Annotated in this window: 46 protein-coding genes and 1 riboswitch (1 of these 47 only partly in view); of the genes, 28 read left to right on the top strand and 18 right to left on the bottom strand. The window is 72.0% G+C overall.

Annotated features, from left to right (window positions below):
• The first annotated feature begins 298 nt into the window (after window positions 1-298).
• The gene (gene nrdR / locus ACX6XY_RS01045; protein WP_460325217.1) at window positions 299-838 is read left to right on the top strand and encodes a transcriptional regulator NrdR; all 540 of its coding nucleotides are present in this window, start codon (window positions 299-301) and stop codon (window positions 836-838) included.
• 161 nt (window positions 839-999) lie between these two features.
• Window positions 1,000-3,879 carry a vitamin B12-dependent ribonucleotide reductase gene (locus ACX6XY_RS01040; RefSeq protein WP_460325215.1) on the top strand — a complete coding sequence of 960 codons (2,880 nt, stop codon included), beginning with the start codon at window positions 1,000-1,002 and terminating at the stop codon, window positions 3,877-3,879.
• Window positions 3,880-3,980: 101 nt separating this feature from the next.
• Here the strand turns inward: ACX6XY_RS01040 and ACX6XY_RS01035 are convergent, their stop codons facing one another.
• Window positions 3,981-4,526 carry a TerD family protein gene (locus tag ACX6XY_RS01035; RefSeq protein ID WP_460325213.1) on the bottom strand — a complete coding sequence of 182 codons (546 nt, stop codon included), beginning with the start codon at window positions 4,524-4,526 and terminating at the stop codon, window positions 3,981-3,983.
• A gap of 135 nt (window positions 4,527-4,661) precedes the next feature.
• Between ACX6XY_RS01035 and ACX6XY_RS01030 the strand changes: the two genes are divergently transcribed.
• The 5 genes from ACX6XY_RS01030 to ACX6XY_RS01010 all read left to right on the top strand — a co-directional run bounded on the left by ACX6XY_RS01030 (window position 4,662) and on the right by ACX6XY_RS01010 (window position 8,471).
• Window positions 4,662-5,267: a YdbC family protein gene (locus ACX6XY_RS01030; RefSeq protein WP_460325211.1), complete on the top strand. Its 606-nt coding sequence runs from the start codon at window positions 4,662-4,664 to the stop codon at window positions 5,265-5,267.
• 123 nt (window positions 5,268-5,390) lie between these two features.
• On the top strand, window positions 5,391-6,050 hold the full coding sequence (locus ACX6XY_RS01025) for a histidine phosphatase family protein (RefSeq protein ID WP_460325209.1): 660 nt from the start codon (window positions 5,391-5,393) through the stop codon (window positions 6,048-6,050).
• A 12-nt stretch (window positions 6,051-6,062) separates the two neighbouring features.
• On the top strand, window positions 6,063-6,980 hold the full coding sequence (locus ACX6XY_RS01020) for an ADP-ribosylglycohydrolase family protein (protein WP_460325207.1): 918 nt from the start codon (window positions 6,063-6,065) through the stop codon (window positions 6,978-6,980).
• Window positions 6,981-7,061: 81 nt separating this feature from the next.
• Window positions 7,062-7,760, top strand: a complete 699-nt coding sequence (locus ACX6XY_RS01015; RefSeq protein ID WP_460325205.1) for a ribonuclease HII — start codon at window positions 7,062-7,064, stop codon at window positions 7,758-7,760.
• A 69-nt stretch (window positions 7,761-7,829) separates the two neighbouring features.
• Complete coding sequence (locus ACX6XY_RS01010) at window positions 7,830-8,471, top strand: hypothetical protein (protein ID WP_460325203.1); 642 nt, start codon at window positions 7,830-7,832, stop codon at window positions 8,469-8,471.
• A 156-nt stretch (window positions 8,472-8,627) separates the two neighbouring features.
• Here ACX6XY_RS01010 and ACX6XY_RS01005 read toward each other — a convergent pair whose 3' ends face one another.
• Window positions 8,628-9,284 carry a hypothetical protein gene (locus ACX6XY_RS01005; protein WP_460325201.1) on the bottom strand — a complete coding sequence of 219 codons (657 nt, stop codon included), beginning with the start codon at window positions 9,282-9,284 and terminating at the stop codon, window positions 8,628-8,630.
• A gap of 251 nt (window positions 9,285-9,535) precedes the next feature.
• Window positions 9,536-11,701 (bottom strand): RecQ family ATP-dependent DNA helicase, encoded by a 2,166-nt coding sequence (locus ACX6XY_RS01000; protein WP_460325199.1) that lies wholly within the window; start codon window positions 11,699-11,701, stop codon window positions 9,536-9,538.
• Window positions 11,702-11,833: 132 nt separating this feature from the next.
• Here ACX6XY_RS01000 and ACX6XY_RS00995 point away from each other — a divergent pair, with 132 nt between their 5' ends.
• From ACX6XY_RS00995 to ACX6XY_RS00965, 7 genes are all read left to right on the top strand, one after another.
• Window positions 11,834-13,243, top strand: a complete 1,410-nt coding sequence (locus ACX6XY_RS00995; RefSeq protein WP_460325197.1) for a DUF4192 domain-containing protein — start codon at window positions 11,834-11,836, stop codon at window positions 13,241-13,243.
• Between the two features lie 413 nt (window positions 13,244-13,656).
• Window positions 13,657-15,561, top strand: coding sequence for a glycogen debranching N-terminal domain-containing protein (locus ACX6XY_RS00990; protein WP_460325195.1), 1,905 nt, complete (start codon window positions 13,657-13,659; stop codon window positions 15,559-15,561).
• 72 nt (window positions 15,562-15,633) lie between these two features.
• The gene (locus ACX6XY_RS00985) at window positions 15,634-16,383 is read left to right on the top strand and encodes an NUDIX hydrolase (protein WP_460325193.1); all 750 of its coding nucleotides are present in this window, start codon (window positions 15,634-15,636) and stop codon (window positions 16,381-16,383) included.
• Window positions 16,384-16,577: 194 nt separating this feature from the next.
• Window positions 16,578-18,374, top strand: a complete 1,797-nt coding sequence (locus tag ACX6XY_RS00980) for an ATP-binding cassette domain-containing protein (protein WP_460325191.1) — start codon at window positions 16,578-16,580, stop codon at window positions 18,372-18,374.
• Window positions 18,375-18,536: 162 nt separating this feature from the next.
• Window positions 18,537-19,427: a FadR/GntR family transcriptional regulator gene (locus ACX6XY_RS00975; protein WP_460325189.1), complete on the top strand. Its 891-nt coding sequence runs from the start codon at window positions 18,537-18,539 to the stop codon at window positions 19,425-19,427.
• A 417-nt stretch (window positions 19,428-19,844) separates the two neighbouring features.
• Window positions 19,845-21,410 (top strand): RNA polymerase sigma factor, encoded by a 1,566-nt coding sequence (locus ACX6XY_RS00970; protein WP_460325187.1) that lies wholly within the window; start codon window positions 19,845-19,847, stop codon window positions 21,408-21,410.
• A gap of 159 nt (window positions 21,411-21,569) precedes the next feature.
• Entirely contained in the window at window positions 21,570-22,451 is an 882-nt protein-coding gene (locus ACX6XY_RS00965) for a serine protease (RefSeq protein WP_460325185.1), read from the top strand.
• A gap of 149 nt (window positions 22,452-22,600) precedes the next feature.
• On the opposite strand, the gene ACX6XY_RS00960 is transcribed toward ACX6XY_RS00965, so the two are convergent.
• Window positions 22,601-22,825 carry a DUF7455 domain-containing protein gene (locus ACX6XY_RS00960; protein WP_411055732.1) on the bottom strand — a complete coding sequence of 75 codons (225 nt, stop codon included), beginning with the start codon at window positions 22,823-22,825 and terminating at the stop codon, window positions 22,601-22,603.
• A 465-nt stretch (window positions 22,826-23,290) separates the two neighbouring features.
• Between ACX6XY_RS00960 and ACX6XY_RS00955 the strand changes: the two genes are divergently transcribed.
• The 3 genes from ACX6XY_RS00955 to ACX6XY_RS00945 all read left to right on the top strand — a co-directional run bounded on the left by ACX6XY_RS00955 (window position 23,291) and on the right by ACX6XY_RS00945 (window position 27,713).
• Complete coding sequence (locus tag ACX6XY_RS00955) at window positions 23,291-25,423, top strand: DNA gyrase/topoisomerase IV subunit B (RefSeq protein WP_460325183.1); 2,133 nt, start codon at window positions 23,291-23,293, stop codon at window positions 25,421-25,423.
• Window positions 25,424-25,530: 107 nt separating this feature from the next.
• The gene (locus ACX6XY_RS00950; RefSeq protein WP_460325181.1) at window positions 25,531-26,106 is read left to right on the top strand and encodes a DUF485 domain-containing protein; all 576 of its coding nucleotides are present in this window, start codon (window positions 25,531-25,533) and stop codon (window positions 26,104-26,106) included.
• 14 nt (window positions 26,107-26,120) lie between these two features.
• The gene (locus tag ACX6XY_RS00945; protein WP_460325334.1) at window positions 26,121-27,713 is read left to right on the top strand and encodes a solute symporter family protein; all 1,593 of its coding nucleotides are present in this window, start codon (window positions 26,121-26,123) and stop codon (window positions 27,711-27,713) included.
• 39 nt (window positions 27,714-27,752) lie between these two features.
• Here ACX6XY_RS00945 and ACX6XY_RS00940 read toward each other — a convergent pair whose 3' ends face one another.
• On the bottom strand, window positions 27,753-28,688 hold the full coding sequence (locus tag ACX6XY_RS00940; protein ID WP_460325179.1) for a sucrase ferredoxin: 936 nt from the start codon (window positions 28,686-28,688) through the stop codon (window positions 27,753-27,755).
• Window positions 28,689-28,709: 21 nt separating this feature from the next.
• The gene (locus ACX6XY_RS00935; protein WP_460325177.1) at window positions 28,710-29,981 is read right to left on the bottom strand and encodes a citrate/2-methylcitrate synthase; all 1,272 of its coding nucleotides are present in this window, start codon (window positions 29,979-29,981) and stop codon (window positions 28,710-28,712) included.
• Window positions 29,982-30,131: 150 nt separating this feature from the next.
• Here ACX6XY_RS00935 and ACX6XY_RS00930 point away from each other — a divergent pair, with 150 nt between their 5' ends.
• Together ACX6XY_RS00930 and ACX6XY_RS00925 are read left to right on the top strand one after the other, a co-directional pair.
• A complete protein-coding gene (locus tag ACX6XY_RS00930) occupies window positions 30,132-31,292 on the top strand; it encodes a citrate synthase/methylcitrate synthase (protein WP_460325176.1) in 1,161 nt (386 codons plus the stop codon).
• Window positions 31,293-31,396: 104 nt separating this feature from the next.
• Window positions 31,397-32,503 carry a CobW family GTP-binding protein gene (locus tag ACX6XY_RS00925; protein WP_460325174.1) on the top strand — a complete coding sequence of 369 codons (1,107 nt, stop codon included), beginning with the start codon at window positions 31,397-31,399 and terminating at the stop codon, window positions 32,501-32,503.
• 54 nt (window positions 32,504-32,557) lie between these two features.
• On the opposite strand, the gene ACX6XY_RS00920 is transcribed toward ACX6XY_RS00925, so the two are convergent.
• Window positions 32,558-35,020, bottom strand: coding sequence for a DNA gyrase/topoisomerase IV subunit A (locus ACX6XY_RS00920; RefSeq protein WP_460325172.1), 2,463 nt, complete (start codon window positions 35,018-35,020; stop codon window positions 32,558-32,560).
• 262 nt (window positions 35,021-35,282) lie between these two features.
• On the opposite strand from ACX6XY_RS00920, the gene ACX6XY_RS00915 reads away from it, so the two are divergent.
• The 4 genes from ACX6XY_RS00915 to ACX6XY_RS00900 all read left to right on the top strand — a co-directional run bounded on the left by ACX6XY_RS00915 (window position 35,283) and on the right by ACX6XY_RS00900 (window position 40,258).
• On the top strand, window positions 35,283-36,680 hold the full coding sequence (locus ACX6XY_RS00915) for a M16 family metallopeptidase (RefSeq protein WP_460325170.1): 1,398 nt from the start codon (window positions 35,283-35,285) through the stop codon (window positions 36,678-36,680).
• Between the two features lie 41 nt (window positions 36,681-36,721).
• Window positions 36,722-38,089, top strand: a complete 1,368-nt coding sequence (locus tag ACX6XY_RS00910; RefSeq protein WP_460325332.1) for a M16 family metallopeptidase — start codon at window positions 36,722-36,724, stop codon at window positions 38,087-38,089.
• Between the two features lie 204 nt (window positions 38,090-38,293).
• Window positions 38,294-38,482, top strand: a riboswitch (cyclic di-AMP (ydaO/yuaA leader).
• A 13-nt stretch (window positions 38,483-38,495) separates the two neighbouring features.
• Window positions 38,496-39,311, top strand: a complete 816-nt coding sequence (locus ACX6XY_RS00905) for a M23 family metallopeptidase (protein ID WP_460325168.1) — start codon at window positions 38,496-38,498, stop codon at window positions 39,309-39,311.
• A 200-nt stretch (window positions 39,312-39,511) separates the two neighbouring features.
• Window positions 39,512-40,258, top strand: coding sequence for a GntR family transcriptional regulator (locus ACX6XY_RS00900; RefSeq protein WP_460325166.1), 747 nt, complete (start codon window positions 39,512-39,514; stop codon window positions 40,256-40,258).
• A gap of 189 nt (window positions 40,259-40,447) precedes the next feature.
• Here ACX6XY_RS00900 and ACX6XY_RS00895 read toward each other — a convergent pair whose 3' ends face one another.
• Entirely contained in the window at window positions 40,448-40,729 is a 282-nt protein-coding gene (locus ACX6XY_RS00895) for an HPr family phosphocarrier protein (protein ID WP_460325164.1), read from the bottom strand.
• 136 nt (window positions 40,730-40,865) lie between these two features.
• Here ACX6XY_RS00895 and ACX6XY_RS00890 point away from each other — a divergent pair, with 136 nt between their 5' ends.
• The 4 genes from ACX6XY_RS00890 (at window position 40,866) to ACX6XY_RS00875 (ending at window position 46,406) form a co-directional block, all read left to right on the top strand.
• Window positions 40,866-43,856, top strand: coding sequence for a bifunctional acetate--CoA ligase family protein/GNAT family N-acetyltransferase (locus tag ACX6XY_RS00890; protein WP_460325162.1), 2,991 nt, complete (start codon window positions 40,866-40,868; stop codon window positions 43,854-43,856).
• An 88-nt stretch (window positions 43,857-43,944) separates the two neighbouring features.
• Window positions 43,945-44,538: a DUF5998 family protein gene (locus ACX6XY_RS00885; RefSeq protein WP_460325160.1), complete on the top strand. Its 594-nt coding sequence runs from the start codon at window positions 43,945-43,947 to the stop codon at window positions 44,536-44,538.
• Complete coding sequence (locus ACX6XY_RS00880; protein WP_460325158.1) at window positions 44,538-45,728, top strand: alkaline phosphatase family protein; 1,191 nt, start codon at window positions 44,538-44,540, stop codon at window positions 45,726-45,728. Before ACX6XY_RS00885 ends, ACX6XY_RS00880 begins: the two co-directional genes overlap by 1 nt.
• Window positions 45,729-45,752: 24 nt before the next feature.
• Window positions 45,753-46,406, top strand: a complete 654-nt coding sequence (locus ACX6XY_RS00875; RefSeq protein ID WP_460325156.1) for a thymidine kinase — start codon at window positions 45,753-45,755, stop codon at window positions 46,404-46,406.
• Here the strand turns inward: ACX6XY_RS00875 and ACX6XY_RS00870 are convergent.
• Window positions 46,395-47,168: a VOC family protein gene (locus ACX6XY_RS00870; protein WP_460325154.1), complete on the bottom strand. Its 774-nt coding sequence runs from the start codon at window positions 47,166-47,168 to the stop codon at window positions 46,395-46,397. The genes ACX6XY_RS00875 and ACX6XY_RS00870 overlap by 12 nt on opposite strands.
• A 102-nt stretch (window positions 47,169-47,270) precedes the next feature.
• Between ACX6XY_RS00870 and ACX6XY_RS00865 the strand changes: the two genes are divergently transcribed.
• Window positions 47,271-48,098, top strand: a complete 828-nt coding sequence (locus ACX6XY_RS00865; RefSeq protein WP_460325152.1) for a sulfurtransferase — start codon at window positions 47,271-47,273, stop codon at window positions 48,096-48,098.
• 308 nt (window positions 48,099-48,406) lie between these two features.
• Here the strand turns inward: ACX6XY_RS00865 and ACX6XY_RS00860 are convergent, their stop codons facing one another.
• The 9 genes from ACX6XY_RS00860 to carB all read right to left on the bottom strand — a co-directional run.
• Window positions 48,407-50,647 (bottom strand): primosomal protein N', encoded by a 2,241-nt coding sequence (locus ACX6XY_RS00860; protein ID WP_460325150.1) that lies wholly within the window; start codon window positions 50,645-50,647, stop codon window positions 48,407-48,409.
• Between the two features lie 149 nt (window positions 50,648-50,796).
• Window positions 50,797-52,005, bottom strand: coding sequence for a methionine adenosyltransferase (metK, locus tag ACX6XY_RS00855; RefSeq protein ID WP_460325148.1), 1,209 nt, complete (start codon window positions 52,003-52,005; stop codon window positions 50,797-50,799).
• 310 nt (window positions 52,006-52,315) lie between these two features.
• A complete protein-coding gene (gene coaBC, locus ACX6XY_RS00850; RefSeq protein WP_460325147.1) occupies window positions 52,316-53,533 on the bottom strand; it encodes a bifunctional phosphopantothenoylcysteine decarboxylase/phosphopantothenate--cysteine ligase CoaBC in 1,218 nt (405 codons plus the stop codon).
• A gap of 108 nt (window positions 53,534-53,641) precedes the next feature.
• Complete coding sequence (gene rpoZ / locus ACX6XY_RS00845; protein ID WP_156721468.1) at window positions 53,642-53,914, bottom strand: DNA-directed RNA polymerase subunit omega; 273 nt, start codon at window positions 53,912-53,914, stop codon at window positions 53,642-53,644.
• A gap of 47 nt (window positions 53,915-53,961) precedes the next feature.
• Complete coding sequence (gmk, locus tag ACX6XY_RS00840) at window positions 53,962-54,555, bottom strand: guanylate kinase (protein WP_460325144.1); 594 nt, start codon at window positions 54,553-54,555, stop codon at window positions 53,962-53,964.
• Window positions 54,556-54,627: 72 nt separating this feature from the next.
• Entirely contained in the window at window positions 54,628-54,951 is a 324-nt protein-coding gene (locus ACX6XY_RS00835) for an integration host factor (RefSeq protein ID WP_005319887.1), read from the bottom strand.
• A gap of 254 nt (window positions 54,952-55,205) precedes the next feature.
• The gene (gene pyrF, locus ACX6XY_RS00830; protein ID WP_460325142.1) at window positions 55,206-56,111 is read right to left on the bottom strand and encodes an orotidine-5'-phosphate decarboxylase; all 906 of its coding nucleotides are present in this window, start codon (window positions 56,109-56,111) and stop codon (window positions 55,206-55,208) included.
• Complete coding sequence (locus ACX6XY_RS00825; protein WP_460325140.1) at window positions 56,108-57,220, bottom strand: quinone-dependent dihydroorotate dehydrogenase; 1,113 nt, start codon at window positions 57,218-57,220, stop codon at window positions 56,108-56,110. The genes pyrF and ACX6XY_RS00825 overlap by 4 nt, the downstream gene beginning before the upstream one ends.
• Before the next feature lie 63 nt (window positions 57,221-57,283).
• A protein-coding gene (gene carB, locus ACX6XY_RS00820) for a carbamoyl-phosphate synthase large subunit (RefSeq protein ID WP_460325138.1) crosses the window boundary here: on the bottom strand, window positions 57,284-57,671 show its end. Its footprint extends 2,921 nt past the window's final position; 388 of the gene's 3,309 nt are visible here — the last part of the coding sequence; its start codon lies off the right edge, out of view; its stop codon occupies window positions 57,284-57,286.

Below are 57,671 nucleotides of genomic sequence, written 5' to 3'. Positions count from 1 at the left end.
CGGGTCTGCCCTTGACCAGTCTGCCACCCCGCCGCTCCGGCGGGCGCGCGCCACCCCCCGAACGGATGCGCGCCGCCCGCCCTCCCGTACCCTCGTGGTCGGTCGGCCGCGCGACACGCGATGGTGTCGAATGACAGGGCAAACCCCAGATCTAGTGGTTGGATTCATCCATCCGCCCATAAGTTGTGGTCCCTGTCCTCCGGCCTCTCGGACATCGCCTATGCTTGGGGCTGCTTCGAGGGGTTCAGAGCCTGTTTCGAGGCCCATCAGTCGTGCTGTGTAAGGAGGGTTCGGAGTTATGCACTGCCCCTTCTGCAGGCACCCCGACAGCCGCGTGGTCGACAGCCGCACCACGGACGACGGCACGTCGATCCGCAGGCGTCGACAGTGTCCCGACTGCTCCCGTCGTTTCACGACCGTGGAGACCTGCTCACTGATGGTGATCAAGCGCAGCGGCGTCACGGAGCCCTTCAGTCGCCCCAAGGTGATCAACGGCGTCCGTAAGGCGTGCCAGGGGCGCCCGGTGACCGAGGACGCCCTGGCCCAGCTCGGCCAGCGAGTCGAGGAGGCGCTGCGGGCCACCGGAAGTGCTGAGCTGACCACCCATGACGTGGGTCTGGCCATACTCGGCCCGCTACGGGAGCTCGACCTCGTCGCGTACCTGCGCTTCGCCTCCGTCTACAAGGCCTTCGACTCACTCGAGGACTTCGACAAGGCCATCGCCGAGCTGCGGGAGCGGCGGGGCCCCGCGGCCGACACCGGGGACCAGGGCCGGACGGCCGACCGCGCGGCCGCCGGGGGCGCCGAAGTCCCCGTGCCCGCCACCGCCGCCGACTGACCGGCGGGGCCGATCCGGGCGACGCGTCCGGACCGGCCGTACGGCGGCGATCCAAGACCCGCCGAGGGCTCCGCGAGCGGTGCCCAAGGCAACAGACACACACCGTGCCACGGGAAGAACGCGGCACTTCAGGGCGTTTTAGCCCGATACAGGGAGGCGGCATGACAGAGACGGCGAGCGGCTCAGCGCGAGGTTCCCGGTCCAAGGGAACCAAGGCGAACAAGGGCCTGCGTATCGAGCGCATTCACACCACCCCCGGCGTGCATCCGTACGACGAGGTGGAATGGGAGCGCCGTGACGTCGTCATGACCAACTGGCGCGACGGCTCGGTCAACTTCGAGCAGCGTGGCGTCGAGTTCCCCGACTTCTGGTCGGTGAACGCGGTCAACATCGTCACCAGCAAGTACTTCCGCGGCGCGGTGGGCACCCCGCAGCGCGAGACCGGTCTCAAGCAGCTCATCGACCGGATCGTGAAGACCTACCGCAAGTCCGGCGAGGACAACAACTACTTCGCCTCGCCCGCCGACGCCGAGATCTTCGAGCACGAGCTGGCCTACGCCCTCCTGCACCAGATCTTCAGCTTCAACAGCCCCGTCTGGTTCAACGTCGGCACGCCCCAGCCCCAGCAGGTCTCCGCCTGCTTCATCCTGGCCGTCGACGACTCCATGGAGTCGATCCTCGACTGGTACAAGGAAGAGGGCATGATCTTCAAGGGCGGCTCCGGGGCCGGCCTGAACCTCTCCCGTATCCGCTCCTCCAAGGAGCTCCTCTCCTCCGGCGGCAACGCCTCGGGCCCGGTCTCCTTCATGCGCGGCGCCGACGCGTCCGCAGGAACGATCAAGTCCGGCGGTGCGACCCGCCGCGCGGCCAAGATGGTCATCCTCGACGTCGACCACCCCGACATCGAGGGCTTCATCGAGACCAAGGTGAAGGAAGAGGAGAAGATCCGCGCCCTGCGGGACGCGGGCTTCGACATGGACCTGGGCGGCGACGACATCACGTCCGTCCAGTACCAGAACGCCAACAACTCGGTCCGCGTGAACGACGAGTTCATGAAGGCCGTGGAGTCCGGCTCCAAGTTCGGCCTGCGGGCCCGGATGACCGGCGACGTCATCGAAGAGGTCGAGGCCAAGGACCTCTTCCGCAAGATGGCCGAGGCCGCCTGGGCCTGCGCCGATCCGGGCATCCAGTACGACGACACCATCAACGCCTGGCACACCTGCCCCGAGTCCGGCCGGATCAACGGCTCGAACCCGTGCAGCGAGTACATGCACCTGGACAACACCTCGTGCAACCTGGCCTCGCTGAACCTCATGAAGTTCCTCAAGGACGACGGCGCGGGCAACCAGTCCTTCGAGTCCGAGCGCTTCGCCAAGATCGTCGAACTGGTCATCACCGCGATGGACATCTCGATCTGCTTCGCGGACTTCCCGACCCAGAAGATCGGCGAGAACACCCGCGCCTACCGCCAGCTGGGCATCGGCTACGCCAACCTCGGCGCCCTGCTGATGGCCACCGGCCACGCGTACGACTCCGACGGCGGCCGTGCGCTGGCCGGCGCTATCACCTCGCTGATGACCGGCACCTCGTACAAGCGCTCCGCCGAACTCGCCGCGGTCGTCGGCCCGTACGACGGCTACGCCCGCAACGCGACGCCGCATAAGCGGGTCATGAAGCAGCACGCCGACGCCAACGCCAAGGCCGTCCGCATGGACGACCTGGACTCGCCGGTCTGGGCCGCCGCCACGGAGGCCTGGCAGGACGTGCTCCGCCTCGGTGAGAAGAACGGTTTCCGTAACTCCCAGGCGTCCGTCATCGCCCCGACCGGCACCATCGGTCTCGCGATGTCCTGCGACACCACGGGCCTTGAGCCCGACCTCGCGCTGGTCAAGTTCAAGAAGCTGGTCGGCGGCGGCTCGATGCAGATCGTCAACGGCACCGTGCCGCAGGCGCTGCGCCGTCTCGGCTACCAGCCGGAGCAGGTCGAGGCGATCGTCGAGCACATCGCCGAGCACGGCAACGTGATCGACGCACCCGGCCTCAAGCCGGAGCACTACGAGGTCTTCGACTGCGCCATGGGCGAGCGCTCCATCTCCGCGATGGGCCACGTCCGGATGATGGCCGCGATCCAGCCGTGGATCTCCGGCGCGCTCTCCAAGACGGTCAACCTCCCCGAGAGCGCCACCGTCGAGGACGTCGAAGAGGTCTACTTCGAGGCGTGGAAGCTCGGCGTCAAGGCGCTCGCCATCTACCGCGACAACTGCAAGGTCGGCCAGCCGCTCTCCGCCAAGAAGAAGGAGGAGGAGACGGCCGAGATCGCCGAGAAGACCGAGGGCGCCCTCCGCGAAGCGGTCGAGAAGGTCGTCGAGTACCGCCCCGTCCGCAAGCGCCTCCCGAAGGGCCGCCCCGGCATCACCACCTCCTTCACGGTCGGCGGCGCCGAGGGCTACATGACCGCCAACTCCTACCCGGACGACGGTCTGGGCGAGGTCTTCCTGAAGATGTCCAAGCAGGGCTCGACCCTCGCGGGCATGATGGACGCCTTCTCCATCGCCGTCTCGGTCGGTCTGCAGTACGGCGTCCCGCTGGAGACGTACGTCTCGAAGTTCACCAACATGCGCTTCGAGCCGGCCGGGATGACCGACGACCCGGATGTGCGGATGGCGCAGTCGATCGTCGACTACATCTTCCGTCGCCTGGCGCTGGACTTCCTGCCGTTCGAGACCCGCTCGGCGCTCGGCATCCACTCCGCCGAAGAGCGTCAGCGGCACCTGGAGACCGGGTCGTACGAGCAGTCCATCGACGACGAGGTCGACGTCGAGGCCCTGGCCCAGTCCGCGCCACGGCAGTCGGCGCCGCAGTCCGCCGCGTCGCCGCAGACGGAAGCGCAGCAGGTGGCCCACACCTCGGCCGAGCTCGTGGAGATGCAGCTCGGCATCAGCGCCGACGCACCGCTGTGCTTCTCCTGCGGTACGAAGATGCAGCGGGCCGGATCCTGCTACATCTGCGAGGGCTGCGGCTCGACCAGCGGCTGCAGCTGATATCGGGCACCCGAGGACGGGTCATTCGACGTAACCGACTCGTAGCCGACCGTAGCTGACGAAGGGGACCAGCCGTCGGCTGGTCCCCTTCGGCGTACCGCTCAGCCGGTGACGCCGCCCATCAGCCGGGCGAACGCCGCCGGGTCGGCGTCGAAGCCGCGGAATATCTCGTGGAACTCCCACCCGCCCGAGCCGGAACCCTCTGGGCCGGACCGGGTGAACCGTGCGACGGTCGCCGCCGACGCCGCGGGAATGCCGGTGAAGTCGCGCAGCGACAGCTCGGTGTGGCCGTCACGCACGCGTACGCCGACGTTCGCGATGTCGCCGAAGGTCTTCTCGGCGGTCGACTGCTGAATCACCACGCCGACCACCACCAGGGCGTACGCCGAGGCCAGCCGGTTCAGCTCCAGTGTCATGACCTCGTCGTACCCCAGGCCCAAGCCGGTGTTGCTGCCCCGCGCGAGGTTGATGGTGCCGTCCGGGGACCGGCTGTCGAGATGCACCAGGTAGTCGGGTTGGTCGAGGGGAGTCTGAGCACGGTAGGTCGCGGCCACGATGTCGAGGTGGTGGGCCGGTGTGCCAGGAGCACTCGGGTCCCACTTGAGGCTTACTTCGATCTTCCGCTGCCCAACACTGAGACCGCTCATCGGGCTTCCCCTCCTCAGAACACGCTGCTACGCCATCGCACAGCACTGTCTGATCACACACGCTACGCCGCGCCACTGACAAGGGAGCATCCCGGCAGGGTACTTCGGGGTTCCACCGCACCGTACGATGGCGCGGTGCTGGTCAAGTGGATTCGCTGCAGCGTAGGGGACCGCCGAGGGTTCGAGCGGGGGCAGCGGAAATGGGCGGGGCTCCTCGGGGAGCCGGGGTTCAGGGGGCAGGGCGGTGGCTGGAGCAGGGGGCGGCCGGGCATCGCCCATGTCTTCGCCTTCTGGGAGAGCCGTGCGTTCTACGACTCCTTCATGGCGCGCTCGCACGACCGGCTGCACGCCGCCCAGGCCGGAACGTACGACGACATACAGGTCAAGCTCTTCGACTACCGCTTCGATGTGAAGACGGGGTTCGAGCCGCGCTTCACGGGCGTCGACGTGGTGCGAGTGGCGCACTGCAAGGTGCACGCGGAGCGGGTGGAGCACTACGCCCTGATGCAGGAGAAGGTCTGGAACCCCGCGATGGCGGGCTCGCCCGGCATGATCCGCGGGCTGTTCGGCGAGGCGTCGGGGCACGAGTTCCTGGTGCTCTCGATGTGGGACTCGAACGCCGAATACGGAAAGTACCGCGCCGAGCGGGTGGAGCGGCTGACGCTGCGGGCGCAGACGGCCGCCGACGTGGCGGCGCTGGCGGGCGACATCGTGGACCTGGAGCCGTCATGGACGGTGTGAGCGTGTCCAGACGTGCCGGATACCCCGGATGCCCCGGATACCCCGGTACCACGGATACCTCGGATGGAGCCCGTACGGCTGCCCGGCTGCCCGACTGTCAGTCGCGCGATCTAGGGTTTCCGTATGGCACGACCTCGGCGCATCGTCCTCGTCCGGCACGGAGAGTCAGAGGGCAATGCCGATGACTCGGTGTACGAACGCGAACCCGACCACGCGTTGCGGCTCACCGCACGAGGGTGGGAGCAGGCCGAGGCGACGGGGGAGCGGTTGCGCGAGCTGTTCGACGGAGAGCGGGTGAGCGTCTACCTGTCGCCGTACCGCCGCACCCTGGAGACCTTCCGCGCGTTCCGTCTCGACCCGGAACTGGTACGGGTCAGAGAGGAGCCGCGGCTGCGCGAGCAGGACTGGGGAAACTGGCAGGACCGGGACGAGGTGCGGCTGCAGAAGGCCTACCGTGACGCGTACGGACACTTCTTCTACCGCTTCGCGCAGGGCGAGTCGGGCGCCGATGTCTACGACCGGGTAGGGGCGTTCCTGGAGAGCCTGTACCGCAGCTTCGAGGCCCCCGACCATCCGCCGAACGTCCTGCTGGTCACGCATGGGCTCACCATGAGGCTGTTCTGCATGCGCTGGTTCCACTGGACGGTCGCGGAGTTCGAGGCGTTGTCCAATCCGGACAACGCCGAGGTGCGTACCCTGCTCCTGGGCGACGACGGACGGTACACCCTGGACCTGCCCTTCGCACGGTGGCGCGAGCCTGAGACATACGACCAGACCCGCTAGAGTGGCAGGGCGATGATCGCTGACTCCGCTTCCGACCGGCGCCTTGAGCGTGCCCTTTCCAGCCTGCGCGGGCTGGCGGTGGGGGATGCTCTCGGGTCCCAGTTCTTCGTGCCCGCGAACTATCCGCTGCTGAAGCAGCGGAAGCCGCCACCCGGAATCTGGCGGTGGACCGACGACACCGAGATGGCGTGCTCCGTGGTGTCCGTGCTGGCGGAGCACGGCCGCATCGACCAGGACACCCTGGCGCGGTCCTTCGCCACACACCACGACGAAAGTCGTGGCTACGGCGCCGCCGCGAGCCGACTCCTGCGGCAGATCGAGGATGGCGGGGACTGGCGTCAGCTGTCCTCCTCGATGTTCAAGGGGCAGGGCTCCTGGGGCAACGGCGCCGCGATGCGGATCGCCCCGCTCGGCGCCTGGTACGCCGACGACCCGGAGCAGGCCACGCACCAGGCGGAGATCTCCTCGTATCCCACACACCAGCACCGTGAGGGGGTCGTGGGCGCCATGGCGGTGGCCGCGGCCGCGGCGCTGGCGGCGGCGCCGACGGGCCCGCCCACGCCCGAAGCGCTGCTCGACGGGGTGATCGCGCTGATCCCACGGAGCGCCGTGGGCGCCGGCCTGCGGCGGGCCAGGGACATGCTCGACTACGGCGACGCGACCACGGTCGCCGCCGTGCTCGGCTGTGGCCGCCGGGCCTCGGCGCATGACACGGTGCCCTTCGCCCTGTGGTCGGCGGCGCGCGGCCTGGGCGACTTCGAGCGGGCCTTCTGGGCGACCGCCCGCGTGGGCGGGGACATGGACACCACCTGCGCCATCGTGGGCGGTGTGGTGGCGTCCGTACGCGGCGGCCCGGACTCCGGCCCGCCGGAGCCGTGGCGGGAGCGGACCGAGGACCTGCCGGGCTGGGTTCCGGCCGGGCCGAGCTGACGGCTGCTGACGGCTCACGCGGCGTTCCCGCGCACCCCGAGGTGTCACGCGAGCGCCCGGCGGCGTACCCTTGCTGGCGCCATGCCGTACGAAGCACCCACCCACACCGTCGAGCGCTCCCTGCGCGCCACCACCGGAGCCAAGGTGATCGCCGGGGTCGACGAGGTCGGGCGCGGTGCGTGGGCCGGGCCGGTCACCGTCTGCGCGGCGGTCACCGGACTGCGTCGGCCGCCCGAAGGGCTCACCGACTCCAAACTGCTCACCGTGAAGCGACGCAATGAGCTGGCGGAGGTGCTGGCCGACTGGGTCACCGCCCACGCGCTCGGCCACGCGTCGCCAGAGGAGATCGACGCACTGGGGATGACGGCCGCGCTGCGGCTCGCCGCGGTGCGTGCTCTGGAGACCCTCCCGGTACGACCGGACGCGGTCATCCTCGACGGTAAGCACGACTACCTCGGTGCTCCCTGGAAGGTCCGTACGGTGATCAAGGGGGACCAGTCCTGTGTGGCGGTGGCCGCGGCTTCGGTGATCGCCAAGGTCCGCCGTGACGCCATGATGGCCGAACTGGGCGCCGAGTGCGCGGACTTCGGGTTCGCGGACAACGCTGGGTACCCCTCACCGGTGCACAAGTCGGTACTCGCGGAGCGGGGGCCGACCCGGTATCACCGGCTCTCCTGGTCGTATCTCGACGGGATGCCGAAATGGCGGCATCTCAAGAGGACCCGCGACCCGGTCGTGGCCGGTCCGGAAATCGAGGGGCAACTCGGCTTCGATTTCTGACACCATGCCGATCGCACTCATGTGCCACCCGCCGGTGCGGCCCGCACCGGCATTTGATAGACAACCACCATGCCTCTCATTCCCGAGGAGCCTCAGATTCACGAGAGCGCCCAGGGTCCCCGCGCAACTCCGGCCAACGGCCGCAGTGCGCCGACCCCCCGTCCCGTCCCTGGCCCCCGCGCCGCGGCCGCGCCGCGCCCCGGACGACCGGGCTCCGCCCGGCCTCAGCCGCCGGCTCAGCGCACCTCGCCCGAGGCGGTGCCCGCCGCCCCGGCCCCCGGTGCGGACAGCGCCGCCGGAGCTGACGCTCCGGCCTCGGCCACCCCGCAGATCCAGCTGATCCCGGCTTCCGTCGACGGTGCGCTGGACGCGGCCGACGAAGCGGTCGACCTGCTCCTTGACACTGGTCGTGCGCCCGGCGACATCCTGGTGGTCACCACCGGTGACCGGCATCCGTGGGCCACGCACGAGCTGTCCTTCGGTGAGCGTGCCTACTGGGCCCAGCACGACTCCGGCGACGACGTGTTCCATGTCGCCGCCGCCGACGCGAGCCGGGCGGCCACCCGTCCCGTGGTCGTCGTCGCCGTCAACGGCGGCTCCGACGACGCGGCCGCCGGTGCGCTGCCCCTGGCGCTGAGCCGGGCCGGCGCCCTGCTGATCGTGTGCGGTGATCCGCAGCGCATCAACTCCGCGCTCGGCGTGGGCGTCTGACACGTCGTTGAGGACGGCCGGTGCGGTCGGCGCCGTGCGGGGCTGACCCCTGTGCGGTATGGGGCGGTCCCGCGAACTGAGTCCCGGTACGCGGAGTCCCGGTACGCGGGGCTCCGATACGCGGGGCTCCGGTTCACGGTGCCCCGCGCCATGGGCTCAGCGAGCGGTGGCCCGGCGCAGGGGAGACGCCGCCCCGCCGCCGATGCGGGGTTGACCCCGTACGGCGGCCGGGCGCGGGGCCACGGCCTCGCCGCGCGGCCGCCCGTCGGCGTCCCGAGCGTACGGGCGTCGGCCGGCCCGGCCCTCCCCGAGCACCTGCCACCCGCCGCGGGTCAGCGTGATGTACGCGCCGCAGCGCAGTCCGTGCAGCGTGCAGGCGTCCCGTAGCCCCCACATCCACGCACCGTCCTGGTGGGTCCAACGCGCGTCGCCCTCCCGGCAGAAGAGCAGTACAGCGGTACGCACCGGGGTGCGCCGCCGCAGATCGTGCGGGATGATCCGGCGTAGCTGGGCCAGCACGGCGTTCCGGCAGACCCAGCCGTCGGACGCGGCGTGACGGGTGAACGAGGCGCTGGCCCTGAGCCGTTCCTCCTGGTCGAGTACGGCCACGACGGCGGTGTTCGGCGTAGGCAGGTGCCGGGTGTGCAGGCCGCTGACGACCCCGCGCGGGTCGCGCAGCAGGGGGATGCCCGCGGCCGCCCATTCCGCGGGTTCCAGCACCCTGCCCAGTTCGTTGGCGGCGGTGGGCAGTTCGGCGGTCATCGGTGACGGCGGCGACGAGGCCGCCGGGGACGGAGCGAATCCGAGGGTCACGGTCCTCCCTTCGGCTGCGCGCCCACACCAGCGGGCGGGGTCGGACGGTGGGAGCGCACCGCGATACAGCCCTGCCTGACACGGAAGAGCCGCACGGGGAGCGGCTCCAATTCTCGCCGTCCCACCGGCGCCAGGCAACGAGCGGGCGACGAGGGTGGCCGGAATCAGCGGTCGCGTGGGCTATATCCCTGCCCAGGCGCGCTCGGGCGAACACCTGGCCCACCCAGGACGCGCTCGGGCCGCCGTGCGGCTCACCCCTGTACGGCGAGGACCAGCGGCAGCACCCCCTCGGCCGCGGAACGGCGGAGCAGACGTGCGGCCACCGCGAGCGTCCAGCCGGTCTCCGTGGCGTCGTCGACGAGCAGCACCGGACCGCTCGCCGTCTGCCGCAGCGCCTCGGCCAGCGCGGGAGGCACCGTGAGCGCCCCGTCCAGGGCGCGCAGCCGCTGGGCGCTGTTGGAGCGCGGGACGGGTGCGCCGTCGGTTCCCTCGGCGTACTCCAGCGAACCCAGCAGCGGCATGCGGCCGACCCTGGCGATGTGCCCCGCGAGCGACTGGATCAGCTGGGGCCTGCTGCGCGACGGCATCGCCACCACGCCGACCGGCCGGGCCGGCGCGTCGGCAGAGCCGGACGCCCAACCGCCCGGTCCCTTCGCCCAGTCGGCGAGAACCTCCACCACGGCCCGTGCGACGTCGTCCGGCACCGGTCCGTCGGGTGACTGGGGCGACAGCATCGGGCGCAGTCGGTTGCCCCAGCCGATGTCCGAGAGCCGCCCCAGTGCGCGGCCCGGAGCGGCCTGTTCACCGGCCGGGATGCGGCCCTTGAGGTTCACGCCCACCGCGGCGAGCCCGGTCGGCCACATCTTCCGGGGGTCCACCTCGACGCCCACCCGGCCGAGCTCACCGCGCGCCGCGTCCAGGGCGGCGCCGGACACCTCGGACGTGAATCGTGGCCCCTCGCAGTTGTCACACCGCCCGCACGGCGCGGCGCCGTCGTCGTCCAACTGGCGACGAAGGAACTCCATCCGGCAGCCGGTCGTCGTCGCGTAGTCGCGCATGGCCTGCTGCTCGGTCTCGCGCTGCCTGGCGACCCAGGCGTAGCGCTCCGTGTCGTATACCCACGGCTGCCCGGTCGCGGTCCAGCCGCCCTTGACGCGTCGCACCGCGCCGTCGACGTCCAGCACCTTGAGCATCGTCTCGAGCCGGGACCTGCGCAGTTCCACGAGAGGCTCGAGCGCGGGCATCGACAGCGGCCTGTCCGACTGCGCCAGGACGTCGAGGGTGCGCCGCACCAATTCCTCGGGCGGGAAGGCCACCGAGGCGAAGTATCGCCAGATCGCCTCGTCCTCCGGGCCCGGCAGCAGCAGCACCTCCGCGTGGTCCACTCCACGGCCCGCGCGCCCGACCTGCTGGTAGTAAGCGATGGGAGAGGAGGGCGAGCCGAGATGGACCACGAAGCCCAGGTCGGGTTTGTCGAACCCCATGCCCAGCGCGGAGGTGGCGACCAAGGCCTTGACGCGGTTGGCGAGCAGATCGTCCTCAGCCTGCTGCCGGTCGGCGTTCTCCGTCCTGCCGGTGTACGAGGAGACGGCGTGGCCGCACTGCCGCAGGAACGCGGTGACCTCTTCGGCGGCGGCGACCGTCAGCGTGTAGATGATCCCGGAACCCGGCAGGTCGGCGAGGTGTTCGCCCAACCAGGCCAGGCGGGTCGCGGCGTCAGGCAGCCGCAGCACCCCCAGGCTCAGGCTCTCGCGGTCGAGTGGGCCGCGCAGTACCAGCGCGTCCGATCCGCCCCCGGTTCCCAGCTGCTCCGCGACATCGGCCGTGACTCGGGCGTTGGCCGTCGCGGTCGTGGCCAGCACGGGCACGTCGGGCGGCAGGTCGGTGAGCATGGTGCGCAGTCGGCGGTAGTCCGGCCGGAAGTCGTGGCCCCAGTCGGAGATGCAGTGCGCCTCGTCGACCACCAGCAGGCCCGTGGCCGAGGCGAGCTTGGGCAGGACCTCGTCGCGGAAGTCCGGATTGTTGAGCCGCTCCGGGCTCACCAGCAGGACGTCCACCTCGCCCGCGGCCACCTCGGCCTGGACGGAGTCCCACTCCTCCGTGTTGGCGGAGTTGATCGTGCGGGCGCGGATTCCGGCGCGGGCCGCCGCCTCCACCTGGTTGCGCATCAGCGCGAGCAGCGGCGAGACGATCACGGTGGGGCCGCCGCCGCGCTCCCGCAGCAGCGCCGTCGCGACGAAATACACCGCGGACTTGCCCCAGCCGGTGCGCTGCACGACCAGCGCGCGGCGTTTCTCGGCGACCAGCGCCTCGATCGCCCGCCACTGGTCCTCGCGCAGACGGGCGCGGCCGGTCTGATCGCCGACGAGCCGGGCGAGTACGGCATCGGCCGCCGTGCGGAGTTCTTCGTTGCTCATGCGTCCATGCAACCCGATGGCTCTGACATTCGGCGAATGCGCCCGCCGACCTGTGGATAACGTCTGTCGTGGCCGAGTCAAGGGTTATCCACAGGCCAAGCGGAGTTCGGAAATCCGCGGGACAGTCGGCGCATGACGAATCACAGCGAAGCCAACGACCGGCCCGGCGAGCAGATCACCCTGCGCGGCGCGGGTGAACTAGCGGACGCACTCCGGTATCTGATGGGCTTTCACCCCGACGACAGCGTCGTCCTCGTCGCACTGCACGGCGAGCGCGGCTGCTTCGGAGGGCGCGTCCGCCTGGGCATCCCCGAGCAGGAACAGGACTGGCCGTCCGTCGCCGACCAGCTGGCCCAGTGTCTGGTGAGCGGCAGTGAGAAGCGGAACGGCAAACCGGACGGCATCGTCGCCTTCCTCTGCCGGGAGCCCGCGCGGGGAGAACCGGCTCGTACGGTCATGGAGCGCCTGCGGCCGCTCGCCGAGGTCCTGCGTACGGCGTGCGGAGCGCTGGACGTGCCGGTGGTGGAGGCGCTCTGCCTGTCCGGCGGGCGGTACTGGTCGTACGTCTGCCCGGAGGGGCGCTGCTGCCCTGCGGACGGTACGCCGATGCCGCCGGCCGGCACCTCGGTCATGGCGGCCACGGCCACCTACGCGGGCATTCAGATGCGCGGCAGGATGCGCGAGATGGAGGTGCGGCTCGCGCCGCTGCGGGGCGCGCTGGCGGCGGAGCAGGAGCGGGCACTCGACGCGGCGAGCACGGCGCTGATTCCCCGCATGCTGGACCACGCCGGCCGGGACCGGGTCGAGGCCGAGACGGTGGCCCGGGCGCGCCGGGTCATGGCACGGCTGCGAGCCGCCCCGCCGATCGGCACGGCGCCGCAGGCCGACGCGCAGGACGACGAACTGCTCCCGTCCGGCGAGGCCGCGAGCCTGATCATCGGACTCCAGGACCGGTGGACCCGTGACCGGGTGGCCGAATGGATGGAAGGGGAAGAGGCGGCGTCGGCGCTCAGGCTCTGGCGGGCACTGGCCCGCCGCTGCGTCGGCCCGTACGCGGAACACGCCGCGGCGCCGCTGACCCTCTCGGGGTGGGTGGCCTGGTCACTCGGCGATGAGCCCGAGGCCAGGATCGGCCTTGGCATGGCGCTGCGGGTCGACCCGCACTACACCTTCGCCCAGCTTCTGCACCATGCCTGCAACGAAGGTCTGGACCCGGAGGCCCTGCGGAAGTGCCTGCGCCGGGAGCGGGAAGCGCGCTCCGGGGGTGACGCGGGAGGCGCGGAGCCCCGACGGCCGTCACGGTCCGCCGCGCCGAGGCCCGCCCGCACCCGCCCGCGTCGGTCGTCTCCGGGTATCGCGGCGGGCCCGGCCACCCTCCGGCGAGCGAAGGAGCGTCCGGGAAACAAGGAGCGCGCAGGAAGCGGGGAGAGCGCGCAGGGGCCCACGGGCCCGAGCCGGGACAGCGGGCCGCGTGGCGGCGCGGACGCACGCGGCCGCAACCGGCGGCGCACCGGCGGGCGCGGCACCCGGAGCGGGCGGTGAGGCGACCGTGACCCGCGCCAGGGGCGTTCCGTTCACTTGGGTGGCGGGAACCGGTCGCCCGTCGCCCCAGTCCCCCGACAAGCCGCTCCACGGGCTTGCGCCCAGGCCAGACGTGCCGCCGCACCGCCGGAAACCGACCGGCGCGCCGCTGAGGGCGCGGCTCGCGGGAGCGCGGAAGAAGCCGCCCTATGCCGCTGTCGCCGCTGCCCCCGGCCTCTGGTTCCTCCGGTTACTCGGGATCCTTCGGGTCTTCCGGGTCTGGCCGAGCCGCTGGGGCCGCCAGCGGCCCCAGCGGCTCGTGCGGAGAGGCCCAAGCCACCGCGCCGCGTGGTGGGGCGGGGCAGGGTCCGTATCCCGCGTCCCGTCGCGTCCTGGAGCTACCGCCCACGCACACCGCGCTGATCTGCGTCGCCATGCCGGGCCTGGCGATCTCGTCCGAGCACGGTCAGTTGACGGGCCAGGGTCTGGAGGGCTTCTACCGCGCGGGCCGCCGGCTCCTCTCGCGCTGCCACCTCCGGGTGGCCGGGCGGGAACCGCTTCCCGTGCAGGCGAGGCTGCTGTCGGCGGATCGCGCCCGCTTCGTGGCGACTCTGCGGCCGTCCGCGGACGGCGGTCCTGACCCCGTCGTGGTCGTCGAGCGGATCAGGGACGCCGACGGCAGCGAGCGGATCACCCTGCGCAGCGCCGCGGACCGAGTGCTGAGGGTGTCCGTCGAGGTGTCCCTGGCCACCGACCTCGCGGAACTCGGCGCTGTCGCCTCGGGTGACGTCGGCGGCGAACTGCCCCCGAGCGTGCACGGCTCGGGCCTGCGCTGGTCGTCCGCCGCAGGCCAAGCCGTGGTCACATCGGAGCCGCCGCCCGATGACGCCCTCGCGTCGGCGGGGCTGTTGCGCTGGGAACTGGATCTGCCACCAGCGGGTAGCCGCCGCATCGAACTGCGTGTGCGCCAGGACGGCGCGGCACCCCTACGGCCGGTAGGGCGCGGCGCCGGGGGCCCGTTCGCCGAGGCGGGCGCCACGGGCGATGACCCTCGGGTGCGGGGGTTGTTCGACACCTGCGTCGCCGACCTGCGGGCGCTGCTGTTGCGTGACCCCCGCCATCCGTCAGACGTGCACACGGCGGCCGGGGCCCCGTGGCGGTGTGGTCTCGCGCCCGCCGAGGCGCTGGCCACCGCCCGGATGGCGCTGCCGCTGGGCACGCGCCTGGCGGCCGGCACGCTGCGAACCCTGGCCCGGACCCAGATCACCGGGAGCGGGCCGAGCGCCGGGCGGCTGCCCGGACCGCTGCGGGACGCCGGCCCGCACCTGCCGCCGGGCTGCACCGGGGTCGAGGCGACGCTGCTCTTCCCGGCGCTGCTCGCGGAGGCCAGGCGCTGGGGACTGTCGGACCTCGAGACGGAGGAGCTGGTGCCTACGGCGGAGAGATGCCTGCGGTGGTTGCGCGGCGCGGTGGGGGACGGGCTCTATCTGTCGGACCCCCATCCCGCCGGACCGCGCCGATGCGAGACCCAGGCGCACGCCCACCGCGCCGCGCTGCTCGGCGCGGAACTGCTCGAGGAGCACGGCCGACCGGGTGCGGCGTACTGGAAGCAGTGGGCGGGGGAGCTGCGTGCCGCGTTCCGCTCGGACTTCTGGATCGAGGACCGCGCAGGCGGCAGGCCCGCCGCCGCCATGGAGCCGGACGGCCGCCAGGTGCCGCATCTGGGCAGTGGTGCCGCGCACCTTCTGGACACCGGCCTGAGCAGGGTCGGCAGTATGGCGTCGGGGCTGCTCGACCGGGCGCAGACCGGGCAGCTGGCGCGACTGCTCGGCGGCCCCGCGATGGACTCCGGCTGGGGGTTGCGCAGCCTGGGCGCCAGGGAGGACGGCCACAACCCGTTCGGGCACCGGGGCGGCGCCGTACGGGTGCATGAGACGGCGGTGGCGGTCGCGGGGCTGGCCGCCGCGGGACACGAAAAGGAGGCGAACTCGCTGCTGGAGGGCCTGCTGTCCGCGGCCGACGCGTTCGGGCAGCGGCTGCCCGAGATGTACGCGGGGGAACAGCGCACCGAGGGCGGCGCCCCGCTGCCCCACCCGGCGGCCTGTCGCCCGGCCGCCGTCGCCGCGGCGGCGGGGGTGCGGGTGCTGACCGCCCTGGCCGGGATCCGCCCGGATGTACCGGGCAAGACCGTGGCGCTGTGCCCGGTGAGCAGCGCGCCGCTGGGGGAGATCGGGTTCACCGGCCTGTCCGTGGCGGGCGGCCCGTTCTCCGTACGGATCAGCAGGCTCGGCCTGGCCATGGTCGAGGAGGCGGCGGAGGGACTCCAGTTGGGTGGGTGAGGTTCAGAGTCAGGTGTGCGAGGTACTGGCGAAGGGAGTGTTTATCGTCAGGCAGACGACTATGATCGCGATATGCCCCCCTACGACCCGTCGGCCTTCCCGCCCTTTGCTGTCACCGTCGACCTGGTCGTGCTGACCGTACGCAGTCACGCCCTGTGCACCATGGCGATTCGCCGAGGCGAGCCGCCGTTCCAGGGGCGTTGGGCGCTGCCCGGAGGCTTCGTCCGGCCGGACGAAGATCTGGCGGCGGCCGCCGCACGGGAGCTGGTCGAGGAGACCGGGCTGTGCGTGCACGATCCGGGGACCCCCGACCCCACGCCGGGCAACGGCGCGCATCTGGAACAGCTCGCCACATACGGGGACCCCAAGCGCGACCCCCGGATGCGGGTGGTCAGCGTCGCCCACCTGGCGCTCGCCCCCGACCTCCCCGCGCCGCGTGCCGGGGGCGACGCGAACAGCGCGCGCTGGGCACCGGTCGAAAACCTGCTGGGACCCGAGGGGGAGGCCGGAGCGCTCGCCTTCGACCATGCGCAGATCCTCGCGGACGGCGTCGAGCGTGCCCGCTCCAAGATCGAGTACTCCTCGCTGGCCACCGCGTTCTGCCCCCCGGAGTTCACCGTCGGTGAGCTGCGTCGGGTATACGAGGCCGTGTGGGCCGTCGCTCTCGACCCGCGCAACTTCCACCGTAAGGTCACCGGCACACCGGGCTTCCTGGTGCCCACCGGGGGGACCACCACCCGGCAGGGCGGCCGTCCCGCACAGCTGTTCCGGGCGGGCGGCGCCACCCTCCTCAACCCGCCGATGCTGCGCCCGGAGGTCTGAGCCCGCGGGTCCGCGCCCGGACCGTGCCGACAGCCGTGCCTGACGGGCGCGGCAGCCACACCCATGACCCGCATCCTGCCCGAAATGCCGTGAATATCGCGTTATCTTGCTGGAGTACCCAGGGGGCCGGTCCGTCCCCGACACGGCGGACCGCCCTCGGCCGCCGAGCGGTCGCCCCTCCCGCGAGAGAAGCGATGATCCAGGCCATCGGACTGACCAGCAATGCCCGTCGGGACCAGCCGCCCACCGTCGACGACGTGTCCTTCGAGGCGCCGCCCGGACGGGTCACGGCGCTGCTCGGAGCGGCGGACTCCGGCGCCGCCACCGTGCTGAGGCTGATGCTCGAACTCCAGGCCGGCCGCGGTGTCACGTACTTCAGAGGCCGTCCCCTGCACCGCGTAGCCCGCCCGTCACGCGAGGTCGGCGTACTGCTCGGCGAGGTGCCGGGCCATCCCGGACGTACCGCCCGCGGCCACCTGCGGATGCTCTGCGCGGCCGCCGGCGTGCCCGCCGCGCGCGCCGACGCGGTCCTCGAAGCCGTCGGCCTGGTCAGCCTCCGCGACCAGCGCCTGGGCACCCTCTCGCGGGGCATGGACCGCCGCCTGGGCCTCGCCTGCGCGCTGCTCGCCGACCCGCACACGCTCGTACTGGACTCACCCGCCCGAGGCCTGTGCGCCCGCGAGAGCGCCTGGCTGCACCGAGTGCTCCGAGCCCATGCCGACCAGGGCGGAACCGTCCTGTTCAGCACGGCCGACCCCAGGGAGGCGGCCCGCGCCGCCGACCACGTCGTCACCCTCGACCGGGGCAGAGTGGTCGCGGACCAGGAGGCGGACGTCTTCGCCCGCACCAGGCTCCGCCCCCGTGTCACCGTCAGATCCCCGTACGCGGCCCGCCTCGGCGCCCTGCTCGCCAAGGAGGCCAGGGTCGCCCGGCGCTCCGTCGAGATCGTCCGCGAGGACGGAAACCGGCTGTCGGTGTACGGCAGTCACAGCGCGGACGTGGGCGAGACCGCCTTCAAGCACGGCGTCCTGATCCACCAACTCGCGGACGAGACCGGCGACTGCGGCCCCCCGTCCGCGGCGGACCCTCCCCACCCCACCGCGACCGCCCCCCCGAAGCCCGCGGCCGAGGTCCGGGGAGGCCGTTCGGGCGGCCAGCCCGCTCAGCGGGACCGCCACGCCCCCCTGTCGCCCCTGCCGCCTCCGATCACGGCACGCCCCGCCCGCAGCCCTCTGAACCCCCTGCGCTACGAGGTGCGCAGGGCGACAGGCGTCGGCACCGGCTGGCTGGTCGCCCTGCTCGCACTCGCCGTCTCCGCTGTGCTGGCCGTGTTCCTCGCCAGAACCGGCCACACCCCGCAGCCACGGCTGCTCGCCGCCTGGCCCCGCGAACTCCCGCTCCCCCCGGCGGCCATGGCCGCCGGACTCCTGGGCGCCCTCGCCTTCGGCGACGAGTTCCGCTACCCCGCGCTCGCCGTCGACCGCGCCGCCGTGCCCCGCCGCCTCGGCCTGCTGCTGGCCAAACTCGGCGTCGCCGCGGCCACCGCGCTGCTCATCGCGCTGGCCGCCGTGATCTGCGACGGCGCGGCACTGCATCTCGTATACGGCCGGGAACTGGCCCGCGTGCCCGCCGACTGGCCCGCCCTCACCGCCAGTTGGCTCGCCCTGACGGTCGGCTGCGCCTGGGCCGGACTGCTGGCGGCCGGGGTCTTCCGGTCCACCACCGCGGGGCTGGCCGCGCTGGTCGCGGTGCCGGTGGTGCTCGTACCCCTCGTGCAGAAGGCGTTTGAGGGGCCGTCCGCACGGTCCGCCGCGGGGCTTCCCGGCCGGCTCCGCGACCTCGCGCTCGCGCAGTGGCCGTTCGGGAGCGAGCGGTACATCGCCGGGGCGGTACGGGTGATCGCCCAACCCGTGGGAAGCGCACTGCTGCTGAGCCTGACCGTGCTGCTGGGCGCCTATCTGCTCACCACGCTGCGCGGCAGGCTCCGCTGAAGCACACGACGCCACGGCTCACCGACAGCTGTACGCAACTCACCGAATAACGCCCGGTTACATCCGATAAGGCGTCAATTATGGAACGGTAAGCGATCACCCTTTCGTGTGCTTTTCACCAAAGCCCTCAAGGGGCTTGAGGGCAGCGCCGACAAAGGTTCCGTGAGTACCCTTGCGCACACCATGATGACCGCCGCCCGCTCCGCTGACTCCGGCCTCGCGGCCCCGGGCGAACTCGACCGCTACACCTACGCCGAGCCTCCGAGCGTGGGAGGCCGTGTCGGAGCCGCGTCCTGGGACGGCTCCGACCAGGACCTGGGCCGCGCGGGCCGACGCGCGGCAGGCAGCCGCGGCCGCGGCCTGCACGGCCAACTCGTCCAGCAGCTCGGCCAGATGATCGTCTCCGGGGACCTGGGCGCCGACCGTCCGCTGGTACCCGAGGAGATCGGCCAGCGCTTCGAGGTCTCCCGGACCGTCGTCCGCGAGTCGCTTCGCGTACTCGAGGCCAAGGGGCTGGTCAGCGCCCGCCCCAACGTCGGGACGCGGGTGCGCCCGGTCAGCGACTGGAACCTGCTGGACCCGGACATCATCGAGTGGCGTGCCTTCGGGCCGCAGCGCGACGATCAGCGCCGTGAGCTGAGCGAGCTGCGCTGGACCATCGAACCGCTCGCCGCCCGGCTGGCCGCCGGACACGGGCGCGAGGACGTGCAGCAGCGCCTCGCCGACATGGTCGAGATCATGGGCCACTCGCTCGGCCAGGGCGACACCCTCACCTTCGCGCGCGCCGACGCCGAGTTCCACTCACTGCTCATCCACGTCGCGGGCAACCGGATGCTGGAGCACCTGTCCGGCATCGTCTCGGCCGCCCTGCAGGTCTCCGGGGGCCCGACCACCGGCTGCGACCGGCCCAGCGAGTCCGGCCTCGCCCAGCACGCCCGCCTGGTCGACTGTCTCGCCGCGGGTGACGGAGCCGGAGCCGAGACCGCGATGCGCCAGCTGCTCACCGTCCACCCGGACGTGGAGCGCGTGGTCCCCGCGCCCCGCGAACACTGACCCCGCGGCGTCCGCCCCGCACCCCTCGGCCGCGTACGGCTCGTCCGTGTACGGCGTCGGCGCCCGCGCGTACGGCCGTACGCGCGCACAGCCGTACATACGAGTCGCCGGACCCGCGCCGGGCCCGGCGACTCGTATGTACGGACCCTGCCACTCATGGCTGTATATCCATATCTGTCCGTTATCAATGGTTACGGGGTGTGACTCGGGCCACGTGGATTGGGCGTAACGCTCTTCCGGGTAGCGCGATGACCTAAGAGGTGACAGTCGAGGAGGGAATACAGCGGCCGCTTTCGGCGCTGTGCTAGCTCCGACACCCGCCCGTGCCGTCGGCCCATCCCCAGTCGGCGGTTGTCGGCTCCGGTTCCACAATGGACGGAGCCGGAACCCGTTTTCCATCGTTCCGAGAGGTTGTTCGTGTCGGCCAGCACATCCCGTACGCTCCCGCCGGAGATCGCCGAGTCCGAGTCTGTGATGGCGCTCATCGAGCGGGGAAAGGCTGAGGGGCAGATCGCCGGCGATGACGTGCGTCGGGCCTTCGAAGCTGACCAGATTCCGGCCACTCAGTGGAAGAACGTTCTGCGCAGCCTCAACCAGATCCTCGAGGAAGAGGGTGTGACGCTGATGGTCAGTGCCGCGGAGTCGCCGAAGCGCCCCCGCAAGAGCGTCGCAGCGAAGAGTCCCGCCAAGCGCACCGCTACCAAGACCGTCGCGGCCAAGACCGCCACGGCGAAGAAGACCACCGCCACCGCGGCTGCCGCCGCCGTCGCCGAGGCGCCCGCCGCCGCGGCCGCGGACGAGGAGGCCGTGGCCGCCCCCGCGAAGAAGACCGCCGCCAAGAAGACGGTGGCGAAGAAGGCCGCGGCCAAGAAGACCGCGGCGAAGAAGACGGCCGCGAAGAAGACCGCGGCCAAGAAGGACGACGAGCTGCTCGTCGACGAGCCCGCCGAGGAGACCCCCGCCGCCAAGCCCGGCGAGGACGAGGAAGAGGCCACGAGCGGCGAGGCCAAGGGCTTCGTCATCTCGGACGAGGACGAGGACGACGCGCCCGCGCAGCAGGTCGCCGTCGCCGGCGCCACCGCCGACCCCGTCAAGGACTACCTCAAGCAGATCGGCAAGGTCCCCCTCCTCAACGCCGAGCAGGAGGTGGAGCTCGCCAAGCGCATCGAGGCAGGCCTGTTCGCCGAGGACAAGCTGGCGAACGCCGACAAGCTCGCGCCGAAGCTCAAGCGCGAACTGGAGATCATCGCCGAGGACGGCCGCCGGGCCAAGAACCACCTCCTGGAGGCCAACCTCCGGCTCGTGGTCTCGCTCGCCAAGCGCTACACCGGCCGCGGCATGCTCTTCCTGGACCTGATCCAGGAGGGCAACCTCGGTCTCATCCGCGCGGTCGAGAAGTTCGACTACACCAAGGGCTACAAGTTCTCCACGTACGCCACCTGGTGGATTCGGCAGGCGATCACCCGCGCCATGGCCGACCAGGCCCGCACCATCCGTATCCCGGTGCACATGGTCGAAGTCATCAACAAGCTCGCGCGCGTGCAGCGCCAGATGCTCCAGGACCTGGGCCGCGAGCCCACCCCGGAGGAGCTGGCCAAGGAGCTCGACATGACCCCCGAGAAGGTCATCGAGGTCCAGAAGTACGGCCGTGAGCCCATCTCCCTGCACACCCCCCTGGGCGAGGACGGCGACAGCGAGTTCGGTGACCTCATCGAGGACTCCGAGGCGGTCGTCCCGGCCGACGCCGTGAGCTTCACGCTCCTCCAGGAGCAGCTGCACTCGGTACTCGACACGCTCTCCGAGCGGGAGGCGGGCGTCGTCTCCATGCGCTTCGGCCTCACCGACGGCCAGCCCAAGACCCTCGACGAGATCGGCAAGGTGTACGGCGTGACGCGTGAGCGCATCCGCCAGATCGAGTCGAAGACCATGTCGAAGCTGCGCCACCCGTCGCGTTCGCAGGTCCTGCGCGACTACCTCGACTAGGCCCGCCTGGTCGATCCGTACGCCGAAGGGCTCGGAGCTCCCCGCCGGGACTCCGGGCCCTTCGGCGTGCCCGGTTCCGCGCCGCCGGGCTCTGGGTGCATGATCCAGCCCCTTGGATGACGCTGAGTGCGTCAGTGCCACCCAGAGTGAGGAGCGCGCATGCGTCGCTGTCGCAACGTCGGAGCCCTGTACGGGGTGCTCGCCCTGGTGGCGGCGGTGGTGACGCCCATAGCGGGGTCGGCGCCCGCGGCCGCGGACGGAGTGATCGTGGGCGGTGTCCCGGTGCGGGTGGCCGAGACGCCGTGGGCCGTGGCGCTGTCCAGCCGTGACCGGTTCGGCGGTACGCGCTCGGGGCAGTTCTGCGGTGGGGTGGTGATCGGCCCGTCCACGGTTCTCACGGCCGCGCACTGCCTGCGCCGTGAGGCGCTGGGGGTGCCCGTGGAGGCGGTGCGTGATCTGCGGGTCATCGTGGGCCGGGAGGATCTGCGCACGCGGAGCGGGTGGGAGGTGGCGGTGCGCGAGGTCCGGGTCAGTCCCGCCTACAACCCCTTCACACAGGCGGGCGACGCGGCGCTGCTGCGGCTGGCCGCCGAGCTGCCCGCGTCCCACGTGATCAAAATGGCGGGCCCCGGCGACGCGGCGTACGAACCGGGGACCGCGGCGGCGGTGTACGGCTGGGGCGACACGACCGGCAGCGGTGACTACGCGTATACGCTGCGTGCCGCACAGGTGGCGGTGCTGTCCGACCGGGCGTGCGGGCGGGCCTACCCGCCGGGCGGCGCAGCCGGAACCTATGTCGCCGGGTCCATGCTATGTGCGGGGGCCCCTCAGGGAGGCCGGGACGCCTGCCAGGGGGACAGCGGCGGCCCCTTGGTGGTACGCGACCGGCTGATCGGGCTCGTCTCCTGGGGCGACGGCTGCGGGCTGCCCGGCAGGCCGGGCGTCTACACGCGCGTCTCCAGCGTCTTCGGAGGCGGCAGGGACGGCGGCTCTGGCGGGGGAGGGCTGGCCGAGCGCCCCGCGGCGTCCCGGACGGGCTGACGGGGTTCCTGGGGCATCGGCGCCAGGGCCTCAGGGGGCCAGGGCGGCCGGGAGCGGGTACGAGAACGGGCGGCCGACCCTGATGGATGCAGGGACGGCCGCCCGGTCTGCCGGCCTGGGCCGGCGCTGGCTCGTCGTCGTGCGAGGTGTCAGCGTTCCTCGTCGTTGGCCGGTACGGCCGTCAACCGCTCGGTCTCGTCCTGTATCTCAGCGGCGATCTTCTTGAGTTCCGGCTCGAACTTGCGGCCGTGGTGGGCGCAGAAGAGCAGTTCGCCGCCGCTCGTCAGCACGACGCGCAGGTAGGCCTGGGCGCCGCAGCGGTCGCAGCGGTCAGCGGCCGTCAGCGGGCTCGCGGGGGTCAGAACAGTAGTCACGTCGCCTCTTCTCTAGCTCGACGAGCTGTCGTACCAGGGTCAACATCCAACCAGGCCGAAAACGTTCCCGCTCGTGCCTTTTCCTCGAAACTTCTTTTCGAGAGGTTGTCTGCTACCGGTTGGCGGCGAATGTGCCGTATCGCGTCGCTTACGGTTTTCGCGTGGTCAGTCGAGTTGCTGGGGTCGGGTCCGGTGGGCGGTCTTGCTGGGTCCTCGCCAGCCGGAGTGCGGCTGGTTGTTCATGAGGACGTGCCCGGAGCCTAAATGGTTCATGCCTGGTTGGGAACGTGATATGTGCATCACCCCTTCAGGGGATCGAACGCGCGTGCGAGTCTGAGCTAGGCTGAACTCATACGTGGGTGGCGTGACAACGGCTCTACCAGGCCTCGGTACCCTCTGATCGGCGACCGACGCCGGGCCCCGCTCCATGGGGTCGCAATCGAAATTCAGCGAGGAGCGAAACGCGTGACCGCCGAGACGTCCGTGCCGTCCACAGCGCTGCTGACCGGAGCAGACCGGGACGGTTCCAACTACACCGCGCGGCACCTGCTCGTCCTGGAGGGGCTCGAAGCGGTCCGCAAGCGTCCCGGCATGTACATCGGGTCGACGGACAGCCGCGGCCTGATGCACTGCCTCTGGGAGATCATCGACAACTCCGTCGACGAGGCCCTGGGAGGCTACTGCGATCACATCGAAGTGATCCTGCACGACGACGGCTCAGTCGAGGTCAGGGACAACGGCCGCGGCATCCCGGTCGACGTCGAGCCCAAGACGGGCCTGTCCGGCGTCGAGGTCGTGATGACCAAGCTGCACGCGGGCGGCAAGTTCGGCGGCGGTTCGTACGCCGCGTCCGGCGGCCTGCACGGCGTGGGCGCCTCCGTGGTCAACGCGCTCTCGGCCCGCCTGGACGTCGAGGTGGACCGGAGCAGCGCCACCCACTCGATCAGCTTCCGGCGAGGAGTCCCCGGAGCGTTCGCGTCCGACGGCGTCGACGCGCCCTTCGAGCCCGCCACCGGGCTGCGTAAGGGCAAGCGCGTGCCCAAGACCCGCACCGGCACTCGGGTGCGCTACTGGGCCGACCGCCAGATCTTCCTCAAGGACGCCAGGCTCTCCCTGGAGACCCTGCACCAGCGGGCCCGCCAGACGGCGTTCCTGGTGCCGGGGCTCACCATCGTCGTACGCGACGAGCGGTCAGGCGGGGACGACGAGGCCCAGGGCGGCAAGAGCGAGGAGACCTTCCGCTACGACGGAGGCATCAGCGAGTTCTGCGAGTTCCTCGCCCAGGACAAGGCGATCTGCGATGTGCAGCGTCTCAGCGGCACGGGCACCTTCAAGGAGACCGTGCCGGTCCTGGACGAGCTCGGCCATATGACCCCCACCGAGGTCACCCGTGAGCTCGGCGTCGACATCGCGCTGCGCTGGGGCACCGGGTACGACACCACGATCAGGTCTTTCGTCAACATCATCGCCACCCCCAAGGGCGGCACCCACGTCACCGGTTTCGAGCGCTCGCTCACCAAGACCGTGAACGAGGCGCTGCGCACCCAGAAGCTGCTGCGCGTCGCCGAGGACGACATCGTCAAGGACGACGCCCTGGAGGGCCTGACCGCCGTGGTCACGGTGCGGCTCGCGGAACCGCAGTTCGAGGGGCAGACCAAGGAGGTCCTGGGCACGTCGGCGGCCAACCGCATCGTCGCGAGCGTGGTGGCCAAGGAGCTCAAGGCCTTCCTGAACGCCACCAAGCGGGACGCCAAGGCCCAGGCCCGGACCGTCATGGAGAAGGCCGTCGCCGCCGCCCGCACCCGGATCGCGGCCCGCCAGCACAAGGACGCACAGCGCCGGAAGACGGCCCTGGAGTCCTCGTCGCTGCCCGCCAAGCTGGCGGACTGCCGCAGCGACGACGTGGACCGCAGTGAGCTGTTCATCGTGGAGGGAGACTCCGCGCTCGGTACCGCCAAGCTCGCCCGGAACTCCGAGTTCCAGGCTCTGCTGCCGATCCGCGGCAAGATCCTCAACGTCCAGAAGTCGTCCGTGTCGGACATGCTGAAGAACGCCGAGTGCGGCGCGATCATCCAGGTGATAGGAGCGGGCTCGGGCCGCACCTTCGACATCGACGCCGCCCGCTACGGAAAGATCATTCTGCTGGTCGACGCCGACGTCGACGGCGCGCACATCCGGTGTCTGCTGCTGACGCTCTTCCAGCGCTATATGCGGCCCATGGTGGAGGCGGGCCGGGTCTTCGCCGCCGTGCCGCCGCTGCACCGGATCGAGATCGTTCAGCCCAGGAGAGGGCAGGACAAGTACGTGTACACGTACTCGGACAACGAACTGCGCAGCACTCTGCTGGAGTTCCAGCGCAAGGGCATCCGCTACAAGGACTCCATCCAGCGCTACAAGGGTCTCGGCGAGATGGACGCCGACCAGCTGGCGGAGACCACGATGGATCCGCGTCATCGCACCCTGCGCCGGATCAACATCGGCGATCTGGAGTCGTCGGAGCAGATCTTCGACCTGCTGATGGGCAACGAGGTCGCGCCCCGCAAGGAGTTCATCACCAGCTCCGCGGCCACCCTGGACCGCTCCCGGATCGACGCCTGACCCGCCCTGCGAGCCCTTGCGCGGACAACTGACCGGTAAGTCACCTGATGGGGTGAAGGGCGTGGATTGAAGAGTCTGGGATCTTCCCGGTCTGTCCATCCTTGGCTATGCAGTCACGAGACGCCCGTCCCCGCCTGCGCGGGGGTGGTCCGGAGAGTTCGGTAGATAAGCACGACGGGCGAGACGCCGCCCCCGCCGACGCGAGGGGCGCCCAGGGGCCGGGCTATGACGACCCCTGGTACGACGCGCTGGCCTCCGACTGGGGCGGGCTGGACAGCACTGGCGCGCCCGTCCCCGCCCCGCCGCCCGCGCACCCGGAGCGGCGGGAGCGGGGCGGCAGCGTCGCCGACATCTACCTTGAGGTGCAGCGCAGCGCGGCCTTCCAGGAAGTGCGCGGCCGGTACCGGAGGTTCGTCGCCCCGGCGGTCGCCCTCTTCCTGTGCTGGTACGTCGCCTATGTCGTCACCGCGACGGTCGCGCCCGGACTGATGGCGCGGCCCGTCGTCGGCGCGGTGAACGTCGCCCTGCTCGCCGGACTCGGACAGTTCCTCACCACCTTCCTGCTGACCTGGGCGTACGCCCGGCACGCCCGGCTGCGCCGGGACGAGGCGGCGCTCGACCTGAGATGGGCCGTGCTCGACAAGAAGCGGGTGCGGGAGCAGTCAGTGAGGGCGGACCGGTGAGCGGGATGGCGACGCTGACAGGTGATCATCAGGCGCTGGCACTCGTGCTGTTCAGCGTCTTCGTGGCCGTCACGCTGGGCATCACGACCTGGGTCAGCCGCCGTCGGCACGGTTCCCCGGAGGAGTTCTACGCGGGTGGCCGGCTGTTCTCGCCCCTGGAGAACGGTTTCGCCATCGCGGGCGACTACATGTCGGCGGCGTCCTTCCTGGGCATCGCCGGACTGATCGCGCTCTTCGGCTACGACGGCCTGCTCTACTCGGTGGGCTTCCTGGTCGCCTGGCTGGTCGTGCTCTTCCTGGTGGCCGAACTGGTGCGTAACTGCGGCCGGTTCACCCTCGCCGACGTCGTGGCCGCCCGGATGAGCGAGCGCCCGGTCCGGATCGCCGCGGGAACTTCCTCGGTCACCGTGTCCGTTCTCTATCTGGTGGCGCAGATGGTGGGGGCGGGCAGCCTGGTCGCGCTGCTGCTCGGGGGTACCAGCGGGGCCGCGCGGGCCTGGACCGTGGTCGGGGTCGGCGCGCTGATGGTCGTCTATGTGTCGATGGGAGGAATGCGCGCCACCACCTGGATTCAGATCGTCAAGGCCGTGCTGCTGATGGGCGGCGCGATCGCGCTCACCGTGCTCGTCCTGGTGCGCTTCCACGGCGACTTCAACCAACTGCTGAACACGGCCGCCGACCGAAGCGGCCACGGGAAGGACTTCCTGTCACCAGGGCTGCGGTACGGCGGCGAACTGGTCGCGCGCCTGGACTTCATCAGCCTCGGGCTCGCGCTGGTGTTCGGCACGGCAGGGCTGCCGCACATCCTGTCGCGCTTCTACACCGTGCCCACGGCGCGGGCCGCCCGGCGTTCCGTCGTCTGGGCCATCGGGCTCATCGGCAGCTTCTACCTGATGACGATCGTGCTCGGCTTCGGGGCGGCGGCGATCCTGGGCTCCGACGCGGTGCGCGGGTCCGACCCCTCGGGGAACACCGCGGTCTCGCTGCTCTCGCTTGAGCTGGGCGGCGGCGCGGGTTCGACCGGAGGAACGATTCTGTTCGCGATCGTCGCCGCCGTCGCCTTCGCCACGATCCTGGCGGTCGTCGCGGGCATCACCCTCGCCTCGTCGGCGTCCGTGGCCCACGACCTGTACGCCTCGCTCAAGCGCAAGCACGCCAGGCAGCGCAGCGAGGTCGCCGTGGCCCGGCTCGCGTCGGTCGGCATCGGGGTCGTCGCCATCGCCCTCGGGCTGCTCGCCCGGAATCTGAACGTCGCCTTCCTGGTGGCACTCGCCTTCGCGGTCGCGGCCTCGTCCAATCTGCCGGTGCTGCTCTACTCCCTGTTCTGGCGGAACTTCACCACCCGTGGCGCGGTCTGGGCGGTCTACGGGGGCCTGGTCCCGGCGTTGGTCCTGGTGGCCCTCTCACCAGTGGTCTCCGGCAGCCCGGACGCGGTGTTCCCCGGCGTCGACTTCCACGTCTTCCCGCTGCGCAACCCCGGCCTGGTCTCGATCCCGTTCGGCTTCCTGGCGGGCTGGATCGGCACGGTCACCTCGTCGGAACCGCCGGACCGGGCCAAGCACGCGGAGACCGAGGTGCGTTCACTGACCGGCGCGGGGGCCGTTTAGGGACAGGGTCCGGGCCCCGTCTCCGGATGGGAACAGGCCTCAGGCGGGGCGTATCGCCACGACGTCCATCCGGGGCGGCGCGCCGAGTGCTGATCCGCAGCTCTCCGGGCGCGGTGGCAGGGACGCGCCCTGGGCTACCAGGACCCGCCACCGGCGGCCGTCGGCATGGGCGACGGTCACCTCCCAGCGCGGAGCGGCTCCGTCGACGCCCGCGACCGCGAGCACGCCCGCGCGGTCCTCGCCCGTCGCGGTGCGCACCGCGAGTTCGGCGGCCTGGCCGGGGCGCTCCCAGGCGGAGCTGCCCCGGCACCGGTCGGTGACGATCCGCGCGTCCGCCGCGGCCGCGAGGATGTCCTTGACCGCGTGGGCGCCGACCCGGCCGTAGGCGTATCCGTACGGCAGCACCAGCAGCGTGGGCGAGAAACGGTGGCCGCCGAGATGGGTGACCTCCCAGGCGCCGTGGGTCCCGGAGGCGGCGAGCTCGGTGGCGAGCGGGCGGCCGAGCAGGGCACAGCAGCGGTCGCGCTTGCCGTTGGTGCAGACGAGCGCGAGGGGTGCGCCGGTGTGGGCCGTGCCGCCGAGCACCGTGTCGAAGCCGCGGTGGTCGCCGTCGCCGAGCGCGGCGAAGTCGAGCCGCAGCAGCCGCGCCGGGTCGTCGACGGCTGCGCCGCGCAGCCACATCCCGTCCGACGGCGCCCGCGGGTCCGGGGAGACATGCGCTGCGAACACCTGCCGCCGCGTCGCCGTGTGGCAGTCCGCGTGCCGTCCGGGCCGCCGGATCAGCGCGACCCGGACGCCGGTCCCCTCGGCCGCGGCCTCCAGGGCGCGGCCGAGCGCGGGATCGAGATGGCTGGAGGTCAGCGCCTTGGCGCCCCAGGGGCCCGGCTGCTCCAGCAGGAGCCAGGTCCTGGCGGTGGCCGCGGTGCCCGTGAGCGGCTCGTCGAGGTCCCGCGATGCGGTCGCGCATGTACTCACAAAGGCGAGCCTAACCCCAGCTCACGGCAGGGGCCTGGGCGGGCGGGGCCCGGTGTAGTGGCCGCTCGGCCGCATCCGCAGCGGGGGCTCCTCGTACTCCTCCAGCGCGTGCGCGATCCAGCCCGCCGTGCGCGCCACGGCGAAGACCGTCTCGCCCGCCTCGGCCGGCATCCGGTGGGCGACCGAGAGGACCGCGAGGGCCAGGTCCACATTGGCGTGCAGGGCGGCATGGCGGGCCGTCACCGCCTCCACCTCGCGTGCGGCGGCCAGGGCCGGGCCCGCGGCGGGCAGTTCATCGAGCGCCGAGAACAGTGCCTGGGCGCGAGGGTCGGGGCCCGGATACAGCCGGTGGCCGAGCCCCGGAACGCGCCGCCCCGCGCGCAGATGATCGGCCACCACGGCCGCCGCGCTGCCCCGTTCCAGGACCTCGGTCAGCATCCTGTGCGCCAGGCCGCTGGCCGCGCCGTGCAGCGGCCCTTCCAGGACGCCCAGACCCGCCGAGACCACCGCGTACGGGTGTGCTCTGGCGGAGGCCGCGACCCGTACGGCGAGTGTGGAGGCCGCGAGGTCGTGGTCGATCAGCAGCCCGAGCGCCAGGTCCAGCGCGCGCACCGAAGGGCCGTCCGCCGGCCGCGCGGTCAGCCGGGACCAGAGCCGCCGCGCCAGCCGCCCGTCCCCGGACTCCCCGTGGCGTCCCTGGTGGTGCCGCTCCTCGTGGAGCCGCTCACCCCCGGCCTCCGGCAGCGCCTCCACGAGCAGCGGGATCAGGCCGCGGGCCGTGCCGAGAACGGCCTGGGGCGTCAGGTCGAAGCGCAGCGGATCGGCGGCTGACGCGGCGATCGCGGCGACCCGCAGCCGGTCCGTGGAGCCGCTGTCTCCGGGCAGCGCGGCGACCGCCCGGCGTGCGGCGGCCAGGGCGGCGTCCTGCGCGGTGAAGCGGACGCCCGGCCGCAGCGTGCCGGTCCAGAGCCAGTCGGCGATCTCCTCGTAGCTGTGCCGCCGCGCCAGCTCGGTGGCGTCCACGCCGCGGTAGTAGTAACGGTCGTCGCCGATCAGCGTGATCCCGGTGCTGATCCGCTGGGCGACGTCACCCGCGGCGGGTTCGCGTCGGCCCTTGCGCGACAGCGCGTCGACCTCCTCGGGGTCGAAGGTGCTGCCCCGGCCGCCGGGGCCGCGCCGACTGGTCAGCTGGCCCCGGCTGACGTACGCGTACACGGTCTCGGGCTTCACCCCGAGCCGTTCGGCGGCCTCTCTGGTGGTCAGCCGCGGCCCTTCCGCCCCTTGATCACTCATGCCCTCACCGTACCCGCATGGACTCGTATATTGATTCAATCAATATTGACAGTGATCAAGTCAAGGGTGGACAGTCAAATCAAGCTCAAGGAGTTCCGCAAGGCCCGCAAGCCCGCAAGGCCCGCAAGATCCGCAAGGAGAGACATGACGATGAACGGGACCACTGCCACCACCCCCGACGTGCCCCGCGGGCTCGCCGGTGTCGTCGTGACCGACACCGCGATCGGGGACGTCAGGGGGCGCGAGGGCTTTTACCACTACCGGCAGTACTCGGCCGTCGAGCTGGCGCGGACCCGCGGTTTCGAGGACGTGTGGCACCTGATGTTCCACGGCGAACTGCCGGACGCCGCGCGGCGGGCCGCGTTCGCCGAGCGGACCGCCCGGCTGCGCCGCCTGCCGGACGCCGTACGGGACGCGCTGCCCGCTATCGCCGGGGCGTCCGCCTCGTCGGGGCCGCTCGCCGGACTGCGGACAGCGCTCTCACTCTTCGGCGCGTCCCAGAGATTCCGGCCCCTGTACGACATCGACCGCGACCGGCGCCGGGCGGACGCGCTCGCCGCGAGCGCCGCGGTGCCGACGCTGCTCACCGCCCTCTACCGGCTCGGACAGGGGCTCGACCCGGTCGAACCGCGCGACGATCTGCCGTACGCCGCCAACTACCTGTACATGCTCACGGGCGCGGAGCCAGACCCGGAGCGCGCTCGCGCCGTCGAGCAGTATCTGATCTCGACCATCGACCACGGCTTCAACGCCTCGACCTTCACCGCGCGGGTCATCGCCTCGACCGGCGCGGACATGGCGGCCTGTCTGACCGGCGCGATCGGCGCGCTCTCCGGCCCGCTGCACGGCGGCGCCCCCAGCCGCGCCCTGGACACCCTGGACGCCATCGGCACCCCGGACCGCATCGACCCCTGGATTCGCGAGCGCGTCCTCGCGGGCGAGCGCATCATGGGCTTCGGCCACCCCGTCTACCGGACCGAGGACCCCCGCTCCCGCATGCTGCGCGCCATCGCGCGGCGGTTCGGCGGACCGCTGGTCGACTTCGCCGTCGAGGTGGAGGCGCGCGTCGAAGCGATACTGGCCGAACTCAAGCCGGGCCGCGAGCTGCACACCAACGTGGAGTTCTACGCCGGAGTGGTCATGGAACTGTGCGGCCTGCCCCGCGAGATGTTCACCCCGACGTTCGCGGCGGCGCGGGTGATCGGCTGGAGCGCCAACATCCTGGAACAGGCCGAGGACTCGAAGATCATCCGCCCGGCGGCCCGGTACCAGGGCCCTCCCGCGCCGCAGCCGGTTCCCGCCGAGGCCTGAGCACGCGGGGAGGCCTGAGCACGCGGGGAGGCCTGAGCACGCGGGCTCCCGCACCGCTGCGCTTATGCTGGCGGGCGGTGTCGGCAGCGTACGAGAGGTCCAGTGTGAGCCAGCGGCAGATCCCCGTCGTCGTCCTCGCGGGGTTTCTGGGGTCGGGCAAGACGACCTTGCTCAACCATCTCCTGCGGCACAGCGGCGGCAACCGGATCGGCGTCATCGTGAATGACTTCGGGTCGATCGAGATCGACGCCATGACGGTGGCGGGACAGGTCGGCTCCACCGTTTCGCTCGGCAACGGGTGTCTGTGCTGTGCCGTGGACGGCAGTGAGCTCGACGCGTATCTGGACAAGCTCACCCGGCCGTCGGTCGGCCTGGACGTGATCGTGGTCGAGGCGAGTGGTCTGGCCGAGCCGCAGGAGCTGGTGCGGATGCTGCTCGCCAGCGAGAACCCGCACATCGTGTACGGCGGACTGCTGGAAGTCGTCGACGCCGCCGAGTTCACCGCCACCCGGCAGCGGCACCCCGAGCTCGACCGGCATCTCGCGCTCGCCGATCTGATCGTGCTCAACAAGACGGACCGGGTGGGGGAGAGCGAACGGCGGCGGGTACGGGCCGAAGTCGCGGGGCTCGGGGACGGCGCGGCGGTGGTCGCGGCGGCGTACGGGCGGATCGACCCGGAGCTGCTCTTCGAGAGCAAGCCGAAGGAAGAGCGGTTCGGGCAGCTGTCGTTCGACGACCTGGCAGGCCCCGACGACGGGCACGGCGACGCGCACGGGCATGAGGGGCATCTGCACGCCGCCTACGAGACCGTGTCGTTCACCTCGGACGAGGCGCTGGACCCGAGTCGGCTGCTGGAGTTCCTCGACGCCAGGCCCGAAGGGCTCTACCGGATCAAGGGCTTCGTCGACTTCGGCGCGCACGACCCGCGCAACCGGTACGCGCTGCACGCCGTCGGACGGTTTCTGCGGTTCTACCCCGAGCCCTGGCCCCGTGGCGAGCAGCGCCGTACGCAACTGGTGCTGATCGGATCCGGCATCGACGGCGACAAGCTGCTGGAGCAGCTCCAGACGTGCCCGGTCAGCACCCAGCCGCACGGCGCCGCCGCCGGTCCCGAGGCCATGTGGGGCGTCCTGCGGTACGTCCAGGAGGCGGAGGACGTCCGGGAGCCCCGCAGGGGCGACCCGGACACCTCCGACGTACCGCTCGACTAGGTCCTGTCTCGGGGAGACAGGACCCAGCCCCCCCGCTAGACCGCCGCCAGGCCGCTAGACCGCGGGCCCCGCCACCGCCGCGACCGGCTTCGGCAGCGAGACTCCGGAGCCGTCCCGGCGCGGATCGGTCTCCGGGACCTCGGCCGGTGCGCCGTTCTTCTGCGCGGCCAGCGCCGGAGCGGGTCCGGCCCAGCCCAGCGAGAGACAGTCCTCGCCCTTCAGGAAGCGCTGGCACCGCACGCCGCCGGTGGCCCGGCCCTTGCGCGGGTACTGGTCGAACGGCGTGATCTTCGCCGTGGTCTGCACCGAGTCGTCCAGGGTGCCGCGCGACCCCGCCACCGTGAACACCATCGCGTCCGCGGCCGGGTCCACCGCGGTGAACGAGATCACCTTGGCGCCCTGGCCGAGCTTGATACCCGCCATGCCTCCGGCCGGACGGCCCTGCGGCCGCACCTGCGAGGCCTGGTAGCGCAGGAGCTGGGCGTCGTCCGTGATGAAGACGAGGTCCTCCTCGCCGGTCCGCAGCTCGACCGCGCCGACCACCCGGTCGCCCTCCTTGAGGGTGATGACCTCCAGCTCGTCCTTGTGGGCCGGATAGTCGGGCGCCACCCGTTTGACGATGCCCTGTTCGGTGCCGAGCGCCAGGCCGGGCGACGACTCGTCGAGCGTCATCAGGCAGACGAGTCTCTCGTCCCCCTCCAGGGTGAGGAACTCCGAGACCGGGGCCCCGCCCGCCAGGTTCGGCGCGGCCGCGGTCTCGGGCAGCTGGGGCAGATCGATGACGTTCAGCCTCAGCAGGCGACCCGACGAGAGCACCGCGCCGACCTCGCCGCGCTGGGTCGCGGGCACCGCGGAGACGATCACGTCGTGCTTGGTGCGCTTGGCCTCCGTGTCGAAGGCGAGCTCGCCGCCCGCCGTACGGGCCAGCAGCCCCGTCGACGACAGCAGCACCCGGCACGGGTCGTCCGACACCTCCAGCGGCACGGCGGCGGCCGGGACCCCAGCCGACTCCAGCAGCACCGTGCGCCGCTCGGTGCCGAACTTCTTGGCCACCGAAGCGAGTTCGGACGAGACCAGCTTGCGGAGCTCCGCGTCCGACTCCAGGACCTTGGTGAGCTGCTCGATCTCGGAGTTGAGCCGGTCCCGCTCGGACTCCAGCTCGATACGGTCGAACTTGGTCAGCCGGCGCAGTGGCGTGTCCAGGATGTACTGGGTCTGGACATCGCTCAGCGAGAACCGCTCCACCAGGCGCTCCTTGGCCTGCGCGGAGTTCTCGCTGGACCGGATGAGGCGGATCACCTCGTCGATGTCGAGCAGCGCGACGAGCAGCCCCTCCACCAGGTGCAGCCGGTCACGCCGCTTGCCGCGCCGGAACTCGCTGCGGCGGCGCACGACGTTGAAGCGGTGGTCGAGATAGACCTCGAGCAGTTCCTTGAGGCCCAGCGTCAGCGGCTGGCCGTCCACCAGGGCCACGTTGTTGATGCCGAAGGACTCCTCCATCGGCGTCAGTTTGTACAGCTGCTCCAGGACGGCCTCCGGGTTGAAGCCGTTCTTGATCTCGATGACCAGGCGCAGACCGTGGTTGCGGTCGGTGAGGTCCTTGACGTCCGCGATGCCCTGGAGCTTCTTCGAGCCGACCAGGTCCTTGATCTTGGAGATGACCTTCTCCGGGCCGACCGTGAACGGCAGTTCCGTGACGACCAGGCCCTTGCGCCGCGCGCTGACGTCCTCCACCGTGACGGTGGCGCGGATCTTGAACGTGCCGCGGCCCTTGTCGTACGCGTCCCTGATCCCGCCCAGGCCGACGATCCGGCCGCCGGTGGGCAGGTCAGGACCCGGAACGAAACGCATCAGGGTGTCCAGGTCGGCGCCCGGATGCTTGATGAGGTGGCGGGCGGCCGCGATGACCTCGCCCAGATTGTGCGGCGGCATGTTCGTCGCCATGCCGACGGCGATCCCGGACGCGCCGTTCACCAGCAGGTTCGGGTACGCGGCCGGGAGCGCGGTCGGCTCCTGCTCCTGGCCGTCGTAGTTCGCGGCGAAGTCGACCGTGTCCTCGTCGATGGACTCGGTCATCAGGGAGCTGGCGTCGGCCATCCGGCACTCGGTGTACCGCATCGCGGCGGGCGGGTCGTCGTTGCCGAGCGAGCCGAAGTTGCCGTGTCCGTCGACCAGCGGCAGCCGCATCGAGAACGGCTGCGCCATGCGCACCAGCGCGTCGTAGATCGAGGCGTCGCCGTGCGGGTGCAGGCGGCCCATGACCTCGCCGACGACGCGGGCGCACTTCACATAGCCGCGGTCGGGGCGCACGCCCATCTCGTTCATCTGGTAGACGATGCGGCGCTGCACCGGCTTCATGCCGTCGCGGGCGTCCGGCAGGGCGCGTGAGTAGATGACCGAGTAGGCGTACTCCAGGAAGGAGCCCTGCATCTCGTCGACGACGTCGATGTCGAGGATCTTCTCCTCGTAGTCGGTGTCGTCTGAGGGGCGCGGGGTCTTCGTGCTGCGGCGGGCCATCGCGGCTGCGGCTCCTTCACCAACAAAAGTCGGGCTTCTGACGCGGACCATTGTGGACCGAGCCACTGACAACGCGGACCGCGACCCGTGCAACGGGGTCGCCGATGCTCGCTGAGAGCAGAGAGGCGGTGGGAACTTCGCCAGATGTCCGTGCGCTTGCATACAGTGACAGGACTTCCTCGTCGCATGTCAACGACGCGAGTCGGCGCAGGCCCGCGGGGAAGAGTCAGCACGCGATTCCGCACGCGATCGAAGGGACCACATGCCCATGGGTCACACGGCCACAGCGCAGGCCGGCACCGGCGGCCTGACAGCGACCGAACACCGGCTGGCCAACGGCCTGCGGGTGGTGCTCTCCGAGGACCACCTCACCCCGGTCGCCGCGGTCTGTCTCTGGTACGACGTCGGCTCCCGCCACGAGGTCAAGGGCCGTACGGGCCTCGCGCACCTCTTCGAGCACCTGATGTTCCAGGGCTCGAAGCAGGTGCAGGGCAACGGCCACTTCGAGCTGGTGCAGGGGGCGGGCGGCTCGCTCAACGGCACCACCAGCTTCGAGCGCACCAACTACTTCGAGACGATGCCCGCCCACCAGGTGGAACTGGCCCTGTGGCTGGAGGCCGACCGGATGGGCTCGCTGCTGGCCGCGCTCGACGACGAGTCCATGGAGAACCAACGGGACGTCGTCAAGAACGAACGCCGCCAGCGGTACGACAATGTTCCCTACGGCACGGCCTTCGAGAAGCTGACGGCCCTCTCCTACCCCGAGGGCCACCCGTACCACCACACGCCGATCGGTTCGATGGCCGATCTGGACGCGGCCACCCTGGAGGACGCGCGGACGTTCTTCCGTACGTACTACGCGCCGAACAACGCCGTGCTGTCGGTGGTCGGCGACATCGACCCGGAGCAGACCCTCGCCTGGATCGAGAAGTACTTCGGCTCCATCCCGTCACACGACGGCAAGCAGCCCCCGCGGGACGGCGCGCTGCCCGACACCATCGGCGAGGAGCTGCGCGAGGTCGTCGAGGAGGAGGTCCCGGCCCGCGCCCTGATGGCCGCCTACCGGCTCCCCGAGGACGGCACGCGCGCGTGCGACGCGGCCGATGTGGCGCTCACCGTCCTGGGCGGCGGCGAGTCGTCCCGGCTGTACAACCGCCTGGTGCGCCGGGACCGTACCGCCGTCGCGGCCGGATTCGGTCTGCTGCGGCTGGCCGGGGCGCCCTCGCTCGGCTGGCTGGACGTCAAGACCTCGCATGACGTCGAGGTCCCGGACATCGAGGCCGCCGTCGACGAGGAGCTCGCCCGGTTCGCGGCCGAAGGCCCGACCGACGAGGAGATGGAGCGCGCCCAGGCGCAGTTGGAGCGCGAGTGGCTGGACCGGCTCGGCACGGTCGCCGGACGCGCCGACGAACTGTGCCGGTACGCCGTGCTGTTCGGCGACCCGCAGCTCGCCCTGACCGCCGTACAGCGCGTGCTCGACGTCACCGCGGCGGAGGTCCGGGAGGTCGCGGCGGCCCGGCTGCGGCCTGACAACCGCGCGGTGCTGGTGTACGAGCCGACCGCGCCCGACGAGGCCGACGAGGGGCCAGCGGACGAGGCAGGGGCGCACGACGCGGCCGCCGCCGGGAACGACGTACAGGAAGACGAGGCGGCGAAGTGACCCAGGCCCAGCACACCACGACCGGCGAAGCCACCGTGACCATGGACTTCCACCCCCAGCCCCAGCCGGGCCAGGCCACGCCCTGGGCCTTCCCCGCCCCCGAGCGCGCCACGCTCCCCAACGGCCTGACCGTGCTGCGCTGCCACCGCCCCGGCCAGCAGGTGGTCGCCGTCGAGGTCAACCTCGACGCCCCGCTGGACACCGAGCCGGACGGCCTGGACGGCATCGCCACCATCATGGCGCGCGCCTTCTCCGAGGGCACCGACAAGCACTCGGCCGAGGAGTTCGCCGCGGAGCTGGAGCGCTGCGGCGCGACGCTCGACGCGCACGCCGACCACCCCGGCGTACGCCTCTCGCTCGAAGTCCCGGTCTCCCGGCTTCCCAAGGCGCTCGGCCTGCTCGCCGACGCGCTGCGCGCGCCCGCCTTCGCCGACAGCGAGGTCAGTCGGCTGGTGCGCAACCGCCTGGACGAGATCCCGCACGAGATGGCCAACCCGAGCCGCCGCGCGGCCAAGGAGCTGTCCAAGGAGCTGTTCCCCGCCACCGCGCGCATGTCGCGCCCGCGCCAGGGCACCGAGGAGACCGTCGAGCGCATCGACGCCACCGCCGTCAGGGCGTTCTACGACGCCCATGTGCGGCCCGCGACGGCCACCGCCGTCGTGGTCGGCGACCTCTCCGGCACGGACCTGGACGAACTGCTCGCCGCGTCGCTGGGCGAGTGGACGGGGGCCGCGCCCGAGTCCCGCCCCGCGGCGCCGGTCACCGCCGACGACACCGGTCGCGTCGTCATCGTGGACCGTCCGGGCGCCGTCCAGACGCAGCTGCTCATCGGCCGGGTCGGCCCGGACCGGCACGACCGGGTCTGGCCCGCCCAGGTGCTCGGCGCCTACTGCCTGGGCGGCACCCTCACCTCGCGCCTGGACCGCGTTCTGCGCGAGGAGAAGGGCTACACCTACGGTGTGCGCGCCTTCGCCCAGGTGCTGCGCTCGGACGCCGCGGGCAACGGCGCCTCGATGCTGGCCATCAACGGCTCCGTGGACACCGAGTCCACCGGACCCGCCCTGGAGGACCTGTGGCAGGTCCTGCGCACCCTCGCCGCCGACGGCCTCACCGACGCCGAGCGCGACGTCGCGGTGCAGAACCTGGTGGGCGTCGCCCCGCTGCGCTACGAGACCGCCGCCGCCGTCGCGAGCACCCTGGCGGACCAGGTCGAACAGCACCTGCCGGACGACTTTCAGGCGCGGCTGTACCGGATGCTGGCCGAGACCGGCACCGTCGAGGCCACCGCCGCCGCGGTGAACGCCTTCCCGGTAGACCGGCTCGTCACCATCCTGGTCGGCGACGCCGAGCGGATCGCCGAGCCGGTCAAGGCCCTCGGAATCGGTGAAGTAACGGTCGTCACCGGCTAGTCGGCCGAGCGGAGCGCCCGTGCCGGACCGGGGACCCCGGTGGTCGAGCGACCACCGGGGTCCCTTAATGTCCGAAATGGCACCGAGATTGACGGTCTGTCCTGTGGGATGTGCCTCAAAGGGCCCGATCCGTTTGTGGCGCGAAAGACGCCCCGTTTAGCGTCGGGGCGCTGTTCGTCGGCTACACGCCGCGTCCGCGGCACCGGACAGCCATCGCCGAGTCCCCGTCAGGCGCGAGCCTGGGGAGCCGGGGACCCACGCAGTCCCTGGGGTGAATCGGGCGCCTCCCCGCGTGGGGCCCGTAGGAGACCTTCCTGCTCCGAACCCTCCCCCAAGGCCTTAAGGGCCAGGGGGTACCCCCCTGCTAACCCGGTAGGCGAGAAGGAAGGAAAGGACCCGCCACTTCATGGCATCCGGGAAGCACCGTCGCCCCAGCCGTCTGACGCGCACGGGCGCGAACGTCGCGGGCGTCGCCGCCCTCACCACCACCGGCGTCATCGGCACACTCGCCTCTCCGGCGCTCGCCGCCCACCCCGGCGCCGACACCGGTCTGAACCAGGCCGTCGCCGCCGCCGACGACGTACTCGCCGAGCGGATCAGCGCGCAGGCCAGCGCCCAGCAGGACGCCGCCGAGCAGGCCGCGGCCAAGGAGCAGGCCGCCGCCGAGGCCAAGCGCGAGGCTGAGGAGCGGGCCAAGGAGGCACGCGAGGCGGAGGCGGCGCGTAAGGCCGAGGCGGCACGCGAAGCCAAGGAGGCGCGCGAGGCCGAGGCGGCGAAGGAGCGCGCCGCGCGCTCGGCTGAGCGGGCCCGGCTGAACGCGTATGTCTCACCGATCGCGGGCTCGTACGTCTCCACCGGATACCAGGCCGGGGGAGCGGTCTGGTCCTCCGGCAGCCACACGGGCGTCGACTTCCACGCCGCCTCCGGCACCCCGGTTCTGGCGGTCGGCTCCGGCACCGTGGTCGAGGCCGGCTGGGGCGGGGCGTACGGCAACAACGTGGTGATCCGGATGAACGACGGCACGTACACCCAGTACGGACACCTGTCCTCGCTCGGCGTCTCCGTGGGCCAGAGCGTCACGCCCGGCCAGCGCATAGGCCTCTCCGGCGCGACCGGCAACGTCACCGGGCCGCACCTGCACTTCGAGGCCCGCACCTCCCCGGACTACGGCTCGGACATCGACCCGGTGTCGTACCTGCGGTCGCACGGCGTGGCCGTCTGACCCCGTCCCGCAGGTCCCGCACGCCCCCTGTGCCCCGGCTCCCCGAGCCGGGGCTTTCGGCTTTCGAGGCGTGCGCCAGCTTGTCCAAAAAATATCCATGGATTCCGGTCACCCATCGGAAATCCACGTCTGCTGCAATAGAGTCGCCGAACAGGCGTCAATCGACCGCGTTTCGCGGATATTAAGGCGGTGGACAGGTCATGCGCGTTCCCGCGCACTCGGTATGCACGGCCATCCGGGAGGACATCGTGTCCGGTGTGCTGGAACGCGGCAGCAGACTCACCGAGGAGCTGCTCGCGCGCCGGTACGGGGTCTCACGGGTCCCGGTGCGGGAGGCCCTGCGCACCCTGGAGGCCGAGGGGTTCGTACGCACCCGCAGGCACGTCGGCGCCCAGGTCGCCGAGCCCAGCGTCCAGGAGGCCGCCGACCTGTTGGAGATGCGTACCCTGCTGGAGCCGCTGGGCGCGGCACGGGCCGCCCAGCGGCGCACCGAGGCGCACCTCAAGGTGCTGCGCGGACTGGTGCGGCTCGGCCAGGAGCGGGCCCGCCGGGGGCACAGCGAGGATCTGCGCGCGCTCGGCGGCTGGTTCCACGAGACGCTCGCCCAGGCCTGCGGCAGTCCGGGCCTGACGACCCTGCTCACCCAGCTGCGGCACAAGGTCACCTGGATGTACACGGTCGACCCGGCCGCCCAGCCCACCGAGTCCTGGGCGGAGCACGGCGCGATCGTCGACGCCGTGGCCCGCGGGGACGCGGAACGCGCCAGGGCGCTCACCGCGCTGCACGCCGAGCGCACGGCCGCCGCGCACCGGCCGCGCTTCACCGGCCCGAAGGACCGGCCGGGTGAGCGGTCCGCGGACCGGTCGGCGGGCCGCTCCGCCGACCGCCCGGCGAAGCGTGTGAGGAATTCGCAACACACCGTAAACATCGCGAGCGCCCGCAATTAACCGAAGGGCCGTATACAAAGCGGTGGGATATTCGCGGGTGTGTTTTGCGCTGCCCATTTACGAGCGAGCGCCCGCATATGAAAGTGGCGATGCTCTCGAATCGAGAACACCGCCACCATCAATTGAGCAACCCCAACGCAGAGAAACCACGTCCGCGAGAGCGGCGGCGGTTTAGCCGCAAGGGGGGGCTCAGACCGTCTCGGGAAGCTCCTCGAGCCCCTCGGCGACCAGCTTCGCCAGACGGTCGAGAGCGGCGTCCGCGCCCTCGGCGTCGGAGGCGAGGACGATCTCCTCGTTGCCCTGGGCGCCCAGGCCGAGCACCGCGAGCATGGACGCCGCGTTGACCGGGTCGCCGTCGGCCTTGGCGATCGTCACGGGGACCCCGGCGGCCGTGGCCGCGCGGACGAAGATGGAGGCGGGGCGGGCGTGGAGGCCCTCAGCCCAGCCGACGTTGACGCGGCGCTCAGCCATGTGATGCTGCCCTTCAGGTGTCACTCTGCCTTGTCTAGACCAGTGTCGCATGAGGCGGCGGGTGGTTCTGCCACGCCGCCGCCCGCTCCCACCCTGCGGTGCTCCACGCCGGCCCGCGACCCGTACGCTGACTTCCATGCAGCCGCCGCAGGAGCAGCCGCCGCAGGACGCGGCCTACCCCGACCACTGGGAGGCCGATGTGGTGCTGCGCGACGGGGGCACCGCCCGGATCAGGCCGATCACCAGCGCGGACGCGGAGCGGCTGGTCAGTTTCTACGAACAGGTCTCGGACGAGTCGAAGTACTACCGCTTCTTCGCGCCCTATCCACGGCTGTCCGCCAAGGACGTACACCGCTTCACGCACCACGACTACGTGGACCGGGTCGGACTCGCGGTCACGGTGGGCGGCGAGTTCATCGCGACCGTCCGCTACGACCGGATCGACGAGCACGGCCGACCGGCGTCGGCGCCCGCCGACGAGGCCGAGGTGGCGTTCCTGGTCCAGGACGCGCACCAGGGCCGGGGCGTCGCCTCCACCCTCCTGGAGCACATCGGCGCGGTCGCCCGCGAGCGGGGGGTACGCCGCTTCGTGGCCGAGGTGCTGCCCGCCAACGCCAAGATGATCAAGGTGTTCACGGACGCCGGCTACCAGCAGAAGCGCAGCTTCGAGGACGGTGTCGTCCGCCTGGAATTCGGCCTGGAGCCGACCGACCGCTCGCTCGCCGTGCAGCGCGCCCGCGAGCAGCGCGCCGAGGCGCGGTCGGTGCGGCGGCTGCTCACGCCGGGCTCGGTCGCGGTCGTCGGCGCCGGGCGGCGCCCCGGCGGCACCGGGCGCGCCATCCTGCGCAACCTCATCGCCTCGGGCTTCAGCGGCCGGGTGTACGCGGTGAACTCGGCCCTGTCCGCGGCCGAGACCTCACTGGACGGCGTCCCGGCGTACCGGTCGGTGCGCGACATCGACCCCGCCGACGCGGTGGACCTCGCGGTGATCGCGGTACCGGCCGCGCAGGTGCCCGGAGTCGTCGCTGACTGCGGTGAGCGCGGAGTGCGCGGCCTTGTGGTGATCTCCGCGGGATACGCCGAGTCGGGCGACGGCGGCCGCGAGCGGCAGCGGGAGCTGGTGCGGCAGGCCCGCTCGTACGGGATGCGGCTGTTCGGCCCGAACGCCTTCGGCGTCCTGAACACCGCCCCCGAAGCGCGGCTGAACGCCTCGCTCGCCCCGACCATGCCGATGGCCGGGCGGCTCGGCCTGTTCACCCAGTCCGGGGCGATCGGCATCGCCCTGCTGTCCGGGCTGCACCGGCGCGGTGCGGGTCTCTCGACGTTCGTGAGCGCCGGGAACCGCGCGGACGTGTCGGGCAACGACGTACTCCAGTACTGGTACGACGACCCCGACACCGACGTGGTCCTGATGTACCTGGAGTCGATCGGCAACCCGCGCAAGTTCACCCGCCTGGCACGCCGCACGGCCGCGGTGAAGCCCGTCGTCGTGGTCAAGGGGGCCCGGCACTCCGGCGCGCCGACCGGCCACGCCGTGCCGACCACACGCCTGCCGCACGCGACGGTCTCCGCGCTGCTCGGCCAGGCGGGCGTGATCCGGGTCGACACCGTCACCGAGCTCATCGACGCGGGCCTGCTCCTGGCCAGCCAGCCACTGCCCGCCGGGCCGCGGATCGCCATCCTCGGCAACTCCGAGTCGCTGGGCGTCCTCACCTACGACGCCTGCCTGGCGGAGGGGCTGCGCCCGCTGCCGCCGCGCGACCTGACGACTCGGGCGACCCCGGACGACTTCCGCCGGGGCCTCGCGGCCGCGCTCGCGGACCCCGGCTGCGACGCCGTGGTGGTCACGGCGATCCCCTGGGTGGAAGAGGACGGCAGAACCGAGTCGGGCGAGGGCGAGGCGCTGGCCGCGGCCCTCCGCGCGGCGACGGCCGACGCACCGGCCAAGCCGGTGACCGTGGTCCATGTGGAACTGGGCGGCCTGGCCGAAGCCCTGGCAGCCGCCACCAGCACAGCCCCGCCCACGGACCACCCGGACCCCACACCCCAAGCAGCCCCCGCCCCCGGCGGCGCGGGCCCGGCCTCAGGGGGCCTCGACTCGGTCGGGGGGCCAGGCGGCTTCGGCGCCGGGGCGGCAGCCGGGCGCGACGCGGGGGCTCTGGGCGGCAGCGCGGTGTCACCCACAGGCCCGGCGGGCGACGCGGACGCACCCGAGAGTCCGGGCTCACCCGAGGGCGCGGGCGGGGCACGTTCGATCCCTGCCTACCCCGCTGCCGAGCGGGCCGTGCGGGCCCTCGGAGAAGCCGTCAAGTACGCCCAGTGGCGGCGGGAGGCCGCACGGCCGGGGAAGGTGCCCGAGTCCATCGACGAGACCATCGACGAGACCGGCGCCGCCCAGCGGATCGAGCGGCTGCTCGCCGACGCGCACGGCGGCGCCAGGGGATTCGAGCTCGCCCCGGCCGACGCACACGAGCTGCTGCGCCAGTACGGGATCGAGGTACGGCAGACCCGGCCCGCGCCCGGCCCCGACGAGGCCGCGCACGCCGCCCGCCAGCTCGGCTACCCGGTCGCGCTCAAGACCACCGCGCCGCACCTGCGGCACCGCGCCGACCTCGGCGGCGTACGCCTGGATCTCGCCGACGAGACACAGCTGCGCACCGCGTACACCGAACTGACCCACGCACTCGGCAAGCCCGCCGAGCTGCGCCCGGTCGTACAGGCCATGGTGCCGCGCGGCGTGGACACCGTCGTACGGGCGGTCATCGACCCGGCAGCCGGAGCGGTGCTCTCGTTCGGCCTGGCCGGGGCCCCGTCCGAGCTGCTCGGCGACATCGCGCACCGGCTCGTCCCGGTCACCGACCGGGACGCCGAAGATCTGATCAGATCGATCAGAACGGCGCCCCTGCTGTTCGGCTGGCGCGGCTCCGCCCCCGTCGACACCGCGGCCCTCGCGGAGCTGCTCCTGCGGGTCTCCCGGCTGGTCGACGACCACCCCGAGGTCGTCGGCGTCTCCCTGGAGCCAGTGATCGTCGCCCAGCGCGGCCTCTCCGTCCTGAGCGGCTCCGTACGCCTCGCACCCCCACCGGCCCGCGACGACCTAGGCCCCCGCACCCTCCCGACGTACTGAGCCCCCGATGCGACGCGAGCCGCAGCCCACCGGCGGGACCCGGTCCGCGGGGCCAGGGCAGTCACCGCACCCCCGTAGGATGGGGTCCATGGCGAAGACCGGTACGACGACCCAGGGGCTGCGCACGGCGATCGAGCGCAGCGGCTATTACCCGGCCCTCGTGGCCGAGGCGGTGGAAGCCGCCGTCGGCGGCGAGGCGATCGCGTCGTACCTGGTGCACCAGGAGACCACCTTCGACTCCAACGAAGTGCGCCGCCATGTCACGGTCCTCGTCCTGACCGGCACCCGCTTCATCGTCAGCCACACCGACGAGCAGGCCGCCGACACCACATCGCCCACGCCGTCCGCGACCACGTCCACCGAGTCCGTCAAGATCGGCCGGATCTCCTCGGTCGTGGTCAGCCGGGTCGTCGCCAACCCCGAGAAGTACCAGCCGGGCACCCTGCCCCGCGAGGTGCTGCTGACCATCGGCTGGGGCGCCGTCTCCCGTATCGACCTGGAGCCCGCGGCCTGCGGCGACCCCAACTGCGAGGCGGACCACGGCTACACCGGCAACTCCACCGCGGACGACCTGAGCCTTCGGGTCAGCGAGGCCGGCGACGGCCCCGACACCGTGCGCCAGACCCTGGTCTTCGCCCAGGCGCTCTCCGAGGCGACCGCGGCGACCGGCACCGCCCGCTGATGGGCGCGCCCCCCGCCTGGCAGGACCCGGAACCGCTGGAGATCGCCTCCGCCCCGGTACCCGAGTACGGCAAGGGCTCGCTGGCCGACCTGCTGCCGACCCTCGCCGCCGGGTCGGGCGTACCCGGCCTGGACGCGGCCATCGCCGAGCTCGCCCCGGCCGACCGGAACTGCGTCTTCCTGATCGACGGCCTCGGCTGGGAGCAACTGCGCGCCCACCCGGACGAGGCGCCGTTCCTCACCTCGCTCCTCGCGAGCTCCCGCGGCGGCACCGGCCGCCCGATCACCGCCGGTTTCCCCGCCACCACCGCGACCTCGCTGGCCTCCGTCGGCACCGGCCTGCCACCCGGCGACCACGGCCTGCCCGGCTACACCGTGCGCAACCCGGCCACCGGCGAGCTGATGAACCAGCTCCGCTGGAACCCCTGGACCCAGCCTCGGCTGTGGCAGCCGCACCCCACCGTCTTCCAGCTCGCCGACGAGGCGGGCGTACACACCGCCCAGGTCTCGTCGCCGTCCTTCCGCGACACCCCCCTCACCAAGATCGCGCTCAGCGGCGGCTCCTTCCACGGGAGGCTCTCCGGCGAGGAGCGGATGGACCTCGCCGCCGGCCAACTCGCCGCGGGTGACCGCTCACTCGTCTACACCTACTACGCGGAAGTGGACGGCAAGGGCCACCGCTTCGGCGTCGACTCCGACGCCTGGCGCGGCCAGCTGATGTACGTGGACCGACTGGTCCAGCGGCTGGCCGAGCAACTCCCGCCGCGCTCCGCGCTCTACGTCACCGCCGACCACGGCATGGTCGACATCCCCTTCGACGAGCGGTCCCGCATCGACTTCGACGAGGACTGGGAACTGAGCGCCGGAGTCGCCCTGCTGGGCGGCGAGGGCCGCGCCCGCCACGTGTACGCGGTGCCGGGCGCGGAGGCGGACGTACTGACCTGCTGGCGCGAGGTGCTCGGCGAGCAGTTCTGGGTGGCGGGCCGCGACGAGGCGATCGCCGCCGGCTGGTTCGGGCCGCACGTCGACGACCGCGTACACGGCCGCCTGGGCGATGTGATCGCCGCGGCCCGCGACGACGTCGTGATCACCGCCTCCGAACGGGAGCCCAAGGAGTCGCTGATGGTCGGCAACCACGGCTCCATGACCCCCGCCGAGCAGCTCGTCCCGCTCCTCGAAGTACGCTCCTGAAACCTGAAAGGCCTTCAACTCCCCATGCCCGAGCTGGTGTTCTTCTCCGGAACCATGGACTGTGGGAAGAGCACGCTGGCGCTGCAGATCGGACACAACCGCTCCGCTCGCGGCCTCCAAGGCGTGATCTTCACACGGGACGACCGGGCGGGCGAGGGCAAACTCTCGTCCCGCCTCGGCCTGGTCACCGACGCGATCGAGGCCGACGAGGGCATGGATCTGTACGCCTACCTCGTCGACCACATCTCACGCGGCGGCCGCGCGGACTATGTGATCGTCGACGAGGCGCAGTTCCTCGCCCCCGGCCAGATCGACCAACTCGCCCGCGTCGTAGATGACCTGGAACTGGACGTCTTCGCCTTCGGAATCACCACCGACTTCCGGTCCAAGCTGTTCCCCGGCTCGCAGCGCCTGATCGAGCTGGCCGACCGTCTGGAGGCGCTCCAGGTCGAGGCGTTGTGCTGGTGCGGCTCGCGCGCCACGCACAACGCCCGTACGGTCGGCGGCGAGATGGTCGTCGAAGGCGCCCAGGTGGTGGTCGGCGACGTCAACCAGCCAGCGGGCGAGGTCGGTTACGAGGTCCTGTGCCGACGCCACCACCGCCGCCGGATGACCAGCGCCACCGCCCACGCGGCCGCGCTCTCCCCGGACGTCCTGCCGGTGACGTCAGCGAGTTGACCGTACGACGGTGAAGACCGCGCCCTCCGGGTCCGCGACGGTCGCCATCCGCCCGTGCCCGCTGTCGCGCGCGGGCCGCAGCACCCGGCCGCCCAGCTCGACGACCCGCCGCACGGTGTGGTCGGTGTCCTCGACCTCGAAGTACGTCATCCAGTGCGCGCCGACATCGTGCGGCAGGGCGCTTCCGACGCCGTGCAACCCGGCCACCGGCCGCCCCTGGAGATGGAGCGTCAGATAGTCGAAGTCGGCCGACACGACGGCCTCCTCCTCGTACCCGAAGAGGTGCTGGTAGAACTTGCCGACCGACGCGGTGTCCCGCGTGACGAGTTCGTTCCAGACCGGCGTGCCCGGCACCCCCTTCACGGTCGCCCCCGCATGCTTGGCGGCCTGCCAGATGCCGAACACGGCACCCGCCGGGTCGGAGGCGATGGCCAGTCGCCCGGCCTCTCCGGCGTCCAGTGGACCCACCGCGAGGGTGCCGCCGCAGTGCCGGATCATCTCGGCCGTGTCATCCGCGTCGTCCGTCGCCAGATAGGGCGTCCAGGCGATCGGCAGGTGCCGGTCGCCTGGGAGTTGGCCGATCCCGGCGACCTCCGCGCCGTCAAGGAGCGCACGGACGTACGGACCCAGCTGCTGCGGTCCCGGCAGGAACTCCCAGCCGAACAGCGCGCGGTAGAACTCCTGGGTGGCGGCCATGCCGTGCACCATCAAACTCTCCCAGCACGGCGTGCCGGGTGTGTGCCGAGCTGCGGACTCGGTCATCGTCACTCTCTCCTCATGGCACAGGCGAGGTCGGCTTGATCCGCCGGACAGACCCTAACGGCCTCCGGGCGGGGCGGCCAGACCTTGCGCAAGGATGTGGCCATGAATGCCATCATCTCCGCATCCGAACTCGCGGTCGACCTGACGGGTGACTACCCACCGGTAGTCCTGGATATCCGCTACCAGCTGGGCGGGCCGCACGGCCGTCCCGCGTACGAGGCCGGGCACATCCCCGGCGCGGTCTTCGTCGACCTGGACGCCGAACTGGCCGGACCACCCGGCTCCGGTGGCCGCCACCCGCTGCCGGACCTGGAGGTCTTCGGTACGGCGATGCGGGCGGCCGGGGTCCGCGCGGGGCGCCCGGTGGTGGTGTACGACGGCGGCCAGGGCTGGGCCGCGGCGCGCGCGTGGTGGCTGCTGCGCTGGACAGGGCACACAGATGTCCGAGTCCTGGACGGGGGGCTCGCTGTGTGGGACGGGCCGCTCTCCGACTCGCCGCCGTCACCGGCACCGGGTGACTTCGTCCCCGTACCCGGAGCCCTGCCCCTCCTCGACGCGGACGGGGCGGCCGAGCTGGCCCGGACCGGGGTGCTGCTGGACGCGCGGGCGGGGGAGCGCTACCGGGGCGAGGTGGAGCCGATCGACCCGGTGGCCGGTCACATTCCGGGCGCGGTGTCGGCCCCGACGACCGAGAACGTCGACGCGACCGGTCGGTTCCTGCCGCCCGCGACGCTGGCCGCGCGCTTTGAGCGGCTTGGTGCGGGTGGGGCGGTCGAGGTCGGTGTGTACTGCGGGTCGGGGGTCTCGGCGGCGCAGGAAGTGCTGGCGCTTGCGGTTGCGGGTGTTCCGGCTGCGCTGTACGCGGGTTCCTGGTCGGAGTGGATCTCCGACCCCACCCGCCCCGTAGCAACGGGCCCAGCCCCCGGCTAGGGGCACCACCCCTGGTTTCACGGGGTGCCCCGTGTCCCCCTCAGGGGGGAGGGTGTCGCCCTGCGGCCCTGTCGGAGCGGTCACCGGGGTCGGTGGGGTTGTGCCCACCCGTTCCGCCCTGCGGAACGTATGCCCACAACGGGAAGACGCTCGCCGGCGTGAGGGGGTGGGGTGGGGGGTGGGAGCGGAGCGGGGACTGTGACCTGGGCAGCACGCGGTTCGCAGCTTCCGGGCAACCAGTCGCCGTGAGCACGTACCCCCCCCCCCACCCCCGACCCACCACGAACAGAACGCACGCACCGCCGCGCTCAGCCGATCTCCAGCGGATCGATCCGGATCCGCACAGCCTCCCCCGCACCCCCCACCCCCCGCACCGCACGCGCCATCCGCCCCGCCTGCGCCGCCTTCAACGCCGCCGCCAACGCCGCCCCACTCCCCGGCGGCACCCGCACCAACGCCCGCACCCACAGCTCCCCCGACGGCGGCCCCCCCGGCCGCACGACCGGTGCCGCCACCGGCACCGGCACCGGCCCCAACACCTCAGCGTCCCCCGGCAACCCAGCCCCCGCAAGGAACTCCGCCACCGCCTCCGGCCGCCCCGACACCGCCGCCATCCGCGACACCGGCGGAAACCCCAACTCCGCCCGGTCCGCCAACTCCCGCACCGCGTGCCCCACCGGATCCCACCGCACCAGCGCCTGCACAGGCCGCAACGTCGGCTCAGCCACCACGACCACGGCACCCCCCGCCCCCTGCGGCCGCACCAACGCCGCGGCCCCGATCCAGCGGCGCAACGCCTCCTCCCCCGCCCGCAGATCGGGCCGCCCCAGCATCGCCCACCCGTCGAGCAGCAGCGCGGCCGCGTACCCCCCGTCCGCGACCGGCTCGGCCCCCGGCGTGGACACCACCAGCGCGGGCTCCGCCGACACCGTGTCCAGCACCTGCTCACGCCCGGACGTCCGCACCGGCACCGCGGGAAAGGCCCGCCCCAGCTCCTCCGCCGTACGCCTGGCCCCCACCACCTGGGCCCGCAGCCGGAACCCTCCGCACTCGGGGCAGTGCCACTCGGACTCGGCCCGCCCGCACCACCCACAGCACAGCGCCCCGGCGGCACCCCGAGCACCCCCCGCTCCCCGCGCTCCCCCCGCTCCCCGCGCTCCCCGCGCTCCCCGCGCTCCCCGCGCCTCCAACGCCTCCAGCGGCCCCGCACACTCCCGGCAGCGCGCGGCCGCCCGACACCGCTCGCAGGCCAGCCGGGGCACATACCCACGCCGCGGCACCTGTACCAGCACAGGGCCGTGCGCCAACGCCTCCCGCACCACCCGCCAGGCCAGCGTCGGCAGCCGCGCCGCCCGCGCGGCCTCATCCCTGGCCAGATCCTGATCTCCCACGGTGCGCACCAGCGGCGCGGCACCGCGAACCTGCTCCCGCCCAGCGACCAGTGGCCGCGCCCACCCGCTCTCCACCAGCTGCGCCGCCTCCACGGTGCAGCTCCAGCTTCCCACCAGGAACCCGCACTTATCCGTCGCCGCACGCAGCTGCAACACCTCGCGCGCATGCGGCTGCGGGGCATGCGGCTCACTGAGGCTGCTATCCCCGTCCTCCCACACAGCGACAAGCCCCAGATCGCGCACCGGCGCGAACATGGCGGCCCGTGTCCCGACCACCGCGCGCACCGACCCGCGCCGCACGGCGAGCCACTCCCGGTACCGCTTCTCGGGCCCGGCGTCGGCGGTGAGCACGGCGTGCCTGCCCGCGCCGAGCAGGGCGGTCAACGCGGCGTCCACCCTCCCGACACCCCGCCCGTCCGGCACGACGACCAGCACGCCGCGCCCCGACGCCAGCGTCGCCGCCACCGCGCGCGCCAGCTCGTCGGCCCACTGCGGCCCCGGCAGCGCGTTCCATACGGCGCGGGGCGCCCCGCCCCGCGCCAGCGCCCGCAGAAAGGCCTCCCCCTGGCCGTACCGCACCCAGGTGCCCGGCTCGGGCGCGGCGGGCGGCGGCAGCGGCGCGGGCGATTCCCGCCCTTCCGCGCGCGCGTTCCTGGGCGGTACGGCCAGCTGCAGCACATCCGCGAGGCTCCCCGCGTACCGGTCGGCGACCGCCCGCGCCAGCCCGAGCAGCTCCGCGCTCAGCACCGGCTCGGGCGACACCACCTGCGCCAGCGCCGCCAGCGGCCCCGCGTAGTCCGACTCGGCACTCCGCTCCACGAGAAAGCCGCTGATCAGCCCCCCGCCCTCGCGCCGCCCCCCGTGCACCCGATGCTGCCCGGCCCCGAACCGCACCCGCACCCGTACCCCCGGCTGCGCGTCGGCGTCCAGTTCCTCGGGTACCGCGTAGTCGAAGTAGCGGTCCAGATGCAGCACGCCCTTGTCCACCAGTACCCGTGCGACCGGCAGTTCCTTGGCCAGCGGCGCCCCCCGCCAGGTCCGCGGCTTGGCCCGCGGCACCTTGGCCTCCCGTACGGTCTCCCGAATGAGCGCAAGCTGCTCCGGCCGGGGGGCGCCCCCCGGCTCCGTTTCGTCCGGCCGACCGTTCCCGCTGCTCACAGCCCCATCCCTACCAGACCCCACTGACACTCGCCCCGGGCACGGCGAAGGCGCGGCCCTCCCCACCGGAAGAACCGCGCCTCACCACAACCCTCAGACCACAGCCCTCAAGCCACAGCCCTCAAAGCAAGCAAGCACCACCGACAAACCTACAAACCAGCAGCCTGCCGCAGCGCGTCCACCCGGTCGGTGCGCTCCCAGGTGAAGTCCGGCAGGTCACGCCCGAAGTGCCCGTACGCGGCCGTCTGGGCGTAGATCGGGCGCAGCAGGTCCAGGTCGCGGATGATCGCGGCCGGGCGGAGGTCGAAGACGGTCGAGATGGCGGCCTCGATCTTGTCGACGTCGACCGTGTTCGTGCCGAAGGTCTCGACGAACAGGCCGACCGGCTCGGCCTTGCCGATGGCGTACGCGACCTGCACCTCGCACCGGGACGCGAGGCCAGCCGCCACCACGTTCTTGGCGACCCAGCGCATCGCGTACGCGGCGGACCGGTCGACCTTGGACGCGTCCTTGCCGGAGAACGCGCCGCCGCCGTGCCGCGCCATGCCGCCGTACGTGTCGATGATGATCTTCCGGCCGGTCAGGCCCGCGTCGCCCATCGGACCGCCGATCTCGAACCGGCCGGTCGGGTTCACCAGCAGCCGGTAGCCGTCGGTCTCCAGCTTGATCCCGGCCTCGACGAGCGCCTTCAGCTCGGGCTCGACCACGAACTCGCGGATGTCGGGGGCCAGCAGCGAGTCCAGGTCGATGTCGCTGGCGTGCTGCGAGGAGACGACGACCGTGTCCAGACGGACCGCCTTGTCGCCGTCGTACTCGATGGTGACCTGGGTCTTGCCGTCCGGGCGCAGGTACGGGATGGTGCCGTTCTTGCGGACGTCGGACAGGCGCTTGGACAGCCGGTGGGCGAGGTGGATCGGCAGCGGCATCAGGTCGGGCGTCTCGTCCGACGCGTAGCCGAACATCAGGCCCTGGTCGCCCGCGCCCTGCTTGTCCAGCTCGTCCTCGTCGCCCTCGACCCGCTTCTCGTACGCGGTGTCGACCCCCTGCGCGATGTCCGGGGACTGGGCGCCGATGGACACCGAGACGCCGCAGGAGGCGCCGTCGAAGCCCTTCTTGGAGGAGTCGTAGCCGATGTCGAGGATCTTGTCGCGGACCAGCGTCGCGATGTCGGCGTACGCCTTGGTCGTGACCTCACCGGCCACGTGAACCTGTCCGGTGGTGATCAGCGTCTCGACGGCGACGCGGGAGGACGGGTCCTCCCGCAGAAGGGCGTCGAGAATGGTGTCGCTGATCTGGTCAGCGATCTTGTCGGGGTGACCCTCGGTCACGGACTCCGAGGTGAAGAGACGACGGGACACAACGCTCCCTGGGGTTGCAGCGGCTGCTGGCTGATCATTGGCGGAACGTCCGGGAGCTGCGCCCGGAGTCGTTCCGAGACCAGTTTATCGGTCATTACCGGTCCTTGGCCCTCGTGTCTCGCTAGATGGGCCCTGTGACCTGCGGCACTGCATTCTGCGACACAAGGACGGGCCTCCACCAGAGGGCCCGCGCCCGGATTTCCTGGGTTTAGGGAGGCTGGCGGGGCAAAGTTCCCCTTCACCGGAAAGGTTCTCCTTCACCGGAAACAGGCGGATCCCAGCGCCGGGGAACCCGCGGATCCCCGGCGGATCACCCGAAACGCACCGAGACGAGATCCCACACGGTGTCGGCGAGCACCTCCTTGGGCCCGTACGGCACCGGGGTCTCGCTGCCGTCCGCGCCGAGCACCAGGGCCTCGCTCTCCTCCGCGCCGAAGGTCTTGCGCTCCCCCACCTCGTTGACGACGAGCAGGTCACAGCCCTTGCGGGCGAGCTTGGCGCGGCCGTTGGCGAGGACGTCGTCGGTTTCGGCGGCGAAGCCGACGACGACCTGACCCGGCCGGGCGCGCTCGGCGGAGATCTCGGCGAGGATGTCCGGATTGCGGACGAGCGCGACGGGGTCCGGCTCCCGCCCGTCCTGCTTCTTGATCTTCCCTCCGGCGTAGGCGGCGGGGCGGAAGTCCGCCACGGCCGCGGCCATCACCACCGCGTCCGCGTCCGGCGCGGCCTTCAGTACGGCCTCCCGCAGCTGTACGGCGGTCCCGACCCGTACGACGTCGACCCCGGCCGGGTCGGGCAGCTCCGCGTTGGCGGAGAGCAGCGTGACCCGCGCGCCGCGTGCCGCGGCGGTGCGGGCGAGCGCGTACCCCTGCTTGCCGGACGAGCGGTTGCCCAGGAAGCGCACGGGGTCCAGGGGCTCCCTGGTGCCGCCCGCGCTGATCACCACATGACGCCCGGCGAGGTCGGGTTCGGCCGTGCCGTGGGCCTGGCTCTGCCGTCGGAGGACGCGGCGGCAGACCTCGAAGATCTCGCCGGGGTCGGGCAGGCGGCCCTTGCCGGTGTCCACGCCGGTCAGGCGGCCGACGGCGGGCTCGATGACGACGGCGCCCCGGCGGCGCAGGGTGGCGACGTTCTCCTGGGTGGCGGGGTGCTCCCACATCTCGGTGTGCATCGCGGGGGCGAACAGCACCGGGCAGCGGGCGGTCAGCAGGGTGTTGGTGAGCAGGTCGTCGGCGAGGCCGTGCGCCGCCTTGGCCAGCATGTCGGCGGTGGCCGGTGCGACCACGACCAGGTCGGCGGACTGCCCGATCCGCACATGCGGCACCTCGTGCACGTCGGACCAGACCTCGTCCGACACCGGATGCCCGGACAGCGCCGCCCAGGTCGGCGCGCCCACGAACTCCAGTGCGGCCGCGGTCGGCACGACCCGTACGTCGTGTCCGGACTCGGCCAGCCGTCGCAGCAGCTCACACGCCTTGTAGGCGGCGATGCCGCCGCTGACGCCCAGAACGACCTTCGGCTTACCCACAGCGTCTCCCCGCACTCTCACTCGGACTCGGAACCCGTAGACCCATGACACACCACAGGCCCGGCAGTCGCGCTGCCGGGCCTGTGGTGAAGTCTCGCGAGTCTCGCGCTACTGCGCCGGGCCCTCGATGGGCTCGGAGGTCAGCAGACCCGCGTTGATCTCGCGGAGGGAGATCGAGAGCGGCTTCTCGTGGACGTGGGTGTCCACCAGCGGACCGACGTACTCGAGGAGGCCCTCGCCGAGCTGCGAGTAGTACGCGTTGATCTGGCGCGCGCGCTTGGCGGCGTAGATGACCAGGCTGTACTTGGAGTCGGTGGCCTCGAGGAGCTCATCGATCGGCGGGTTGATGATGCCCTCGGGCGCGGTCATGGAAGAGGACACGATCTACCTTCCGAAAGGGGGTGAAAAACAGAAATCGGCCAACGTAATCAGCCAACGTTCATCAAGGCTAGCAGCTCACGGGCCACGTCCTCGACGGAGGTGTTGACCAGGGTGGTGTCGAACTCGGACTCGGCCGCGAGCTCGATCCTGGCCGCCGCGAGCCGGCGCTCGATGACCTCGGGGGCCTCGGTGCCGCGGCCGGTGAGCCGGCGCACCAGTTCCTCCCAGTCCGGCGGGGCGAGGAAGACCAGCTGGGCCTCCGGCATCGACTCGCGGACCAGCCGCGCGCCCTGGAGGTCAATCTCAAGCAGCACCGGCTCGCCGTTCTCCAGCCGGTCCAGGACGGCCTGCCGCGGGGTGCCGTAGCGGTTGCCCGCGAACTGGGCCCACTCCAGGAGCTCCCCGTTGGCGATCAGCTTGTCCATCTCCTCGTCGGTGACGAAGAAGTACTGGACGCCGTGCTGCTCGCCGGGGCGCGGCTTGCGCGTGGTGGCCGAGACCGACAGCCAGACCTCGGGGTGTTCCTTGCGCATGTGGGCGACGACCGTGCTCTTGCCGACCCCGGAGGGGCCGGAGAGCACGGTCAGCCGTGGACGTACGTCCGGGGGTTCGGGGGTCGCCCCCTGGGATGTTGCAGCCATGCAGCGATTATCCAGGTTCTCAGGGGTGCCCGAGACCGCCGAGCGGGGTCGGCCTGGTCCGCCGGAGGGCCCTTAGGCGGCACCGCCGCCGAACTCACGCTCCAGGGACGCGATCTGGTTGGAACCGAGCCCTCGCACGCGACGGCTCTCGGAGATGCCCAGGCGCTCCATGATCTGCTTCGCGCGGACCTTGCCCACGCCGGGCAGTGATTCCAGCAGGGCGGAGACCTTCATCTTGCCGATGACATCGTTCTCCTGGCCCTGCTTGATGACCTCGTGAAGAGACGCGCCGGAATGCTTGAGTCGATTCTTCACCTCGGCCCGCTCCCGGCGAGCCGCGGCGGCCTTTTCGAGCGCGGCTGCGCGCTGTTCAGGGGTAAGGGGCGGAAGAGCCACGCCTACGTCACCTCAGTTGTCGAACTGTCGGATACGGACCGGTGAGGAACCTAGTCGCCCCACACCTGGGGAGCAACGAGCAAAACGCCAGCTCGTGCACTCCCGTCGGAGACTAGCGGCCATGGCCGCTCTCGTCAGCGAGAACAGCGGAAAAGTCCTGGTCAGCCTCTGTTGAACTATACATTTCCGGCAAATCGACCTGGATTTTACCCAGCTGGCGCCCAGCTGGTGCCCAGCCGGTGCTCAGCTGGCGCTCAGCTCGCCCCGACGGCCGCCCGTACCTCGTCAGCGAACCGCGCCGCCGACTCGCGCAGCGCGGCGGCGTCCGGTCCGTGCCGGAGCACGCCCCGGCTGACGTTCGGCACGACGTTGCGCACGGCCGCCCCGAACACCCCTGGCAGATCGGCTGGTGCGGCGCCTTGCGCGCCGATCCCCGGTGCCAGCAGCGGCCCGTCGATGTCCAGGTCGTACCGCGACAGGTCGCCGAGCGTCGCGCCGACCACGGCCCCGAAGGAGCCCAGGGGCGCGCCGTCCGCGTGCTGACCGCCCGCGCCGCCCTTCACGCCCGCCGCGTCCGCAGCGTCCACCGCGTCCGCCGCGTTCTCGGCGGCCAGCCGGGCCAGCATCGTCGCCCCGACGTCCCGTCCGTCCGCCCGCAGCGCGTGCTGCACCTCGCCGCCCTCGGGGTTGGAGGTGAGCGCCAGGACGAACAGCCCCGTCCCGCTCTCCCGCGCCAGATCCACCGCGGGCTTCAGCGACCCGTACCCGAGGTACGGCGACACCGTCAGCGCGTCCGAGAACAGCGGCGCGCCCTCGCGCAGGAAGGTCTCCGCGTACGCGGCCATCGTGGACCCGATGTCGCCGCGCTTGGCGTCCATCACGACCAGCGCGCCGGCGTCCCGCGCCTCCGCCACGGACTTCTCCAGTACGGCGATCCCGCGCGACCCGAAGCGCTCGAAGAACGCCGACTGCGGCTTGAGCACGGCGACCCGGTCGGCCAGCGCCTCCACGACCGTGCGCGAGAAGCGCTCCAGGCCCTGGATGTCGTCGTTCAGCCCCCAGGACTCGAGCAGCGCGGCATGCGGGTCGATGCCGACGCACAGCGGCCCGCGCTCGTCCATGGCCCGGCGCAGCCGCGCGCCGAAGGGTTCCGGGGTCATGCTGATGCCTGCTTTCTGACGTCGGCGCCGACCGCGTCGGCGAGGGTGGCGTACGGGCTGTCGCGCAGCCGGGCCGCGAGGCCGCGGTGCAGCGCGCGCATCCAGAACGGGCCCTCGTAGACGAAGGCGCTGTAGCCCTGGACCAGGGTGGCGCCCGCGAGGATGCGCTGCCAGGCGTCCTCTGCGGTCTCGACGCCCCCGACGCCCACCAGGGTGAGATCGTCCCCCACGCGCGCGTAGAGGCGGCGCAGCACCTCCAGGGAGCGTTCCTTGACCGGTGCGCCGGACAGCCCGCCGGTCTCCGCGACCAGCGCGGCGTCCGACCGCAGCCCGAGCCCGTCGCGCGCGATGGTGGTGTTGGTGGCGATGATGCCGTCCAGGCCGAGTTCGACGGCCAGGTCGGCGACGGCGTCGATGTCCGCGTCGGCCAGATCGGGGGCGATCTTGACGAGCAGCGGCACCCGGCGCTCGGGCACGCTGCGGTCGGCCGCCTCGCGGACGGCGGTGAGCAGCGGGCGCAGGTGCTCGACGGCCTGGAGGTCGCGCAGTCCGGGCGTGTTCGGCGAGGACACGTTCACCACGAGGTAGTCGGCGTGCCGGGCCAGCCGCTCGGTGGACTTCACGTAGTCGCCGGCCGCCTCCTCCTCGGGGACGACCTTGGTCTTGCCGATGTTGACGCCCACGGTGGTCCGGAACACGGGCGTACGGGCGGCCAGCCGCTCTGCGACGGCGGCCGAGCCCTCGTTGTTGAAGCCCATGCGGTTGATCAGCGCACGGTCCGGTACGAGGCGGAACAGCCGCTTCTTGGGGTTGCCGGGCTGCGGTTCGCCCGTGACGGTGCCGATCTCGACGTGGTCGAAGCCCAGCATCGCCATGCCGTCGACCGCGACGGCGTTCTTGTCGAATCCGGCCGCGAGCCCGATCGGCCCGTGCATCCGCAGGCCCAGGGCCTCGGTGCGCAGCTCCTTGACGCGGGGCGCGAGCACGGCCGCGGCGAAGGTGCGCAGGACGGGGACGCGGGCGGCGAGCCGGATCCAGCGGAAGGCCAGATGGTGGGCGCGCTCGGGGTCCATCCGCTGGAAGACCAGCCGGAAGAGGAGTGTGTACATCAGTGCTTTTCGGCTTTCCTCACAAGGAGGGGGACACCGGTTCGGTGTCCCCCTCGTGGGCTGCTAGTCGCGGGCCGCGATCAGGTGCCGCGCGTGTTCCTGGAGCGAGCGGACGCCCACGTCGCCGTGGGTCAGCGCGTCGATGCCCTGGACGGCGGCGGCGAGCGCCTGGACCGTGGTCAGGCACGGCACGCCGCGTGCCACGGCCGCGGTGCGGATGTCGTAGCCGTCGAGGCGGCCGCCGGTGCCGTACGGGGTGTTCACGATGAGGTCGACCTCGCCCCCGTGGATGAGCTGGACGATGGTCTTCTCGCCGTCGGGGCCCTCGCCCTCGGACTGCTTGCGCACCACGCGCGCGTTGATGCCGTTGCGCTTGAGCACTTCGGCGGTGCCGGAGGTGGCGAGCAGCTCGAAGCCGTGCGCGACCAGCTCGCGCGCCGGGAAGATCATC

This window comes from Streptomyces sp. O3, assembly GCF_054788135.1.
The sequence above is the reverse complement of the archived record's forward strand: the minus strand, read 5'-3'. Positions and strand labels throughout refer to the sequence as shown.

Coding starts and splice junctions, on each gene's coding strand:
- ACX6XY_RS00865 (WP_460325152.1), top strand. CDS start 47,271: ATGAATGCCATCATCTCCGCATCCGAACTCGCGGTCGACCTGACGGGT.
- ACX6XY_RS00875 (WP_460325156.1), top strand. CDS start 45,753: ATGCCCGAGCTGGTGTTCTTCTCCGGAACCATGGACTGTGGGAAGAGC.
- ACX6XY_RS00920 (WP_460325172.1), bottom strand. CDS start 35,020: ATGGCCCGCCGCAGCACGAAGACCCCGCGCCCCTCAGACGACACCGAC.
- ACX6XY_RS01010 (WP_460325203.1), top strand. CDS start 7,830: ATGCCTCTCATTCCCGAGGAGCCTCAGATTCACGAGAGCGCCCAGGGT.
- ACX6XY_RS00905 (WP_460325168.1), top strand. CDS start 38,496: ATGGCATCCGGGAAGCACCGTCGCCCCAGCCGTCTGACGCGCACGGGC.
- nrdR (WP_460325217.1), top strand. CDS start 299: ATGCACTGCCCCTTCTGCAGGCACCCCGACAGCCGCGTGGTCGACAGC.
- pyrF (WP_460325142.1), bottom strand. CDS start 56,111: ATGACCCCGGAACCCTTCGGCGCGCGGCTGCGCCGGGCCATGGACGAG.
- ACX6XY_RS01040 (WP_460325215.1), top strand. CDS start 1,000: ATGACAGAGACGGCGAGCGGCTCAGCGCGAGGTTCCCGGTCCAAGGGA.
- ACX6XY_RS00895 (WP_460325164.1), bottom strand. CDS start 40,729: ATGGCTGAGCGCCGCGTCAACGTCGGCTGGGCTGAGGGCCTCCACGCC.
- ACX6XY_RS01015 (WP_460325205.1), top strand. CDS start 7,062: ATGCCGTACGAAGCACCCACCCACACCGTCGAGCGCTCCCTGCGCGCC.
- ACX6XY_RS00915 (WP_460325170.1), top strand. CDS start 35,283: ATGCCCATGGGTCACACGGCCACAGCGCAGGCCGGCACCGGCGGCCTG.
- ACX6XY_RS00935 (WP_460325177.1), bottom strand. CDS start 29,981: ATGAGTGATCAAGGGGCGGAAGGGCCGCGGCTGACCACCAGAGAGGCC.
- ACX6XY_RS01025 (WP_460325209.1), top strand. CDS start 5,391: ATGGCACGACCTCGGCGCATCGTCCTCGTCCGGCACGGAGAGTCAGAG.
- ACX6XY_RS01020 (WP_460325207.1), top strand. CDS start 6,063: ATGATCGCTGACTCCGCTTCCGACCGGCGCCTTGAGCGTGCCCTTTCC.
- ACX6XY_RS00995 (WP_460325197.1), top strand. CDS start 11,834: ATGACGAATCACAGCGAAGCCAACGACCGGCCCGGCGAGCAGATCACC.
- ACX6XY_RS00930 (WP_460325176.1), top strand. CDS start 30,132: ATGAACGGGACCACTGCCACCACCCCCGACGTGCCCCGCGGGCTCGCC.
- ACX6XY_RS00870 (WP_460325154.1), bottom strand. CDS start 47,168: ATGACCGAGTCCGCAGCTCGGCACACACCCGGCACGCCGTGCTGGGAG.
- ACX6XY_RS01000 (WP_460325199.1), bottom strand. CDS start 11,701: ATGAGCAACGAAGAACTCCGCACGGCGGCCGATGCCGTACTCGCCCGG.
- ACX6XY_RS00990 (WP_460325195.1), top strand. CDS start 13,657: ATGCCGGGCCTGGCGATCTCGTCCGAGCACGGTCAGTTGACGGGCCAG.
- gmk (WP_460325144.1), bottom strand. CDS start 54,555: ATGGCTGCAACATCCCAGGGGGCGACCCCCGAACCCCCGGACGTACGT.
- ACX6XY_RS00980 (WP_460325191.1), top strand. CDS start 16,578: ATGATCCAGGCCATCGGACTGACCAGCAATGCCCGTCGGGACCAGCCG.
- ACX6XY_RS01035 (WP_460325213.1), bottom strand. CDS start 4,526: ATGAGCGGTCTCAGTGTTGGGCAGCGGAAGATCGAAGTAAGCCTCAAG.
- ACX6XY_RS00910 (WP_460325332.1), top strand. CDS start 36,722: ATGGACTTCCACCCCCAGCCCCAGCCGGGCCAGGCCACGCCCTGGGCC.
- ACX6XY_RS00825 (WP_460325140.1), bottom strand. CDS start 57,220: ATGTACACACTCCTCTTCCGGCTGGTCTTCCAGCGGATGGACCCCGAG.
- ACX6XY_RS00985 (WP_460325193.1), top strand. CDS start 15,634: ATGCCCCCCTACGACCCGTCGGCCTTCCCGCCCTTTGCTGTCACCGTC.
- ACX6XY_RS00965 (WP_460325185.1), top strand. CDS start 21,570: ATGCGTCGCTGTCGCAACGTCGGAGCCCTGTACGGGGTGCTCGCCCTG.
- ACX6XY_RS00880 (WP_460325158.1), top strand. CDS start 44,538: ATGGGCGCGCCCCCCGCCTGGCAGGACCCGGAACCGCTGGAGATCGCC.
- ACX6XY_RS00950 (WP_460325181.1), top strand. CDS start 25,531: ATGCAGTCACGAGACGCCCGTCCCCGCCTGCGCGGGGGTGGTCCGGAG.
- ACX6XY_RS00900 (WP_460325166.1), top strand. CDS start 39,512: ATGCGCGTTCCCGCGCACTCGGTATGCACGGCCATCCGGGAGGACATC.
- ACX6XY_RS00885 (WP_460325160.1), top strand. CDS start 43,945: ATGGCGAAGACCGGTACGACGACCCAGGGGCTGCGCACGGCGATCGAG.
- ACX6XY_RS00890 (WP_460325162.1), top strand. CDS start 40,866: ATGCAGCCGCCGCAGGAGCAGCCGCCGCAGGACGCGGCCTACCCCGAC.